49 protein-coding genes, 19 tRNA genes and 3 rRNA genes (1 of these 71 running past the window's edge) are annotated in these 57,671 nt (G+C 43.0%); 3 read left to right on the top strand and 68 right to left on the bottom strand.

Going from position 1 to position 57,671, the window contains the following annotated elements; translation table 11 throughout:
• The 10 genes from EL081_RS00365 to EL081_RS00315 form a co-directional block, all read right to left on the bottom strand.
• Positions 1-337: the 5' portion of a low molecular weight protein-tyrosine-phosphatase gene (locus EL081_RS00365; RefSeq protein ID WP_126403588.1), read on the bottom strand. Its footprint begins 86 nt before the window's first position; the window shows 337 of its 423 coding nt (coding positions 1-337); it begins with the start codon at positions 335-337; the stop codon falls past the left edge of the window.
• Positions 338-455: 118 nt separating this feature from the next.
• Positions 456-1,022 carry a nucleotidyltransferase family protein gene (locus EL081_RS00360; protein ID WP_126403587.1) on the bottom strand — a complete coding sequence of 189 codons (567 nt, stop codon included), beginning with the start codon at positions 1,020-1,022 and terminating at the stop codon, positions 456-458.
• 6 nt (positions 1,023-1,028) lie between these two features.
• Entirely contained in the window at positions 1,029-2,027 is a 999-nt protein-coding gene (gene ruvB, locus EL081_RS00355) for a Holliday junction branch migration DNA helicase RuvB (protein ID WP_045760104.1), read from the bottom strand.
• Positions 2,028-2,691: 664 nt separating this feature from the next.
• A complete protein-coding gene (locus EL081_RS00345) occupies positions 2,692-3,732 on the bottom strand; it encodes an aldose epimerase family protein (RefSeq protein WP_126403585.1) in 1,041 nt (346 codons plus the stop codon).
• A gap of 27 nt (positions 3,733-3,759) precedes the next feature.
• A complete protein-coding gene (locus EL081_RS00340) occupies positions 3,760-4,923 on the bottom strand; it encodes an SIS domain-containing protein (RefSeq protein ID WP_126403584.1) in 1,164 nt (387 codons plus the stop codon).
• Between the two features lie 97 nt (positions 4,924-5,020).
• Positions 5,021-5,425 (bottom strand): PTS sugar transporter subunit IIA, encoded by a 405-nt coding sequence (locus EL081_RS00335; protein ID WP_023024891.1) that lies wholly within the window; start codon positions 5,423-5,425, stop codon positions 5,021-5,023.
• An 11-nt stretch (positions 5,426-5,436) separates the two neighbouring features.
• Positions 5,437-6,258, bottom strand: a complete 822-nt coding sequence (locus EL081_RS00330) for a PTS system mannose/fructose/sorbose family transporter subunit IID (protein ID WP_009731973.1) — start codon at positions 6,256-6,258, stop codon at positions 5,437-5,439.
• Entirely contained in the window at positions 6,245-7,159 is a 915-nt protein-coding gene (locus EL081_RS00325; RefSeq protein ID WP_126403583.1) for a PTS mannose/fructose/sorbose/N-acetylgalactosamine transporter subunit IIC, read from the bottom strand. The genes EL081_RS00330 and EL081_RS00325 overlap by 14 nt, the downstream gene beginning before the upstream one ends.
• 40 nt (positions 7,160-7,199) lie before the next feature.
• Positions 7,200-7,676 carry a PTS system mannose/fructose/N-acetylgalactosamine-transporter subunit IIB gene (locus EL081_RS00320; protein WP_126403582.1) on the bottom strand — a complete coding sequence of 159 codons (477 nt, stop codon included), beginning with the start codon at positions 7,674-7,676 and terminating at the stop codon, positions 7,200-7,202.
• Entirely contained in the window at positions 7,673-9,460 is a 1,788-nt protein-coding gene (locus EL081_RS00315) for a glycoside hydrolase family 35 protein (RefSeq protein ID WP_126403581.1), read from the bottom strand. The genes EL081_RS00320 and EL081_RS00315 overlap by 4 nt, the downstream gene beginning before the upstream one ends.
• A 132-nt stretch (positions 9,461-9,592) precedes the next feature.
• Between EL081_RS00315 and EL081_RS00310 the strand changes: the two genes are divergently transcribed.
• Complete coding sequence (locus EL081_RS00310; RefSeq protein WP_006595289.1) at positions 9,593-10,309, top strand: GntR family transcriptional regulator; 717 nt, start codon at positions 9,593-9,595, stop codon at positions 10,307-10,309.
• A 235-nt stretch (positions 10,310-10,544) separates the two neighbouring features.
• Here the strand turns inward: EL081_RS00310 and purB are convergent, their stop codons facing one another.
• The 7 genes from purB to purD all read right to left on the bottom strand — a co-directional run bounded on the left by purB (position 10,545) and on the right by purD (position 16,566).
• A complete protein-coding gene (gene purB, locus EL081_RS00305; RefSeq protein ID WP_126403580.1) occupies positions 10,545-11,843 on the bottom strand; it encodes an adenylosuccinate lyase in 1,299 nt (432 codons plus the stop codon).
• A gap of 161 nt (positions 11,844-12,004) precedes the next feature.
• Positions 12,005-12,232 (bottom strand): phosphoribosylaminoimidazole carboxylase, encoded by a 228-nt coding sequence (locus EL081_RS00300; RefSeq protein WP_126403579.1) that lies wholly within the window; start codon positions 12,230-12,232, stop codon positions 12,005-12,007.
• 8 nt (positions 12,233-12,240) lie between these two features.
• Positions 12,241-13,191 (bottom strand): ketopantoate reductase family protein, encoded by a 951-nt coding sequence (locus EL081_RS00295; protein WP_126403578.1) that lies wholly within the window; start codon positions 13,189-13,191, stop codon positions 12,241-12,243.
• 97 nt (positions 13,192-13,288) lie between these two features.
• Positions 13,289-13,552, bottom strand: a complete 264-nt coding sequence (locus tag EL081_RS00290) for a hypothetical protein (RefSeq protein WP_126403577.1) — start codon at positions 13,550-13,552, stop codon at positions 13,289-13,291.
• Position 13,553: 1 nt separating this feature from the next.
• Positions 13,554-14,645, bottom strand: coding sequence for a 5-(carboxyamino)imidazole ribonucleotide synthase (purK, locus tag EL081_RS00285; RefSeq protein WP_126403576.1), 1,092 nt, complete (start codon positions 14,643-14,645; stop codon positions 13,554-13,556).
• The gene (purE, locus tag EL081_RS00280) at positions 14,632-15,123 is read right to left on the bottom strand and encodes a 5-(carboxyamino)imidazole ribonucleotide mutase (RefSeq protein ID WP_126403575.1); all 492 of its coding nucleotides are present in this window, start codon (positions 15,121-15,123) and stop codon (positions 14,632-14,634) included. Before purE ends, purK begins: the two co-directional genes overlap by 14 nt.
• Before the next feature lie 180 nt (positions 15,124-15,303).
• Positions 15,304-16,566, bottom strand: coding sequence for a phosphoribosylamine--glycine ligase (gene purD, locus EL081_RS00275; RefSeq protein WP_126403574.1), 1,263 nt, complete (start codon positions 16,564-16,566; stop codon positions 15,304-15,306).
• Between the two features lie 184 nt (positions 16,567-16,750).
• Between purD and EL081_RS00270 the strand changes: the two genes are divergently transcribed.
• On the top strand, positions 16,751-17,764 hold the full coding sequence (locus EL081_RS00270; protein WP_126403573.1) for a GBS Bsp-like repeat-containing protein: 1,014 nt from the start codon (positions 16,751-16,753) through the stop codon (positions 17,762-17,764).
• 51 nt (positions 17,765-17,815) lie between these two features.
• Here the strand turns inward: EL081_RS00270 and purH are convergent, their stop codons facing one another.
• The 48 genes from purH to ychF form a co-directional block, all read right to left on the bottom strand.
• Entirely contained in the window at positions 17,816-19,363 is a 1,548-nt protein-coding gene (gene purH / locus EL081_RS00265; RefSeq protein ID WP_126403572.1) for a bifunctional phosphoribosylaminoimidazolecarboxamide formyltransferase/IMP cyclohydrolase, read from the bottom strand.
• 1 nt (position 19,364) lies between these two features.
• Positions 19,365-19,829 carry a GNAT family N-acetyltransferase gene (locus EL081_RS00260; protein ID WP_126403571.1) on the bottom strand — a complete coding sequence of 155 codons (465 nt, stop codon included), beginning with the start codon at positions 19,827-19,829 and terminating at the stop codon, positions 19,365-19,367.
• A 43-nt stretch (positions 19,830-19,872) separates the two neighbouring features.
• A complete protein-coding gene (gene purN / locus EL081_RS00255) occupies positions 19,873-20,421 on the bottom strand; it encodes a phosphoribosylglycinamide formyltransferase (RefSeq protein WP_126403570.1) in 549 nt (182 codons plus the stop codon).
• 184 nt (positions 20,422-20,605) lie between these two features.
• The gene (gene purM, locus EL081_RS00250; RefSeq protein ID WP_126403569.1) at positions 20,606-21,628 is read right to left on the bottom strand and encodes a phosphoribosylformylglycinamidine cyclo-ligase; all 1,023 of its coding nucleotides are present in this window, start codon (positions 21,626-21,628) and stop codon (positions 20,606-20,608) included.
• 30 nt (positions 21,629-21,658) lie between these two features.
• On the bottom strand, positions 21,659-23,098 hold the full coding sequence (gene purF, locus EL081_RS00245; protein ID WP_126403568.1) for an amidophosphoribosyltransferase: 1,440 nt from the start codon (positions 23,096-23,098) through the stop codon (positions 21,659-21,661).
• 12 nt (positions 23,099-23,110) lie between these two features.
• Positions 23,111-26,836 carry a phosphoribosylformylglycinamidine synthase gene (locus EL081_RS00240; protein WP_126403567.1) on the bottom strand — a complete coding sequence of 1,242 codons (3,726 nt, stop codon included), beginning with the start codon at positions 26,834-26,836 and terminating at the stop codon, positions 23,111-23,113.
• 63 nt (positions 26,837-26,899) lie between these two features.
• The gene (purC, locus tag EL081_RS00235; protein WP_126403566.1) at positions 26,900-27,607 is read right to left on the bottom strand and encodes a phosphoribosylaminoimidazolesuccinocarboxamide synthase; all 708 of its coding nucleotides are present in this window, start codon (positions 27,605-27,607) and stop codon (positions 26,900-26,902) included.
• A gap of 169 nt (positions 27,608-27,776) precedes the next feature.
• Positions 27,777-28,022 carry an acyl carrier protein gene (locus EL081_RS00230; RefSeq protein WP_006595305.1) on the bottom strand — a complete coding sequence of 82 codons (246 nt, stop codon included), beginning with the start codon at positions 28,020-28,022 and terminating at the stop codon, positions 27,777-27,779.
• Positions 28,019-29,023, bottom strand: coding sequence for a phosphate acyltransferase PlsX (gene plsX / locus EL081_RS00225; RefSeq protein ID WP_126403565.1), 1,005 nt, complete (start codon positions 29,021-29,023; stop codon positions 28,019-28,021). The genes EL081_RS00230 and plsX overlap by 4 nt, the downstream gene beginning before the upstream one ends.
• Positions 29,020-29,799, bottom strand: a complete 780-nt coding sequence (gene recO, locus EL081_RS00220) for a DNA repair protein RecO (protein ID WP_126403564.1) — start codon at positions 29,797-29,799, stop codon at positions 29,020-29,022. The genes plsX and recO overlap by 4 nt, the downstream gene beginning before the upstream one ends.
• Positions 29,783-30,964, bottom strand: coding sequence for a pyridoxal phosphate-dependent aminotransferase (locus EL081_RS00215; protein ID WP_126403563.1), 1,182 nt, complete (start codon positions 30,962-30,964; stop codon positions 29,783-29,785). Before EL081_RS00215 ends, recO begins: the two co-directional genes overlap by 17 nt.
• Positions 30,965-31,127: 163 nt before the next feature.
• Positions 31,128-31,991 (bottom strand): class B sortase, LPKTxAVK-specific, encoded by an 864-nt coding sequence (gene srtB / locus EL081_RS00210; protein ID WP_126403562.1) that lies wholly within the window; start codon positions 31,989-31,991, stop codon positions 31,128-31,130.
• A gap of 93 nt (positions 31,992-32,084) precedes the next feature.
• Complete coding sequence (gene abpA / locus EL081_RS00205) at positions 32,085-32,702, bottom strand: amylase-binding adhesin AbpA (protein WP_126403561.1); 618 nt, start codon at positions 32,700-32,702, stop codon at positions 32,085-32,087.
• 379 nt (positions 32,703-33,081) lie between these two features.
• Positions 33,082-34,056, bottom strand: a complete 975-nt coding sequence (locus EL081_RS00195) for a ribose-phosphate diphosphokinase (protein ID WP_006595312.1) — start codon at positions 34,054-34,056, stop codon at positions 33,082-33,084.
• A gap of 160 nt (positions 34,057-34,216) precedes the next feature.
• On the bottom strand, positions 34,217-35,464 hold the full coding sequence (gene pcsB, locus EL081_RS00190; RefSeq protein WP_126403560.1) for a peptidoglycan hydrolase PcsB: 1,248 nt from the start codon (positions 35,462-35,464) through the stop codon (positions 34,217-34,219).
• Positions 35,465-35,608: 144 nt separating this feature from the next.
• A tRNA-Ser gene (locus EL081_RS00185) sits at positions 35,609-35,696 on the bottom strand.
• Positions 35,697-35,700: 4 nt separating this feature from the next.
• A tRNA-Ile gene (locus EL081_RS00180) sits at positions 35,701-35,774 on the bottom strand.
• Positions 35,775-35,807: 33 nt separating this feature from the next.
• Positions 35,808-35,878: transfer RNA gene (locus tag EL081_RS00175), tRNA-Gly, on the bottom strand.
• 16 nt (positions 35,879-35,894) lie between these two features.
• Positions 35,895-35,967, bottom strand: a tRNA-Phe gene (locus EL081_RS00170).
• 5 nt (positions 35,968-35,972) lie between these two features.
• Positions 35,973-36,046 (bottom strand) — tRNA-Met (locus tag EL081_RS00165).
• A gap of 9 nt (positions 36,047-36,055) precedes the next feature.
• Positions 36,056-36,145, bottom strand: a tRNA-Ser gene (locus EL081_RS00160).
• 9 nt (positions 36,146-36,154) lie between these two features.
• Positions 36,155-36,228, bottom strand: a tRNA-Ile gene (locus EL081_RS00155).
• 16 nt (positions 36,229-36,244) lie between these two features.
• Positions 36,245-36,318: transfer RNA gene (locus EL081_RS00150), tRNA-Met, on the bottom strand.
• A 5-nt stretch (positions 36,319-36,323) separates the two neighbouring features.
• Positions 36,324-36,397 (bottom strand) — tRNA-Pro (locus EL081_RS00145).
• Between the two features lie 19 nt (positions 36,398-36,416).
• Positions 36,417-36,490, bottom strand: a tRNA-Arg gene (locus EL081_RS00140).
• A gap of 21 nt (positions 36,491-36,511) precedes the next feature.
• Positions 36,512-36,597 (bottom strand) — tRNA-Leu (locus EL081_RS00135).
• 7 nt (positions 36,598-36,604) lie between these two features.
• Positions 36,605-36,676 (bottom strand) — tRNA-Gly (locus EL081_RS00130).
• A gap of 23 nt (positions 36,677-36,699) precedes the next feature.
• Positions 36,700-36,772, bottom strand: a tRNA-Thr gene (locus EL081_RS00125).
• A 17-nt stretch (positions 36,773-36,789) separates the two neighbouring features.
• Positions 36,790-36,871, bottom strand: a tRNA-Leu gene (locus tag EL081_RS00120).
• A gap of 5 nt (positions 36,872-36,876) precedes the next feature.
• A tRNA-Lys gene (locus tag EL081_RS00115) sits at positions 36,877-36,949 on the bottom strand.
• Between the two features lie 31 nt (positions 36,950-36,980).
• Positions 36,981-37,053, bottom strand: a tRNA-Asp gene (locus EL081_RS00110).
• 2 nt (positions 37,054-37,055) lie between these two features.
• Positions 37,056-37,128, bottom strand: a tRNA-Val gene (locus EL081_RS00105).
• Between the two features lie 131 nt (positions 37,129-37,259).
• A 5S ribosomal RNA gene (gene rrf, locus EL081_RS00100) occupies positions 37,260-37,375 on the bottom strand.
• Positions 37,376-37,455: 80 nt separating this feature from the next.
• Positions 37,456-40,355 (bottom strand): 23S ribosomal RNA (locus EL081_RS00095).
• A gap of 129 nt (positions 40,356-40,484) precedes the next feature.
• A tRNA-Ala gene (locus tag EL081_RS00090) sits at positions 40,485-40,557 on the bottom strand.
• Between the two features lie 53 nt (positions 40,558-40,610).
• A 16S ribosomal RNA gene (locus EL081_RS00085) occupies positions 40,611-42,159 on the bottom strand.
• The 16S, 23S and 5S rRNA genes sit together here with 18 tRNA genes alongside, the layout of an rRNA operon.
• A gap of 244 nt (positions 42,160-42,403) precedes the next feature.
• A complete protein-coding gene (locus EL081_RS00075; RefSeq protein WP_006595314.1) occupies positions 42,404-42,886 on the bottom strand; it encodes a hypothetical protein in 483 nt (160 codons plus the stop codon).
• 172 nt (positions 42,887-43,058) lie between these two features.
• Positions 43,059-43,130: transfer RNA gene (locus EL081_RS00070), tRNA-Glu, on the bottom strand.
• A 115-nt stretch (positions 43,131-43,245) separates the two neighbouring features.
• Positions 43,246-45,219, bottom strand: coding sequence for an ATP-dependent zinc metalloprotease FtsH (ftsH, locus tag EL081_RS00065; protein WP_126403559.1), 1,974 nt, complete (start codon positions 45,217-45,219; stop codon positions 43,246-43,248).
• A gap of 10 nt (positions 45,220-45,229) precedes the next feature.
• Positions 45,230-45,772, bottom strand: coding sequence for a hypoxanthine phosphoribosyltransferase (gene hpt / locus EL081_RS00060; RefSeq protein ID WP_126403558.1), 543 nt, complete (start codon positions 45,770-45,772; stop codon positions 45,230-45,232).
• Positions 45,773-45,777: 5 nt separating this feature from the next.
• On the bottom strand, positions 45,778-47,052 hold the full coding sequence (gene tilS, locus EL081_RS00055; protein ID WP_126403557.1) for a tRNA lysidine(34) synthetase TilS: 1,275 nt from the start codon (positions 47,050-47,052) through the stop codon (positions 45,778-45,780).
• Complete coding sequence (locus tag EL081_RS00050) at positions 47,052-48,335, bottom strand: serine hydrolase (RefSeq protein ID WP_126403556.1); 1,284 nt, start codon at positions 48,333-48,335, stop codon at positions 47,052-47,054. The genes tilS and EL081_RS00050 overlap by 1 nt, the downstream gene beginning before the upstream one ends.
• Complete coding sequence (locus EL081_RS10185; protein WP_006595319.1) at positions 48,328-48,456, bottom strand: SP_0009 family protein; 129 nt, start codon at positions 48,454-48,456, stop codon at positions 48,328-48,330. Before EL081_RS10185 ends, EL081_RS00050 begins: the two co-directional genes overlap by 8 nt.
• Positions 48,456-48,824, bottom strand: coding sequence for a septum formation initiator family protein (locus tag EL081_RS00045; protein ID WP_006595320.1), 369 nt, complete (start codon positions 48,822-48,824; stop codon positions 48,456-48,458). The genes EL081_RS10185 and EL081_RS00045 overlap by 1 nt, the downstream gene beginning before the upstream one ends.
• Positions 48,817-49,083: an RNA-binding S4 domain-containing protein gene (locus EL081_RS00040; protein WP_126403555.1), complete on the bottom strand. Its 267-nt coding sequence runs from the start codon at positions 49,081-49,083 to the stop codon at positions 48,817-48,819. The genes EL081_RS00045 and EL081_RS00040 overlap by 8 nt, the downstream gene beginning before the upstream one ends.
• 63 nt (positions 49,084-49,146) lie before the next feature.
• A complete protein-coding gene (gene mfd / locus EL081_RS00035) occupies positions 49,147-52,659 on the bottom strand; it encodes a transcription-repair coupling factor (protein WP_126403554.1) in 3,513 nt (1,170 codons plus the stop codon).
• The gene (pth, locus tag EL081_RS00030; protein WP_006595323.1) at positions 52,652-53,221 is read right to left on the bottom strand and encodes an aminoacyl-tRNA hydrolase; all 570 of its coding nucleotides are present in this window, start codon (positions 53,219-53,221) and stop codon (positions 52,652-52,654) included. The genes mfd and pth overlap by 8 nt, the downstream gene beginning before the upstream one ends.
• A 70-nt stretch (positions 53,222-53,291) precedes the next feature.
• Complete coding sequence (ychF, locus tag EL081_RS00025; RefSeq protein ID WP_006595324.1) at positions 53,292-54,407, bottom strand: redox-regulated ATPase YchF; 1,116 nt, start codon at positions 54,405-54,407, stop codon at positions 53,292-53,294.
• 63 nt (positions 54,408-54,470) lie between these two features.
• Between ychF and EL081_RS00020 the strand changes: the two genes are divergently transcribed.
• Entirely contained in the window at positions 54,471-54,713 is a 243-nt protein-coding gene (locus EL081_RS00020) for a DUF1307 domain-containing protein (protein WP_232011416.1), read from the top strand.
• Between the two features lie 35 nt (positions 54,714-54,748).
• On the opposite strand, the gene EL081_RS00015 is transcribed toward EL081_RS00020, so the two are convergent.
• The 3 genes from EL081_RS00015 to dnaA all read right to left on the bottom strand — a co-directional run bounded on the left by EL081_RS00015 (position 54,749) and on the right by dnaA (position 57,671).
• On the bottom strand, positions 54,749-54,940 hold the full coding sequence (locus tag EL081_RS00015) for a DUF951 domain-containing protein (protein WP_126403553.1): 192 nt from the start codon (positions 54,938-54,940) through the stop codon (positions 54,749-54,751).
• A gap of 63 nt (positions 54,941-55,003) precedes the next feature.
• On the bottom strand, positions 55,004-56,140 hold the full coding sequence (gene dnaN / locus EL081_RS00010) for a DNA polymerase III subunit beta (protein WP_126403552.1): 1,137 nt from the start codon (positions 56,138-56,140) through the stop codon (positions 55,004-55,006).
• A 160-nt stretch (positions 56,141-56,300) separates the two neighbouring features.
• Complete coding sequence (gene dnaA, locus EL081_RS00005; protein ID WP_126403551.1) at positions 56,301-57,671, bottom strand: chromosomal replication initiator protein DnaA; 1,371 nt, start codon at positions 57,669-57,671, stop codon at positions 56,301-56,303.

Raw genomic sequence — 57,671 nt, 5'->3', positions numbered from 1 at the left:
CTGGGACACTTTCTCCTGCAAAGAGATGAATCTTGTGCTCTGTTCCAGGCGGTGCCATTCGTTTGAGATCGGCCACATTGTTCTCATCCATTCCTAAGATCAGATCAAAGGTATGGAAATCTTGGTCGCTGATTTGAAGAGATGTTTTAGACGCTTCATAGGGCACGCCATGACTACGAAAAATCTTTTGAGTCCCTTGGTGAATAGGGTTCCCATGCTCCCAGTTAGAAGTAGCACGACTTTCAATCTCATACTGGTTGGTCAAGTCCTTCATGACAAATTCCGCCATGGGGCTTCGACAAATATTTCCTAAACACACAAATACGATTTTTTTCATGACAGCACCTCCTTTCTATTATAACAGAATGTGAGAAAAATATAATCTGCTAAAATTATAATTTTGAGGCAAGACGAAAAAAGCCTGTCCACCATTGAGGTGGGCTGACTTTGTTTTTTTATTCAGGCAGGATGATCTGAAGGGCTGGCCATTTTCGTTTCCAATCTTTCTTCCGCATGCGTTCCTTATAAACCGCCAAACGCTCTGGACTGGCTAAAAAATGTGGAGTCGGCTGAACGATGAAGTCTTCGATATCCCTTGTCCCATAGGGGAGAAAGAGCTCCAACTGACCATCTTTCCTTAAGCGAACCGCAATAGCCGTACACTGCTCGGGGTATTTGGAAACAGCATCGCAGGCACTGTTGTAGGGAGATGTCCCTGGGCTATATTGGTGCATGTAGACTTGATTTTTGACTTCCCAGGCATACTGAGGATAGGTCCTCTTTAATTCTTGCTCGATCTGGAGAGTCTCCTCATAGCTAATCGTAGGGTCATAAAAGACCAGATCCAGATCCGTCGTCGCGTCAAATCCTGGTCTTCCAGAGAGCTGGTTCCAGATGAAATTTCGTACCGCACCCGCTGCAAGCCAGGCATCTGCCAGGTCGAGATCCCGAATAATGGCCAAGACAGTCATCATCTCCGGATCCACTTGGATTTGCTCTACGATCGCTTCTTCCGTCAGCATCTTCTTCTAGTCTCCATTGTAGGGATAACCCAGGTGTTCATAAGCTTTGCGGGTTGCCACGCGCCCTGTCCGGGTCCGCATGATAAAACCTTTCTGAATTAAGTAAGGCTCATACATATCTTCTACCGTCTCGCGTTCTTCAGCAATATTGACCGATAGGGTCCCAAGGCCAACCGGGCCACCTCCGTACATCTCAATCATGGTGCGCAGGATCTTTTGATCGACATAGTCCAGCCCTTCATGATCCACATCCAGCATGGAAAGGGCCTTGTCGGTAATGGTGTCATCAATCAAGCCATCGCCCATAATCTGAGCAAAATCGCGCACCCGTTTGAGCAAACGGTTGGCAATCCGGGGAGTCCCACGACTACGAAGAGAAAGCTCTTCAGCGGCTTCGTGGGTGATCTCCATCTCAAAGATCTCGGCGGTCCGCTCGACAATCTCTGTCAAATCATCTTGCTCGTAGTATTCCATATGCCCCGTAATTCCAAAGCGAGCGCGCAAGGGATTGGACAGCATACCCGCTCGAGTCGTCGCCCCAATCAAAGTGAAAGGAGGGAGGTCCAGATGGACACTCCGGCTAGTCTCGCCAGCACCAATCATGATATCGATGTAAAAATCTTCCATAGCACTGTAGAGCACTTCTTCGACGGACATGGGAAGACGGTGGATCTCATCGATAAAGAGAACATCCCCCGGCTCTAGATCATTAAGGATGGCTACCAAGTCACCAGCCTTTTCAATGACAGGACCGGAAGTCTGCTTAAGATTGACACCCAGTTCGTTTGCAATGACAAAAGCCATGGTTGTTTTCCCCAGACCCGGAGGTCCAAAAAGAAGGACATGATCCAGTGCTTCATCTCGAAGCTTAGCCGCTTCAATAAAGATTTTCAGCTGGTCCTTGACCTTATCTTGACCGATATATTCATGTAAATATTGCGGGCGTAAAGTCCGTTCAACAGCCTCTTCATCGCCCATGATTTCATTGTCTAAAATTCTACTCATACAGTCTATTATAGCAAAAAATGACGTCTCTGATGATTTAAAATCATATTCTATTCGATATATTACTAATTATTGATTATCGGTTTTCGGAACCGATTTTCCTCTTAAAACAACTTGTTTCTGTTTAAGGATCGTAGTCCGTCTGCGACCCTATTGGACTACCTTCACCATAATAAAAAGGAACGTAGTTTTCGCTCCACTCAAACTGCGTCAATGTACCTAAGCTCGTCTACGTCCTTGTCAGGTTTGGTTCAATGAAATAGGTTTAGTAATAATTCCATAACGCAGTGGTTGATTGCTATCTTTGTTCGCTCTTATAGCTCCAAAGATTACCTAATCAACTGTGCGGGGGTGAGACAATTGAAAAGGTTTGGGGAACCTTTTCAACATGAGCCTAAAAATAAGGACGCGAAGCAATTTTAAAAAATTGTTCTGTCTCACTCCCATAGAAAAAGCCACCGGTTTTGGTGGCTCTTATAGGGAGATTATTATGAAAAAGTTTTAGGAGTTTTATCATTCAAAGTTAGGAGGTCTTTGATGATGGTATTAGTATACGACGGGAAGCTTAAAGTTTCCTTATAGTCATTTTTAAGAATTTTTCGAGAAAAAGAGGGAGCTCCAATTAAGAATTTCACATCCTTGTTTGGAGCCTCCCCCTTCCTCATTATTTCTTAGCGATGGCATGGTAGCTGGTCTTGCTGGTAAAGACTTGACCTGCCCTCAAGATGACCTTTTCAGCTTGGTCACTATGAATGGCATCTGGCACTGTTTGAAATTCGAGGGCCAAGCCATTGTGTTGAACCATTGGTTTTCCTTGAAGATGAACGGTTTCATCTACAAAATTGGCTGAATACACCACCAAGGCGGGAGCCTCTGACTTGAAGGTCAAAAAGCGACCAGATGGTTGATGGTAGAAGAAGCCTGCATTTTCATGTCCATCTGGTAGAGCGAAAGGATGGTCCAATCCCTCTACCAGGCGGATTTGCGGATCAGCATCCTTAAAGAGATCCTCTAACAGCATAGCTTGATAAAGATGCTGAACGATCGGACTTTCTTTGTCCACAGTGTGAAGAGGGACGCCATCTGGATGGATGGGGTAAAGCCCCTGATGATTGATCTGAAAGACATGGTCATTAATCGGCTGAGTGAAGTTGCCTGATAGGTTGAAATAGCTGTGGTTGGTCGGATTGACTAAGGTGTCTTGGTCTGTTTCTACTCGGTAGCTAATTTCCAGCTCCCCTGCTTCCGTCAAACTATAGGTCACCCAGATCTTGAGATTTCCAGGGAAACCACCAGTACCATCCGCACGCTCTGTGTACAGAGTGATTTCTTGGTCTGTTATCGACTCCACGCTAAACAAGGCGCTGTCCCAACCTGTCGATCCACTGTGGTTGCAGTTGGCGCCGTTATTGGCTTCTAAGTGATAGGTTTGACCATTGAGCTCAAAGCTGGCCCCTGCAATCCGGCCCGCGACTGGGCCAATGCTGGCACCATACTTGGGGCTATTACCAACATAGGCATCAAAATTGTCAAAGCCCAATACAATGTTGGCGAATTGATCATGCTTGTCTGGTGTCACATATTCTAAAATAGTAGCTCCATAAGTCATGACAGACAATTGATACCCAAGGTCATTTTCGAGGCGATAAGCTTCTATGTCTTGGCCATCCAATTGACCAAATAGATATTTTTGATAGTGTTTCACAAGTTGTCTCCTCCAAGATCTTTCATTCTAGTGAAAAGGGTGAATCACCACTCCTTGTACAACACGGTTGACCGTTCCTGTTGGTGATGGCGTGTCAGGGCGATTTTGAACCTTGAGCGATGTCAAGAGGGAAATCAATTGACCATAGATAATGTATGGGAAGGCACGGTAGATATCTAGTGAGTCTGCAGAAGATGCTACTAACACTTCTCGTACATGCTCAATCCCAGCAACTTGGTCGGTCAAAAGGACGACCTGACGGGCAATCTGATCTCCAGCCACCTCTCCAACCAAATCTAGATCGTACTGGCGTGTGTAAGGGTCAATTGATCCAAAGACCAAGACCAGAGTCTGGTCATTGATGAGGGATTTTGGACCGTGACGGAAGCCGACAGGACTCTCGTACATGGTCGCGATTTTACCGGCAGTTAACTCTAAAATCTTGAGCTGGGCTTCATGAGCTAGCCCAAAGAAAGGTCCTGCTCCTAGATAGATGACGCGCTCGAAATCTAAATCGACAACTTCCTTGACCTCGCGGTCTTTCTCCAAGACCTGCTCTGACAGATGAATCAATTCTTCAACCCGTTTTTCTTTGGTTTTTTCCTCACTTGGATCAAAGACCAAGAGGGCTGTCAGGAGCATAGAGGTAAAGCTAGAAGTCATGGCAAAGCCAGCATCATTGGTTTCTTTTGGTTGTAAGAGCAAGAGATTGCGCTCATCTCCGTGGGCCTGCTGGGCCAACTTCCCTTCTTCTGCACAGGTAATGGTGATCTGATAGAGTTCATCGACCAAGTCTTGAGCCAACTCAACTGTCGCAACACTTTCAGGCGAGTTGCCGCTTCGTGCAAAGGAAACCAAGACCGTCGGCACTTCTTTTTTGAGATAGGTTTGTGGATGCGCCACGATATCGGTCGTCGCAATGGATTGGAAATTCCAGTGCTGTTCATCGTGCACTTCCTGCAGATAAGGAACCAAGGTGTCCCCCACATAAGCTGAAGTTCCTGCACCTGTCAAGATAACCTTGATGTAGCCATGACGCTTCCCAATGGTCTCTAAAAACTCTTGAATTTCTTTTGCTTTCTCTTGATAGAGACGATAGGTTTCTTTCCAAACTTCCGGTTGCTGGTAAATTTCGCGTGTCGTAATTTCAGCCCCCAGTTCAAGCAGGTCTTCTTTTGTATAATCTAGCATGCTTCTCCTCTTTTCTACCCGCCTTATAAGCGGTAAGAGGCCGAGACAATTGTCCCAGCCCCATTCCGAATGTTCAAGCGGTTTTCGCTATCGTATCTTATTCATCCTCGTCGTCATCAAAGTTGGATAAAAGATCATTAACCTTCACGATGCTTTCTTGTGCACGCGCTGGATAAGCTTCTTCTCCTCCGACCAGGCTATTATTAATAAATTCAATTACCATTGGCAAGTTCATCCCTGCATAGAGGTCAATCGCACGTCCTTCAAGAATCAGACGGCTAACTGTATTACAAGGAGTGCCTCCCAAAAGATCCGCAAAGACGATGTAGTCCTCAAAGTCTGCAACACAGGCTTCAAACTTGGCTGTAAACTCCTCAGGACCTTCCTCTGGCAAGAGGGCCACGGCATGAATGTTGTCTTGTGGTCCCATAATCATTTCTGTGCTGGCTTTGAGCTCTTCACAGAAGCGACCATGACTGACCAATACTAACTGTTTTGCCATACCTTACTCCATTATTCCATTCCAAAGAAGAAATGTCCAAAGGCAGAGAAGGAAATAGCTGCGACGATAATCAACAAGATAGCCTTGGTTGAGTTCATACCTTTACGTCCAAGCAACCAGTAGATCACACCTGTAATGATAGCTGGTACCAAGCGTGGGAAGATCAAATTAAGCATGTCTTGGATATCGATGGCCTTATCCCCGATGTGTGGCATCCATGAGACATCTACATTGATCATAGACGCGATCAAGGCACCGACCATGAAGATACCAAGAACAGAAGCTGCTTCGATCAAAGCTGTCAAGGTGCTTTGCATGTTGTTGATTAAGTTGGTACCTTCTTTATAAGCAAACTCCAACTGTTTCCAACGGAAGATATCATAGGCTACTGCCACTGCGATCCAAAGGAAAATACCCCATGGTTGACCTTGTGACGCGATTGTTGCTGCAATAGATCCCATAATGGCTGGAACCAAAGATCCAAAGATAGAGTCTCCAAGAGGAGCAAATGGTCCCATAAGACCTGTCTTGATCCCGTTAACTGCATCTTTTGATTTGACACCATCTTTTTCTTCCAAGGCCAAATCAAAACCAGTGATAATAGTGTGGAAGAATGGTGAAGTATTGAAGAATTGCGTATGCAATTTCATCATTTCTTTCAATTCAGGTGTGCCGTCTCCATACATTTTCCGCAATTGTGGAAGGAGCATGTAAAGGTAACCAGAAGCCTGCATCCGTTCGTAGTTCCAACCCAATTGGAAGGTGAAGAGGCTACGTTTGTTGATTTGTTTGAAATCCTCTTTAGTGAGTTTGTAGTTCTTAGAATTCGTCATCTTCAATTTCCCCGCTTTCTACATTGCTTGCTGGAGCAGCTACAACCGTACGTTGGCTGTTTTTAAAGTGTTGCACTGCAAGGAAGATACCAATGATGGCAACCCCGATCATAGATACAGATTTGAAGTTGTTTGTGAAGGCAACCATTTGTTCTTTTGGAAGTTTTGCAAAAGCATCTGTTCCAAGCATTGCTGAAACGGCATTACCAACACTTTGGACATTTCCGTAAAGTACTGACAACATTGCTGTCAATCCAAAACCAAGAGCAAGATAGTGAAGGTGACGTTTCACAGGCAAGTAGCGAAGCAAGATCGCAAATCCAAGACCTGGAAGCATACGTCCTGCAAGGGTCAAACCATTCGCAATCCATTTGTATTGTTCAACATAGTCTACAATAGATTGAACATAAGCCCCACCGAACTTAAGAGCTAAGAAGACTGGAAGGGCACGAGAAAGAGCCCAAGGAAGAGCACCGAGAAGGTAGTTACGTTCAATTCCTTTGTAGTCAAAGCGTTCAATCGCCGCATCAATACGGTGTGCAAAGGCAGTTGTACTCATCCGACCAAGGATATCTGCATAAGTTAAGAGACCTGCTACCGGAACGGCAATCGTTGCAATCGCAATTTCTGGTTTGATTCCTCCTGCTACTGAGAAGGCAGTTGCAAGAACGGCACCAGAAGTCGCGTCGATACGAGAAGCTCCACCAAAAGTACCAACACCGAGTACTGTCAATTGAAGAGAAGCTCCGATAAGGAGACCTGTCCCTAAATCTCCCATGACAAGTCCTGTAATGAAACCAGCAAAGACTGGTGAGCCTGCTGATGAAACAATCGTCAACTCATCACAGATTTGATAAGCTGAGTACAAAGTAAGTAGTAAAATTTGCCACCATTGTATCATGACAATTTCCTCCTAAAATTTTTCTTTTTTTATTTATAAACTATTTGAGCAACTTCAAGAAGTCTTCAATTGGATCATTTGGAACCATTTGGGCAGTTAGCTTAACTCCTTTTTCAGCTAGCTTGTGGAAGGCTTCCACATCGGCATCCACTACGTTGATCGAACGAGTAATCGGACGAGTCTCGTCTGATTGAGACATGTTCCCAACGTTTAAAGTTTCAAGTGGCACACCTGCTTCTACCAAGCCGAGGAAGCGGTCTGGCTTGCGAGCTACGATGAAGAGACGTTGGCTGTCATATTTTCCAGCCAAGATATTTTCTGCAGCCTTTGCTACTGGCAAGATACTGAGCTTGACACCAGGCGGTGTCGCTAGTTTCAAGCCACTTTTTTCGATATCATTTTGAGCGACTTCATCATCGATCACCATGATACGTGAAACATTTAGTTTGGTAGTCCATAGGTTGGCTACCTGCCCGTGGATCAAACGTCCATCGATACGGCATCCTACAATAGTCATAAGTTTTCCCCCTTTACTTCTTTGAATGTAGGTTGTGAAACAAGTTTTAAGGTCTCCGTCCAAGTGCCCTCTGTCTCAAAGACGAGGATCTCATTTTCCCCATCTTTGAGAAAACCATGAGGGATGTAGAGGGAGAGTGTTGGACCGACTTCCCAGAAACGACCGATATGGTGGCCATTTACAAGAACGATCCCTTTTCCAAATCCAGTCATATCAAGGAAGGTATCCTCAACCTGATCTAGATGAAAAGCAAATTGATAAAAAGCTGGTTGACCTTCTTGCCATTCTTTCGAAAAATCCAAGCGGTCCAGCTGGCTAAAATCAAGCGCATATTGTTTCCAATGAAGCTTGAAATGAAGATCGATACAAACCCCTGTTCGGATTCCTTTTCGTTGGGTGTCCGCTAAGAGTTTGTGCCCATAATTGACTCGTCCCATGTTTTCGATCAAGAGTTTTAAGTTTGTAATCGTTTTCTTTTTTCCGTTTAAAAAAAGATCTTGACCGATTTCTTCTTGGTATTGAGTGGCAATCAACTGATCATTGGCATAAACCTGTACCCGATCACGCGCATCGATGATACGCAAGCGCTCTTCTTCCGCATCCATTTCCACTTCTGTCTCATAGAGAAGATAGCCTAATGGGTGGTCGATTTCTTCCATGGTCTGTGGGTAAAGACTTTCGGTGACTTGAGCAATCTCGTTTAAGTTGCCGAACAAACTAGTCTTTTTGGTCAACTCCAATGTTCGTTCAGATAAACTCGACTTCACAAGCGGATCCATCTGTTGATACTCTGGATAGTGGGTCGCCATCATCTGCTTGACCGCATAATACTTAGGAGTCGGGTTGCCCTGCTCATCTAAGAGAGCGTCATAGTCGTAGGATGTCACCTGTGGGAGATCCACGGTCCCTCGTGCTGAGCAGCCGTTCATAAATCCGAAGTTGGTCCCACCATGAAACATGTAGAGATTGATAGAGCCTTCTTGTAAGACCTCATGGACAGCTTCTGCCAACTCTTCTGGATCCCGCTTGATGATGGGTTCTTTCCAACGATTGAACCAGCCATCCCAAAATTCCATACACATGAGTGGCCACTTTTTGTCATGCTCCGCAAAGAACTCTTTTATCTGAGAGAAGTTGTAATTGGCTCGCGAACCAAAATTACCGGTTACAAAGAGTCCATCCTCAATCAAAGTCCCTGCTCGAAGAGTCGCCCTCCAAGGTCCATCAGAAGTAAAGAGTGGACAAGTAATATCCCGCTCGATCATTAGATCTCTGATCGCCCGAAGATAGGCTTTGTCTTCGCCATAAGAGCCGTATTCATTTTCCACCTGCATCATGAGGATATTGCCCCCACGATCCAATTGGTACTTGGCCACACGTGGCAGGAGCTCGTCGTAATAGCGAGCCACTTCCTCGAGAAAGGCCGGATCTGATGAACGAATCCGAAGGTCTTCTTCGATTAACCAGGCTGGCAAGCCCCCAAATTCCCACTCCGAACAAATAAACGGTGATGGACGGAGGATCACATACAGATCCAACTCTTGAGCTACTTGGATAAAGTGCTCCAGGTCCAAATTCCCTTCAAAGTGAAAGTGGCCTCTTTGTGGCTCATGAGCATTCCATGGAACATAGGTTTCAACAGTATTAAAACCTAGAGCTTTTAGGTTATATAAGGAATGATACCAATCCTCACGATCGATCCGAAAATAATGAATTGCACCAGATAAAATCTTAAAAGGTTGATCATTTAAATAAAAATCTTCACGGATTTCAAATGCCCCCATACTGAGAACCTCCTTCTAAGAAACCCTTTTCATTTATTAATATAATATATTAATAAAAAAATGTCAACAACTTTTAAAAAAATATGTTAAAATAATATTAACAAGGGATATCCGAAAGAAGAGGTGAAGTACATGGCAATCCCAAAATACCAACACATCAAAGATGATTTGAAACAACAAATTATCTCAGGCAAATTCGAAAATGGAGATAAATTTTACACAGAAGCCGAGCTGATTAAGATTTATAATGTTAGCTCGATTACTGTTGTTCGGGCTTTGAACGATTTGGCTAGCGATGGATACATCGTCCGCCAACAAGGAAAAGGAACCTTTGTTTCGCGCGCTAGAAAACACAAGCTGGTTGAGTTTTCAGACGTTGAAACCTTCCCTATCCAAAAAGCGACTGTAAAAGTTCTCTCTATTAAGCGTGGCAACGCGCTGAACATCTTGGATAAACTAGGGCTCGCTCCGACTCAATTCTATTATAAGATTGATCGGACCCGTCATATTGGTGAAGATACCTATATCTACCACCAGACCTATGTCCCAGAGCAATATATTAACCCAAATTATCCGAGCTTAGATTACTATAGTTCGATTTATGATCGCTTCAAAGAAGATTATCATATTCATATGAATGATGAACACTTTGAAGAAATCAATGATATTGTATTTCCAACACCAAGCAAAATCGCTTCTGTGTTGAATATCGATGAAAACTTCCCAACTGTCCGTCAAGTGAAGACGACAAAATTGGAAGCGACCGGTCAAATTCTCGAATATAGCGAAACCTATAAACGTGGCGACTACTACAAAATCAAATTTATCTCTTGTGATCGTGATCATTGATCATTCAAAGTCTGGGGTCTGGCCTCAGACTTTTATGATACAAATTATAGCATGAAAAAATAGTTCCTAAAACATGTAAAACGAATAATCTATAATTAGTGATAGACTTCCTATAAATAGTTTAATCAGTCAAAATTTATTATGATAAATTCAGGGTCTAGAGCACCTGTTATAGGCAAAGAAAAAGACAAACATCTCATGATGTTTGTCTTTTTTGATCAAGTTTATGAGGGACTTAGTCTCCCAAGCCGATGCGTTCGAAGATTTCATCCACTCGTTTGGTGTAGTAAGTTGGGTTGAAAATTTCATCGATTTCTTCTTGAGTGAGGCGAGATGTTACTTCTGGATCTGCTTCTAGGAGCGGTTTAAAGTCCACTTGATTGTCCCAAGAGTAGGCTGTTTTTGGTTGCACCAAGTCATAGGCTTGCTCACGGGTCATTCCTTTTTCAATCAAGGTCAACATGGCACGTTGACTGAAGATCAGACCAAAGGTTGAATTCATGTTACGGATCATGTTTTCTGGGAAGACAGTCAAGTTCTTGACGATATTACCAAAACGGTTGAGCATGTAGTCAATCAAGATGGTCGTATCTGGTGCAATGATACGCTCAGCTGACGAGTGAGAGATATCACGCTCGTGCCAGAGAGCGACATTCTCATAAGCTGTTACCATGTGGCCACGGATAACACGCGCAAGACCAGTCATATTTTCAGAACCGATAGGGTTGCGTTTGTGAGGCATTGCTGAAGACCCTTTTTGACCTTTAGCAAAGAACTCTTCCACTTCCCGTTGTTCTGATTTTTGAAGACCACGGATTTCAGTTGCCATCCGCTCGATAGAAGTTGCGATGCTCGCAAGAACTGCAAAGTACTCAGCATGAAGGTCACGAGGAAGCACCTGTGTAGAGATTTCTTGAGCACGGATACCCAATTTATCGCAGACGTATTTTTCAACGAATGGTGGGATGTTGGCAAAGTTACCAACCGCACCAGAAATCTTACCAGCTTCCACACCAGCAGCCGCGTGCTCAAAACGCTCGATGTTTCGTTTCATTTCGCTGTACCAAGTTGCCAATTTAAGACCAAAAGTTGTAGGCTCAGCGTGCACACCATGAGTACGACCCATCATGATAGTGAACTTGTGTTCTTTCGCTTTATCAGCGATGATATTGAGGAAGTTTTCAAGATCCTTGCGAATGATGTCGTTGGCTTGTTTGTAGAGGTAACCATAGGCAGTGTCCACCACGTCAGTAGAAGTCAAACCATAGTGAACCCACTTACGCTCTTCACCAAGAGTCTCAGAAACCGCACGTGTGAAGGCAACCACGTCGTGGCGAGTCTCCTGCTCGATTTCCAAAATACGGTCGATGTCAAAGTCAGCTTTTTCACGAATCAAAGCTACATCTTCCTTAGGGATTTCTCCCAATTCAGCCCATGCTTCGTCAGCCAAGATTTCCACCTCAAGCCAAGCACGGTATTTATTTTCTTCAGTCCAAATGTTCGCCATCTCAGGGCGAGAGTAACGTTCGATCATTGTTTTATTTTCCTTTCTTTTGATGTTTCACTTAAGTGGGGAGGACGTCAGCAGCTTCCTCCGGAATCCCATGACTAAATCTTGAGCCTGAAGTCTCAAGATTTCCGTCGCTTACGCTTTCCCCACGGCATGAAACATCGGTTTAACGAATAAAAGTCGTTTTATTCAAATTCTTCTTTCCCAATCCACACAGATGGATAATGATCTAGTGTATTCAAATCCGTATCCAGCGGGACATTATAGATAGCCAAATAGTTATCAGGATATTGTGCAACTAGCTCTTCATACTTAGCTTTCACTTTTTCATGATCACTACTAGCATACAAGACTTCGACGACTGCTCCAGTCTTTTCTTTTTCAACAAATGCGTTGACGATGAGTTGAATCATAAAACCTCCTAAATCGAAATGCCCTTCATATTTGCTTCCAGAATAGGCATCTTCACACCTAACTCCTGACCAGTCTGATAAACACTTTGACAGCAATAGAAGATGTCCTGTTTATCATTGTGCAAAGTCATGATTTTTCGGGTCAGCTCATTTTTCGCAAACATGACTTTCATGGCTTTTCCTGCAATCCAAGCGGGAATTTTGTAAGGTAAGAGTTCAGCTTTATAAAGCTTCAAATTTACACCACGTGCTTCTACGACTTTCAAAGCCTCTCGAATGGCCTTGATGGCCAATGACAATTCTGAAGAACTATTCATCAAGTTCAGAGCCAATTCTTCTGGGTTTTCCAAGTTTCCTGAGCGAGCAGCTGTCGAAGTAACACCTGCATTAATCGCCATGTGAATCCAAATCCACTCAACCATATCATGAGGAACTTCCCACTTCAAATCTACAGAAGTCAGTAAAGTCCTTAAATCAGCATAGTTAGAGATCTGTGCTCTTTGCTCACCTTCTAGCATTAAATGGTCAAACAAGACGCCATCTAAATGGTTCTCCTGCATATGACCACCCGCTGTCGGAAAGGCTAGAATATAGTCGTAATCTCCTGCCCACTCTTGGACCTCTTTTCGAGTATTCCAGAAATTGCAGAAGAAAACGAGAGTGCCTTTGATATTATTTTTTCGCAAGGTTTCCACAGCTTCTTTGACAAACCCATGACGCACACTCAGAAAAATAAAATCATATTCCGAATCAGCTTCCGCCACATGAACCTCATAGGTGTCGTGTTTGTTCTCACCTTTGGAATGATAACGGCCATCTAGCAGATCAACCAACAACTCCTTGGGAGCAGTGCTTTTCTTACTATCTCTCAGTACGTGTTCCACTTGATGACCTGCTTTTTGAAAGGCGTAAGCATAGGTGGTCCCGATGACTCCAAGTCCTAGAATCGCTATTTTCACTTAAAAATCAATCCCTTTCCAGCAGTAGTTGTCTGGCTTCTCTTTTTTGACAAATACGTTGACGATGAGTTGAATCATAAACTGGTCTCCATTAGCTTTAAAGATTATCATTTTCTGAGTCTTCATGTATAGAAAATTCAAATGAAATTCTCTCAGGATGTCTAGGCAGGCTGTAACTACTCAGATAATCCTTAACTTCCTTAACGGAACAAGAATATTCTAAGACTAGCTGATTGCCAGCTCTCTCTATAATATGAATCCCCTCTCTATCCGCAATCTCTGGAACAATCAAATCGTCCGTATAAGTCAGTGTTACGGTCGTTATTTCATCATCTAGCAATTCATCAAATTCTTCTGACATTTCAAAAATCAATCCCCTCCCCAAACTCAGCCACATTGTCAGGCACATCACTAAACAAAGTCACATGTCCCATTTTGCGGTTGTGCTTTGCTTCTAGTTTACCATATAAGTGGAGGTGGGCGCTTGGATTTTCTGTCACATATGTTTCAGCAGCCTCGACATGCTGGCCGAGAACATTAAGCATGACAGCTGGGGCATGTAGTTGGATAGCTGGCAATGGTGCTCCCAGAACACCTAAAATATGGGTATCAAACTGGGAGAAGTCGCAGGCTTCGATAGAGTGGTGCCCTGAGTTATGTGGACGTGGGGCAATTTCATTGACGATGATGTCATCAGCTGTTGCAAACATTTCCACGCAAAGGGTTCCAGACAAGTTGAGTTGTTCTGCAATTCGTACTGCCATGGCTTTGGCTTTTTCAGCTAGACTTTCTGAAATACGAGCTGGCACAATTGTCTTTGAAAGAATGTTGTTGCGGTGGATATTTTCCTGAACTGGGAAAACTGTCACATCCTTGCCATTTCCTGATACAATAACAGAAATTTCAAGGTCAAAGTTGACAAATTCTTCTAAAACACAGTCTGCTGAATCAGCTAGCGCATTGGCTTCTGCCAAATCTTCTGCCGAACGAATAACCTTCTGACCATGGCCATCGTAGCCACCGGTCGCAGTCTTGAGGACATAGCTTTTAGAAAGGTCGATATCCGCCAAATCTTGGCTAGAAGTCACGACCTTGTAGGGCGCAACGGTCACTTGAGCCTTGTTTGACAAAAAGTCCTTTTCAAAGATACGGTTTTGTGAAATACGAAGCAGGTCGGTCCCTTGTGGAAGCTGACCGTCTTTGATAACAGCGTCAAGGCCGTCAGCGTCGACATTTTCAAATTCATAAGTGAGAACATCACAGCGATCTGCCAACTGACGAAGAGCTTCCACATCATTATAAGGAGCTACGATGATTTCCGCCACACGAGAGGCCGGGCAATCCGCCGCAGGATCTAGCGCGATAACCTTGTGTCCCATGTAGATAGCTGAGATCGCCATCATCTGCCCCAGCTGACCGCCACCGATAATTCCGATTGTTTTAGATGAGCTCATTTGTAGACTCCTCTGCGATTTTTCCTTGCTCTTCTGCAAAATCTGCCAAAGCTGTCGCGATAGCCTGGTCTTCTACTGAGAGGAGACGGAGGGCAAAGAGGGCTGCATTTGTCGCACCAGCTTCACCAATCGCCATAGTTCCGACTGGTACTCCACCTGGCATCTGAACGATGGAATAGAGCGAATCCACACCGCTAAGAGCACGAGACTTGACGGGTACCCCGATAACTGGAAGAGTTGTTTTGGCAGCAACCATCCCTGGCAAGTGAGCTGCGCCACCTGCACCAGCGATGATGACTTTAATACCACGACTACGTGCTTCTTCGGCATGTTTAAACATGAGGTCAGGTGTCCGGTGGGCAGAGACAACTTTCTTTTCGTAGGCTACACCGAAGCGGTCTAGGACTTCTGCTGTTTTTTGCATGGTTGCCCAGTCGGATTTTGAGCCCATGATAATGGAAATTACTGGTTTAGTCATAATTTTTCCTTTTCTTTTTTGATAATGGTCTTAGGTGGTGGGGACGGAAGCAAATCTTCGGTTTCATTCCTAAACTTTGAGCCTAAGGTCTCAAAGTTTCCCCGACCAGAACAGTTTCTGTTCTGGTCTTTTCACCACGGCGACCATTATCGGGTTTGGCGATTTCGTCGCTTTTAAAATTTATTTGTTCGCCTTGCTACCGATATCCGTTCGGTAAAAGAGGCCTTCTGTGTTTTGTTTGTTGAGTTCGTTGTAGATGATATTTTGACCGTCTTTGACGGTGTCTGCTGTGGTAACCAGCATGTAAACACGTCCTCCGTTTGAGAGGAGGTCTTGCCCATTTTCAGCAAATTTGGCACCAGCATAGTAAGTGATGATGTCACCCTCTGTCTTAGCTGGAAGCTTGACACCCTTCTCATAAGCGAGTGGGTAGCCGTTTGAGGCTACAACCACACCTAGTGTCACACCCTTGTCCGTCCAAGTGATGGCTGGCTCTTTGCCATCCAAAATGTCCGTGATGTTTTGTGCAAAGTCAGATGTCAAACGAGGCAAGATGATTTGCGTTTCAGGATCTCCGAAACGAGCGTTAAACTCGATAACTTTAGGGCCATCAGCTGTCAAGATAAGCCCCGCGTAAAGGACACCAAGATAGGGGCGCCCTTCTTTAATCATCCCTTCTAGAACTGGCTTGACAATGGTGTCAACCGCTGTGTCAACCACGCTCTGTGGCAAGTGAGGAACTGGCGCATAGGCACCCATCCCACCAGTGTTAGGACCTTTGTCGCCATCGTAGGCACGTTTGTGGTCCTGAGCCGTTGGCATAATGTAGAACTTGTCTCCATTGACAAAGGCAAAGAGAGAGAACTCTTCCCCGTCCAGGAATTCCTCGATGACCACACGCGCACCTGAATCCCCAAATTTATTGTCCAAAAGCATCTCGTGAGTGGCTTCGACTGCTTGCTCGACTGTCTCAGCAACGACAACACCTTTCCCAAGGGCCAATCCGTCAGCCTTGACGACGATTGGAGCGCCTTTCTCCTCGATGTAGGCCTTTGCTTCCTCGAAATCTGAAAAGGTTCCATAGGCTGCTGTTGGAACGTCGTATTTGACCATGATTTCTTTAGCAAAATCCTTAGACCACTCCAGCTCAGCCGCAGCTTTGGTCGGGCCAAATGCTTTAAGACCAGCTGCATTGAAATCATCCACGATTCCAGCCGCAAGCGCATCATCTGGACCGATAAAGGTCCAAGCAATATCGTTGATTTTTGCGAAGTCGATTAGCTTAGAATGTTCGGAAATTCCGATATTAATCAAATCCAGACCATCTAATCGCATTCCATCATTACCAGGAGCCACAAAAACCTGCTCAACGCCTTTAGACTCCAACAATTTCTTAGCAATCGCATGCTCACGACCGCCAGATCCAACAACCAAAAGTTTCATCTTGAACCTCTTTTGCGAATTATTTTATTAAATTATATCATAATCGTTCGTTTTGTTCTAATATTTCAAGGAATATCCGATGATTTTCGTTAGAAAACAAACTTTTTTCATTATTTTTTAAATTTCTGCTCCTTTTTACGAATATTATAATTGAGACCTCTAATATTTTAAAAAAAGGAGTTTTATGCAAGGGATTAAAAAACTACTCTTGGCAGCTTGCCTTTTCTGGGCAGGGGCTTCACAAGTTGCTAGAGCAGAGCAAAACGTCAATTATATCTACAAGGAAAAGGGACAATTAGTTGTTCACCTCGGGAACATTCCAGACCGCTTCCAAAGAATTAGCGTCCCCATTTGGTCCGAGCAAAACGGTCAGGACGACCTCATTTGGTATCCAGTTCAACGAGGAGAAAATGGATTTGATTTGCAAGTACCACTGACCAATCATTTGGATCAAGCAGGGCTTTATCACATCCATGTCTACGGCATCCATTCTAACGGAAACCTTGAAGGACTGTTTCCTCTACAGACAATCGTTGAGAAAAAAGACCTGGCATCTTCCCAACCCAAGATCACAGTCCGACCTAGCACTGCGCAGCTATTTGAGATCCAACTCCAACTCTTTGAAGATGTGGAGGAAGTCCTCTTTCCCATCTGGTCTGAACAAGATGGCCAAGACGACTTGATCTGGTATCCCGCAAAAAGAACGGCACCTGGTCGCTACCAATTGTCCTTCAACGCCGAGAAACATACAGGGAAAGGAACCTTTCATCTCCATGTTTACCAGAAAAACAAGGGACACTTAAAAGGCTTGCTCGCCACAGAATTTCAGGTCGAGCGAATTAAACCTGCTCCACTCGTCACCCAGCCAGATAATTACTATCCCATTGGCGAATGTACCTGGGCAGCAAAAGAGCTGGCTCCTTGGTCACAAAACTGGTGGGGTAACGGTGGTATGTGGACTACTAGTGCACGCGCTGCTGGCTTCCGGACAGGAAACACCCCAGAGGTAGGTGCTATCGTCTGCTGGGATAATGGAGGCTATGGCCACGTTGCAGTCGTGACGGAGGTCGAACATAACCAAAATATCCAAGTGAAGGAAGCCAATTACAATGGAAATCGAACCATCAACAATTTCCGTGGCTGGTTTGACCCCACGAATGTTGTCTGGGGAACGGTCAGCTATATCTATCCAAATTAAAGGTCGCTTGACTAATAAAGGCACTCATCTATCGATGAGTGCCTTATTTGATTAATGTCTGAAGTGACGAACACCTGTAAAGATCATGGTTAAACCGTATTTATCAGCTGCTTCAATAGATTCTTGGTCACGGACCGAGCCTCCTGGCTGGATGATCGCTTTGATTCCTGCTTTGGCGATTTCTTCCACGTTATCTGCAAATGGGAAAAAGGCATCTGAAGCAAGAACAGCTCCGTCAAGACGGTCTTTCGCTTGATCAATGGCGATACGGACGGAAGCCACACGATTGGTTTGACCAGGGCCAACACCAAGTGTCATGTGATCGTTGGTCACGATAATCCCGTTTGATTTGACATACTTGATGGCTTTCCAAGCAAACTCAAGAGCAGTCGCTTCTATATCAGTTGGTTGGCGTTTGGTCACCACTTGCCAGTCAGCGGGACTTTCTTTCACCACATCTTGGTTTTGAACGAGAAGGCCACCAACAACACCTGTGTACTCAGCCTCTACTTCACTAGCATCTTGAGCGTCAAATGGCAAGGCAAGGATTCGCAAGTTTTTCTTTTTATTAGTCAAGATTTCAAGTGCTTCGTCTGTGTAGCTTGGCGCGATGATGATTTCAAGGAAAACACCATGCATCTTCTCAGCTGTCGCAGCATCTACCTCACGGTTGAGAACGACGATACCACCAAAGATAGACACCGGATCAGATTCATAAGCGTAGTTCCAAGCAGTCTCGATGTCATCAGCCTGACCGATTCCACATGGATTCATGTGTTTCAATGCCACAACGGTTGGACGGTCTTTAAAATCGCGAATGATACGAATCGCAGCATCCGCATCACGGATATTGTTGAAGGACAACTCTTTCCCGTTGAGCTGTTTAGCCGATGCAATAGAGTAATCCGTCGGCAAAGCTTTTTGGTAGAAATCAGCGTCTTGTTGAGGGTTCTCCCCGTAACGCATAGCTTGTTTGAGATCATAGGTCAGAGTGAGTTTTTCAGGTTTGCTTTCACCCACTTGAGCTGTGAAGTATTCCGCAATCAAGGCATCATAGGCTGCTGTGTGACGGAATACTTTTGCTGCTAAACGTTGACGAGTTTCGTAAGAGGTTTCGCCGTTTGCTGACAATTCGTCAAGAACAACAGCATAGTCAGCAGGGTCTACAACAACTGTTACGCTAGCGTGGTTTTTAGCTGCTGAACGAAGCATTGATGGACCACCGATATCGATGTTTTCAACGGCATCCGCATAAGTCACGTCTGGTTTGAGAATGGTTTCCTTGAAAGGATAGAGATTGACCACTACAAGGTCAATGAGCTCGATCTGATTGTCCTTAGCAGCATCAAGGTGACTATCAAGGTCACGACGAGCGAGAAGACCACCGTGGATATTTGGATGGAGAGTCTTCACACGGCCGTCCATCATTTCTGGAAAACCAGTCACATCGTCAATGGCAATGGTATCAACACCGGCATTGTCAAGGGCAACTTTGGTACCACCTGTTGAGATGATATCCCAGCCCAGAGTTTTCAGCTCTTTCGCAAATTCTACAATGCCTGTCTTATCTGAGACACTGATTAAAGCTTTTTTCGTCATTCTATTCCTCTTTCTTTAGGTCCAAGCGCATAGCGATTTCATTATTTTCTTCTATAAATCCTGTTTCCCGAAAACCCAGACTAGTCAGCAGGTGCTTCATTTTTTCATTTCCGACTACATAATCTGCGATAATATGATTGCAACATCTATCCATCTGAGCCTCTTTTATTAGAACTTCCAAGGCTTTTCGTCCATAACCTTTTCCTTGGTACTGCTGGCCAATCATTATCCGCCAGATAAAGTATTCTGCTTCATCCTTATCTATTTCCAGCAGGAGAAAACCAACTACTTGCTCATTCCAATAGATTGCCATTGGAAACACATCCCCATTCTCTCGGTAGAGCCATGCGTCAGCTAAAGAGCGTACATTTGGAGCTACGAAACGTGCTCGTTTATCAGCATCAGATATTTTCAGATCCAGCACTGCCTGAAAACTGCTCTCATCTACTAATTTCAGATTAATCATTTTTCTCCTACCAAAATTACACAATCAAAACTTGATTTCCTTCTTATTTCCTCTCCACTCCCAAAAGTTCCAATACTTCTGGATAGAGTTTGTACTCTGTTTCGTGGATGCGGGTTTCGAAAGTGTCAAGGGTATCCCCTTCAAGGCGTGGTACATGGACTTGTTTGATGACCTTACCGGTATCCACGCCCGAGTCCACCCAATGAATGGTCACACCAGACTGCTCAACACCTGCATTCCAAGCATCCTCAATACCATGAGCGCCTGGAAATTCTGGCAGATAAGCCGGGTGAATATTGATGATACGGCCTTCATAAGCCGCTAGCAAGGTTGGACCGACGATTTTCATATAACCAGCCAAACAGACTAGGTCAATCTCGTGCTCATCCAAGAGCTCGACAATGGCTCCTTCGTAGTCTGCTTTGCTCTCAAATTCCTTGAGTTCAAAAGCATAGGAAGGAACTCCAAGCTTTTCGGCACGCTCGAGCACATAGGCATCCCGGTGATCTGAAAAGACAAATCCTACTGGAAATTGTTCCGCGATCACCTGGAAGTTTGAGCCGTTGCCAGAGGCAAATACAGCGATTTTCATATTCGATACAAAGGGACGTTTCGGCTAGCCGAACAGTTTCGTAGAAAAATAGGAAATCATTGCTGGGTGCTTGCACACAAAATGATTTCTCTTTTTTCCTAGAAAATGAGTCCCGTGTTCAGTTAGGCTTGCTAACTAAACACTCCTTTCTACAATTTCTCCGTATAAAATGGTGATAGCACCATTATTTAATCACCACACTTGCATCTGTCTTCTTCACAATACGACCGATTTCATAAACAGGTTCGTCAAGAAGTTCTTTGACACGTTCAACATGTTCTGGTTTAACTGCAAGCATGAGACCAATACCCATGTTGAAGATTTCAAACATTTCTTCGTGTTTGATTTGTCCATATTTTTCAAGGGCTTTGAAAATTGGAAGAACTGGAACCTTGCTTTCGTCAATTTCAGCAGCCAAGTCATCTGAGAACATCCGTGGGACATTTTCGATGAAACCACCACCTGTGATGTGGGCAATCCCATTGACCAATTCTTCTTTGATAAGAGGCAAAACAGCTTTGACGTAGATACGAGTTGGTTCCAAAAGGACGTCTTTGAGTTTTTTACCTTCCAACTCAGGCAAAACTTCTTCGCCTGTGTAATCCGCAAAGACACGACGAACAAGGGAGTAACCGTTTGAGTGGATACCGCTTGAGGCAAGCCCCAGAATCACGTCGCCTGCTGCTACTTTTGAACCGTCGATGATTTGAGATTTTTCCGCAACACCAACAGCAAATCCAGCCAAGTCATAGTCGTCTTCACCGTACATACCAGGCATTTCAGCCGTTTCCCCACCGATGAGGGCTGCGCCTGCTTGCACACACCCTTCTGCAACACCAGCAACCACTTGTTCTAGCTTAGCAGGTTCATTTTTCCCAGTTGCCACATAGTCTAGGAAGTAGAGGGGCTCCGCGCCTGCAGCAATGATATCATTGACACACATAGCTACACAGTCTTGACCAATGGTATCGTGCTTGTCGTACTTGATAGCTAGCATGAGTTTGGTTCCGACACCGTCCGTCCCTGAGATCAAAACAGGCTCTTTGACACCTGTTTTTGAAAGGTCAAACATGCCACCGAATCCACCAAGAGTTCCCATGACACCTGCACGCTCTGTACGTGCTACGTGTTTTTTGATCCGTTCAACAACTTCATAACCCGCTTCAACATCCACACCAGACTGCGCATAAGCATTTTTATTCGTCATTTTATTCATTCCTTTTCTTTTGCACTGTTCTTAATAGAAAGAAGTGTGTTCTTTCAAACTTTCTACATAGCGTTCTTCGTAGTCATATAAAGGCGTTGGGTATTTCCCATCGAAGTAAGCAACACAAAGACCACCGTTTGGTGCATCGGTATCAATACCAATAGAATCAATCAAGCCATCAATGGACAAGTAAGTCAAGCTATCCGCACCGATAATCTCACAAGTTTCCTCCACTGTATGATTGGCTGCGATCAGCTCCTCGCGACTCTGAATATCAATTCCATAGAAACACGGATAAGCCAAAGCTGGGCTGGCAATTGCCACATGGACTTCTGTAGCCCCTGCTTCTTTCAACAATTTCACAATTCGACGAGAGGTGGTTCCACGCACGATAGAGTCATCAATCATGACAACCCGTTTGCCTTTCACGACACCAGATACGGCAGAGAGTTTCATTCGCACTCCTTGTTCCCGCAATTCCTGAGTCGGTTGGATAAAGGTCCGTTGGATATACTGATTCTTGATCAAGCCCATTTCATTTGGCAAACCAGATTCTTCCGCAAAGCCCATGGCAGCACTGAGAGAGGAGTTGGGAACCCCCACCACAATATCTGCCTGGTTCTTAAATTCTCGTGCCAACTGAGCTCCCATCCGCTTTCGAGCCGTATGGACGTTGACCCCTTGGATATTGGAATCAGGACGAGCAAAATAGATATACTCCATGGAACAAATCGCCAGTTGCGTATCATCCGTATAGCGATCATAAGTAATGCCATTTTCATCAAAGATAACGAGCTCACCAGGGTGCACATCTCGGATCCATTCTGCCCCGATAACCTCAAAAGCACAGGTTTCAGAAGAAACAACCAAGGCTCCATTAGCCATTTTCCCGATAGAAAGAGGACGGAAGCCATTGGGGTCTAAGGCTGCAATCAGCTTATCTTCAAACAGCATCAAATAAGCAAAACCGCCTTTGACCGTATTGAGCGCTTCCTTGATTTTCCCCATAAAGGAAGGGTTGTGACTCCGTCGAATCAAGTGGGCCAGTATTTCTGAGTCAGAGGTTGAGCTAAAGATGGCTCCATTTTTTTCTAATTCAGATTTGAGCGATTGGGCATTGGTCAAATTCCCATTATGGGCCAGACCAAACTGCGTATCTTGAAAGCGGAAGAGGAAGGGTTGGATGTTATCCACAGACGCTTCCCCTGCTGTCGCATAGCGAACATGCCCGATAGCAGAGCTTCCTGTTAATTTTTCCAAATTTAATGGATTCCGAAAGACTTCTGAAAGAAGGCCTGTGTCTCGATGGCGTCTCAGGGTTCCTTGGTCATTTGCTAGGATTCCTGCTCCTTCTTGTCCCCGGTGTTGGAGACTGTGAAGCCCAAAATAAGTGAGTTTCGCAGCATCTGGATGTCCCCAAATCCCAAAGACTCCACACTCTTCATTAAGAGATTTTACTTCGTATGTCATGTTGTATACCTTTTATTTTCCAGTAAAATATTGAACCGCTGATGCAAAGAGATGCTGGTCTTTATTTCCCGGAATATTTTGGAAGAGACCGTCTTCAAAACGTTCTGAGTGACCCATCTTCCCAATGATTTGACCGTTCTTGCTGGTAATCCCTTCGATCGCATGGACAGATCCGTTAGGATTGTATTTTGAATCCATGCTTGGTTTGCCTTCGAAGTCAACGTATTGGCTAAAGATTTGACCATTATCACGGAGTTCCTCAAATTCTTCAGCTGTCACGACAAACTTCCCTTCACCGTGTGATACTGGGATGGCATGGATATCACCAACTTCCACGCCTGCAAGCCATGGTGAGTTGGTATTAGCAATCCGTGTTTCCACCATCTTAGCCACGTGTTGGTTGGCATCATTGTAGAAGAGAGTTGGACTCGTACTGCTTGCATCTTCAAAGTTACCGTATGGAAGAAGACCTGATTTAACAAGAGCTTGGAATCCATTACAGATACCGATGATCAAACCACCACCTTCGATGAAGCTATCGATGGCCGCACGTACTTTTTCATTGAGCAAGATGTTAACGATAAATTTAGCAGATCCATCTGGTTCATCCGCAGCTGAGAAGCCACCGGCAAAGAAGATAATGTTTGCTTTTTCAATGTTGTCAACCATGGTGTCAACAGACTTGACAATCGCTTCTTCATTCAGTGTGACAAATGGTACCAAGTTGACTTTGGCCCCTTCTTTTTCAAAGGCCTTAGCGGAGTCATACTCCGAGTTGGTACCTGGGAACACCGGAATGTAAACCACAGGTTTATCAACTATTTCTTTGGCTTTAATGACAGCATCTGATGTTACAGCAGGTACTTCTTTCAGTTCAGTTGCCTGTTCAAATTCTGTCGGGTAAACTTCTTCCAATTTACCTTGGAAGGCACTGTCAAGTTTGTGTCCATCGAGCATTACACCGTTGACAAGCAGTGTAAAGTCTCCAACTGTTTGTCCAATCTTCTCAACACCTGCAATTTCTTCAGGTGAAGTGAAGATGAATCCACCCAATTGGGCTGTCAAGCTGCTGTCAAGGTCAGCTAATTCAACAGTGGCACCGATATGGTTCCCAAATGTTGCAAGTGCAAGAGCTTCAAGGACACCTCCATATTTAACAGCTGATGCTGCTGTCACTTTGTGGGTTGCTTGAATAGCTTCAAACTGAGCAAAGTTAGACTTGATAAGATCAAAATCAATTTCTTGGGCCAAAGCTTGACCTGGGATGTAATAGATATTTTCACCAGCAGCTTTAAATTCTGGAGAAAGAACCTTACGGCTATCTGCTGTTGTCACCCCAAAGGCAACCAAGGTTGGTGGTACTGTCAATTCTTCGAAGGTACCAGACATAGAGTCCTTCCCACCGATAGATGGCAAACCAAGTTGAATCTGTGCTTCGATAGAGCCTAGAAGAGCAGCTACTGGCTGACCAAAACGCTCTGCTTGTTTATCCATCCGCTCGAAATATTCTTGATAAGAGAAACGAGCCTTAGACCAGTTTGCACCAGCAGCAACCAAACGAGCAGTTGCTTCGATGACTGCATAAGCAGCACCATGATAAGGAGACCATTCTGCGATATATGGGTTGAACCCTTGTGCCATGACAGAGGCAGTTGTTGTCACGCCATGTTGAACTGGCAATTTCTGTACAGAGGCTTCCGTTGGTGTGATTTGGTAGCGACCACCCAGTGGGTGATTAACTGTTGAACGACCAACTGAGCTATCGAAGATGGTTTGTAACCCTTTTTGACTAGCATGGTTCAGATCAGCCAAGACTTCAAGAGTATCTGCTTCAAGAGTTTCAGCAGATGTTTGACGTTCTTCTGGAAGCTTGACATCCTTGTCAACCACCTTAGCATCTACAACCACACGTACACCATTTGTATCAAGGAAACGACGTTCCAAATCAACGATGGTTTCACCATTCCAATGCATGACAAGATTTGGTTTTTCAGTCACTGTCGCAACAACCACAGCATCAATATTTTCTTTGTTACATGCTGCAATGAAGGCATCTACATCTTCTGGACGAACCACTACAGCCATCCGTTCCTGAGATTCAGAAATGGCAATTTCTGTACCGTTCAAACCTTGGTATTTCAATGGCACTTTATCCAGATAAATTTCAAGACCATCTGCTAATTCACCGATCGCCACACAGACACCACCAGCACCAAAGTCATTTGATTTCTTGATCAGACGGGTCACTTCCCCATTACGGAAAAGACGTTGAATCTTCCGTTCTTCGATAGCGTTTCCTTTTTGAACCTCAGCACCAGCCGTTTCAACAGATTCAACCGTTTGAACTTTAGAAGAACCTGTCGCACCACCGACACCGTCACGTCCAGTCTTACCACCGAGCAAGATAATCACATCACCTGCTTCAGGTTTTTCACGGACAACATTTTCCTTAGGAGCCGCACCGACAACGGCACCTAGCTCCATACGTTTAGCAACGAAACCTGGGTGGAAGTATTCACGAACATAAGTTGTTGCAAGACCAATTTGGTTCCCATATGAAGAATAACCATGAGCCGCTGTTTTAGAAATCACTTGTTGCGGCAATTTACCAGCGCGAGTCGCTGAAATTGGAGCTGTAATATCACCAGCACCTGAGATACGCATGGCTTGGTAAACGTAGGAACGCCCTGACAATGGGTCACGAATGGCCCCACCGATACAAGTAGCCGCTCCACCAAATGGTTCAATCTCCGTTGGGTGGTTGTGAGTTTCGTTCTTGAACATGAGAAGCCATGGCTCTTTCACACCATTGACATCCACTTCAATTTCAACAGAGCAGGCATTGATTTCATCAGACACTTCCATGTCGTCCAAACGACCATTGGCACGCTCATAACGACCAAAAATAGTCGCCATATCCATCAAGGTTTGAGGTTTTTCGGTACGTCCCAACTCATCACGCATGGCAATATACTTGTCATAAGTCGCTTGCAATTGTTTTTCAAATTTAGAAGCTGAGAAGTCGATGTTTTTCAACTCAGTCTCGAAAGTTGTGTGACGGCAGTGGTCAGACCAGTAAGTATCTAAAACCTTAAGCTCCGTCTCAGTTGGTACACGTCCGATAGACTTGAAGTAATCTTGAATGAAGAGAAGGTCATCCACTTCCATGGCCAATCCTTGCTCTGCTTTATACTTTGCAAAATCTTCTGCCGCATAAGTTTCAAAGAAATCCAAGCTTGGAATGGTCTTGTCAGACTCAGAGAAATCCTGTTTCGCAATACCAAGAGTGATGTCTTTGAAACGAGAATCCACTGGGTTCAAGAGGTAGTTTTTGACAGCTTCCAACTCATTCGCATCAATATCCTTGTTGACCAAGTAAAGTTGCGCTGTATTCACTGTTACATCATTTGAACTACCAAGCAACAGCAAAGCTTCTTGTGAAGATGCCGCACGTTGGTCAAATTGACCAGGCAAACTTTCGATCGCAAAGAAAGCATGCTTCTCAAGATCAGCCTGAACCTCAGCTTCATCCAAAACAGTATCGGTCACTTGCTCAGAGAAGATATGTTTTTCCGCACGCGCAAACAAGTCCTCTGCCAAATTAAAGACATCGTAAACTTGCACAATCCGAAGATCCTTCAAGGTTTTCAACTGAAGATTATGCTGTAATTCTTTTACTAATGAGTGAGATTTCACACGAAAGTCAGCTTTTTTCTCAACGAAAATACGTTTATCCATTTTAGTTCCTTTATTTCTATTCAAATAGGTTATCGAAGACGAAGGGATTCCGTTCCAAAATGATTACTTCAATCCCTGCAATTTCTCCAACACAACCTTATAAACATCCGTTAGACTTCCCAAGTCCCTACGGAAAACATCCTTGTCCATATGGTGCCCTTCCGCATCCCAAAGGCGACAGTTATCTGGTGAGAATTCGTCTGCCAAGATGATCTTGCCATCCTTATCAAAACCAAATTCCAATTTAAAGTCAATCAAGCGAAGACCAATTTGCGCAAACCAATCTTTCAGCAATTCATTGATACGACGCGTTTCTTCCTTGATATAAGCGATTTGTTCATCATTGGCAATATCCAAGAACTTCACATGCTCATCATTGATAAATGGATCATCCAACTCATCGTTTTTGTAGTAAAATTCAACAATTGGAGTTTCTAGGTCCACCCCTTCTTCCACACCAAACCGTTTGGAGAAAGAACCCGCCGTCACATTACGAAGAACAACTTCCAAAGGAATGATGGTCACTTTCTTGTTGAGTTGTTCGGTATCAGAAATACGTTCGATAAAGTGCGTCGCTACCCCAGCAGCATTCAATTTTTCAAAAATAAGAGACGAAATCTGATTATTCAGCACACCTTTTCCTTCGATGGTCTCTTTACGAGCCCCATTCAGCATAGTGGCCTGGTCCTTATAAACGGACTTAATCACATGTTCGTCTTCTGTACTATAAATATCTTTTGCTTTCCCCGTATAAATTAATTGATCGGACATCTTCTTGTTCGCCTTTCATCTTTTATCCCTTTCAGTGTATCACAGAGAGGTAGTTTTTTCAAGTTAAATCCGTATCTTGTTCGCTTGTAACACAAAAATAATAAGAGATTGAATCAAAAAGATTCAACCTCTTATTTTTAGATGCTTATTTGTTCGTAAAAACCGAACTTTATTTGCTTGTTTTCTTCAAAACGTAGTCTACCATATCTCCAACGGTTGCCATGGCATCAATATCCTTGTCTGGGATATCAATTTGGTAGGCTTCTTCCAAATAAATAATGTATTCCATGAGATCAACTGAATCTACTTCCAAGTCCTTTCGTAAATCCAAATCCAAAGTTACCTCATACTCAGATCCCTTATGATCTTTAATCAACCCTTCAACTAGTTTAAAAATTTCTTGATGACGACTCATTTCTCTTCCTCCAATTCTGATAATTCAACCACAGACTTACGAATAACATCTGTTTCCAACATGGTCCGGATCTGGCGGATCGTGCTGTAGACTGCTTTGGCATCACTAGAACCATGGGTTTTCACGACAGGGGCTTGTAAACCAAACAAGACCGCACCTCCAACATCTGAATAATCCAAGGTCTTTTTCAAACCTCTTAGATCATTCTTCAAGAGGAAGGCTCCAATCTTAGCCTTCAAGCCACCACCACTAAGGACCGTTTTCAACTGTTTAAAGAGGCCCAAAGCAGTTCCTTCCATGGTCTTAAGGACAGCATTTCCTGTAAATCCATCAGTCACAATGACGTCAGCAACTCCATCCATCAAATCACGCGCTTCTACATTTCCTACAAAGTTGAGGGCAGGATCTGCTGATAATAATTGATAGGTCTCCTTGCGGAGGGGATCTCCCTTGCTTTCCTCTGTTCCGTTATTTAAGAGACCGATACGAGGCCGCTTAACGCCACGAACATTCTCTGCGTAATAGGCTCCCATAATCGCATATTGGTGCAAGTGTGTTGGCGTATTTTCAGCATTTGCCCCCAGATCCAACATATCATAGCCCTTCCCATCAAGGGTTGGAAGAGTCGACATCAAACCTGGACGATCGATGACCTTGATCCGACCGACGATGAAGTAACCAGAGGCAAGAAGAGCTCCTGTATTTCCTGCAGAAAGCATCGCATCTGCTTCCCCATTCTTAACTGCATGCGCTGCTAAGACCATGCTGGCTTGCTTTTTCCGACGAATCGCACGAGTTGGCTCATCATCTGAGTTGATTTTCTCATCCGTATGGACGATCGATACCCGCTCAGTTGCTGTCAGGTATTGCTTAATTTTAGCCTCATCCCCATACAAAATGACTTCAATATCCTTAAATTCTTGTATGGCTTGATTGACCCCTTCTACTAGGGCCTGTGGAGCATGATCTCCACCCATTGCATCAACTGCAATTTTTTTCATTTCTTACCTCCAGACTGATCTTTTAAGATCTCTCCCCAGCTTCCCAGGGAATCAATAAATTTCTTAGCTTTTAGATGAATGCCGACATATTCATCATAGAGTTGGTCTAGACACTTTCTCAACTCTTTCTTCATCTCATCATGGATGGAAATCGTCTCTAGCTCACTAAATTTCACAGCTTGAAAACGATCCAACAAATAGAGGGCATTTGGATCCCAGTGGGCTCGTCTTTCGTCACGATCATAATGATCTGGGCAAAGGACACCACCTAATCGGAATGAAAAATCAAAAGGCAGCCCCACTCGATGACAGATACAACACTCATGGACGTTTAAGGCGACACCAAATCGGGATAAAATCTGCATTTCAAAAATATTGGTCAAGATTTCATAATCCAAGCCCCGATCCATCAATTGCAAGGTCTGCTCTAAAAAAGCAAATAAGGCTGGATCAGGTTGACGATCCTGTATACTAGCATCTGCCAAGGCTAGTATATAGGTTGCGTAGGAAAGACGAAAAAGGTCTTGATTAATCCCTTGAAAACTTTGAACCTCATGAATATCTTCGATGTAGCTGAGTCCGTCATCATTGATTTTCAGATACATATCCGCTAAAGTCAACGGTTGGATCATAGAATTCAACCGAGAACGATTGGCATGTTTCACGAAAAACATCAGCTTGCCAGCTTGCTCTGTAAAGATTTTAACCAACTTATCGTCCTCTCGGTAATCCCGATGGTAGAGGACGATGCCACGACTCTCAATGCTCTCCAGCATGTTCTTTCATAAACTCCTTCAACCGACTCATCGCTTCTTGGATCACTTCCATACTTGCTGCATAAGACAAGCGTACATATCCTTCACCGTATGATCCAAAAGCCATTCCTGGGATAAAGGCAACAGCCTTTTCTTGGGCTAGGAGCTTCAAAAAATCGAAGGAGTCTTGGTTATATCCTTGTGGGATCTTAGCAAAGATATAGAAGGCACCATCCGGGCGGATAATATCAAAGCCCATGGCAGACATTTCTTTGATGATATAATCTCGACGCTCTATGTATTCCCGTTTCATCGGCTCTGCATCGTCTTTACCAATCGTTAAGGCTTCAATGGCTGCATACTGGTTCATGGTCCCCGCTGCAGTCACCAAGTACTGATGACTCTTGATTAATTGAGCTGTCAAAGGAGCCGGCGCAAAGATAAAACCGAGTCTCCAGCCTGTCATAGCATGAGATTTTGATAAACCATTGATAATAATGGCTTGGTCCCGTAGATAGGATCCCAAGGAAACGTGAGGCTGACCTGTGTAGGTTAATTCTGAATAGACCTCATCACAAACGACAAAAACTTCATATTTCTTCAAGACACTAGCCAAATCCTGCATTTGCTCCTTAGAGTAGGTGACACCTGTCGGATTAGCTGGGTAGTTGAGAATAACCGCCTTGACGCGATTTCCTTGCACTTCTATAGCCTTTTCTAAAGCCTCAGGACTGAGGATAAAGCGATTGTCTGTCGTATCGATTTCGACGACACTAGCCCCCATCAGTTTAATAATAGGTTCGTAACCAGGATAAGCTGGTGCTGGTAAGAGCACTACATCTCCCGGTTCCAATATAGCGGTCAAGGTCGCAGAAAGGGCCTCCGTTGCCCCAATAGTAACCAAAATTTCATCCTCTGGTCGATATTGTAGGTTATATTTTTCAGCTACAAACTGACTAGCAGCTTCTCGCAAAGCTAGCAAGCCACTCATCCCCGTATAATGGCTCTGGTTGGCATCAATAGCTGCTTTTGCCGCTTCCTTTACATGATCCGGTGTCGTAAAATCTGGCTCACCCAAGGTTAAGCGTAAAACACCTGGAATAGAAGAAATGGCTTGGTCAAACTGACGAATCAAAGAAATCTCGATTCGATTCAAATTTTGATTAAACCGTTTTGTTAAATCCATAGCCACCTCCAAAAAAGTTCTATCACCATTATACTATAAATAGAAAACCATCGCAAAAAAGGGGCTAGTCCCAACTAAAATGATACAATAATGGCCTTTTTCATCAAAAAAGGACTTAGCACATGCTAAATCCTCTCATTGAATAAATTTTACCAAATCTTTTCTATTCTTGACCACGTGTTGCAACATAATTCAACTGATCACCATGTTTCGCCAAGAAATCCTTCATTTCCGAATCCGGAATTTGACGAAGGTAGAGATTGGAACGGATAGTTTCATCTTCTTCGCGACAAGTAGACAAGACTAGGTACTTATCAGAAGCATTGATTTTAATATTTGGATTCTTTGTACGCGCTGACTCATAGATGTTTTTCAACTGGGTAGTGAAATCTTCATCATCTGAAAAGCTGGTACGATAGAAAGCTGTTGTTTCAGGAACAATGACCAAGCCCATTGCTTCATAATAATACTTACGCTCAGGTGTTTCAATAACTACGTAAGGGTGCTGGTTAAAGTACTCTTGGTTATCATAGAAGTTAACATCGTTAAACATCCGATGGTCTTCAACCTGGCTACCACGAGCATGACCGAATAACCAGGTCAAACGATCACTAAAGTCTTTTTTATTATCAGTATCCATGAAAACAGTTCCCATTAAAGGTTGGTTTCCACCCTCAAACGTCTTATCCAAATAAGTAGCATTATCCCCTGTTTGAACAACAGGCTCATCTAACTCAGTTCCTGGAGCATAAACATAGGCAATCGCTTCTGGATTGACAGAAGTTAATTGAGCAAAGCGGTTGGCTAAATACTCTTTTTCTTCTTGACTTGGCTCATACTTAACTTCCTTGACCTCTTTGCTACTTGCACTAGATGATGAGCTCGTGTCCTTTTTATCAGATGAGGTCTGTTTCCCAAATGGATTAAAGAGGACAAAACCACCTACAAGGGCTATAAGAGTAAGCAAAGCAAGAATAAGCGAAATGCCCTTTCTTTTAGAACTAGAATGTTTATCTGTACGATTCATAAAAATAAGATCCCCTATATACCGTTTACTCTAAAAAATAACACCGAGCCCGAAGGCTCAGTGATATTTAATTTAAGAGCTAATTAATAAAAATTATTTAACAGCGCTTGTTTTTGGAAGAGCTTTGTCAGCTTGTTTAGATCCAGCTTTACCAGCTGCTGCTGCTTTAGCTGCTTCTTCTGCTTTAGCTGCTTCTTCTTTAGATTGTTTAGCTGCTTCTTCTTTAGAAATTCCATGTTCTTTCAAGTAACGTGCGTTAGCTTGTTCTGGAGTTTCATTCAAGATATAGTAAGAACCTTGTTTCTTGTCAGCAGTGTTGTATGTCTTTTGAGATTCTTGGATTTTAGCGTTACGAGCTGCATTACGAGCATTGTTCAATGCTTCTTCATAAGCTGCTTTCTTTTCACCGTAAAGGTGTGAACCACCTTCAACAGCATCGAATGCTTTCTTAGCTTCGATTACTGCTGGATCTTGTGATGCGATAGCATCAATGTCTTCTTGGTGACCACCAACATACTCATTAGCTTTACGACCATTTTTAAACTCAGTTTGAGCGTTGTAAGGATCGTTTACTCCACCACCAGTTACTGGTTGGTCATATGCACCTGGAGTGTTAGCTCCACCGTTAATAGGGTTTTCATTCGCAAATGCTGGTGCTGCTGCTGCAAATACTGCAAGAGCTGCTACTGATGATAATAAAACTTTTTTCATTGTTTTATCTCCTTTTTTCATTTTAAAAAATAATTCGTTACTTCGTAACTATTACTAGTTTACTACGATATATTTTATTTGTCAATAAAATCTGACCCATTTTTTAAATTAATTTTATATTTTTTTAGGTAAGAGAAGATTTGACTTTTAAAGTAGAAATCTTTTATTTTGTAAGTGTTTTACTTCTTTTATTTGATTGCACCACTTTTTGGCAAGGTCTTTTTTGGTAGACAAGGATCCATTCTATCCTCATTTTTTTGTGCTTCTTTCAACAACTCCTCCCTCTGATTTTTTATCTTACTTTCTTTTTTTAACCAGTTGAAAAACATATCTTTCCTTTCTTAAAAAAGAGGCTCTCTACAACCTCTTTTTTACATTTTTAAGATTTTTTCGCATTTCCAGTTTCAAATAGAGGAGACAGAGGACGTTTTTCATGGATGCGGATAATCGCTTCTGCCAATAGTTTTGCGATGGAGATTTGTTCAATTTTATCAATTAAGCGCTCTTCAGGTAGGTAAATGGTGTCCAATACTACCAACTTCTTAATGGCTGATTTCTGAATATTGTCCATAGCTGGACCAGACAATACCGGATGCGTACAACTAGCGTAGACTTCTACTGCTCCTGCTTCAGCAAGTGCATCCGCAGCATGGCAAATTGTTCCTGCAGTATCGATCATATCATCGATCAGGATACAAGTTTTCCCTTCAACGTTCCCAATGATGTTCATGACTTCACTGGTGTTCATTTTATCGACACTCCGACGTTTATCAATGATAGCAATCGGCGTTTTCAAAAATTCAGCTAGCTTACGAGCACGCGTCACACCACCGTGGTCCGGACTGACTACCACATAGTCAGAACCAACCATGCCACGACGTTCAAAGTAGTCTGCAATCAATGGAGCCCCCATCAAATGATCCACCGGAATATCAAAGAACCCTTGAATCTGAGCAGCATGCAAATCAATGGTTAAGAGACGATCTACACCAGCAATTTCTAACATATTGGCAACCAATTTGGATGTAATCGGTTCACGAGCACGAGCTTTACGGTCTTGACGAGCATAACCATAATAAGGCATAACTACATTAATGGTTTGAGCACTGGCACGTTTTAAAGCATCTACCATGATCAAAATTTCCATTAAATTATCATTTACAGGAGAGCTCGTAGATTGAAGAATATACACCTCTTTACCACGAATAGACTCCTCAATATTGACCTGGATTTCCCCATCTGAAAATTGACGTACGGTCGACTTACCAAGTGGCAATCCCATCTCCTTAGAGACACGTTCAGCCAAATCTTGGTTAGAAGATAAAGCAAACAGCATTAAATCCGAAAACGACATGATTTCCTCCACATAAATTTAACCACAATGTACAAATTGTACAAATCTTCTCTTTACCCATTGTAACGCTTTTTACATGATTTTTCAATCCATAATCCACCAAAAATTAAAATAGTAACTATAGTAAAAAACACCCACTAAAAGTGGGTGTTTTGAATTCTTAGTTTGGATAGATGTAAGTAACTGATCCTTGTGCATTCACTGGGTTAAACCATCCACGGTAGTTCCCAATGCTACGGATACCTAAGTAGTTAGATTCAGATACTTGGATACTTGTAGTAGATTGAACAGCAGTAACAACCGCTACGTGTCCATATCCACCGTCATTCCAACATGCAATAGCTCCGACTTGTGGTTGGCTTCCAGTACGGAATCCAGCTGCTGCGGCACTTGCAGCCCACTGTGCTCCATTACCCCAATAATCACCAGCCCAAGGTGCCAATACTTTCACACCCCAAGTACATTCACCTACTGGGTATGAACTTGCAGATGTGCTGTACGTTGGACGACTAGTTGCAGCAGGTGTAGCAACAGTTTGAGTTTGAACTACTGGTGCTGCAGCAGGAGTTGCAACAGTTGCTTGAGGTTGTGCTGCTTCAGCTGCTGGCGTTTGAGTTGCAGCTTGCACTTGTGCTTGCAAGTTAGTATTAGCAGATGCTTCTACAGCCTTACGTTGCTCTTCTTGTTGTGCACGGTAAGCTGCTTCAGCTGCTGCTGCTTCAGCTGCAGCTTTCTCAGCTGCTGCTTTCTCAGCAAGCAATGCATTCTTTTCATTTTCTGCAGTTGATTTTTCAGCTGCCAAATTCAATTGTGCAACTTTCAACTCAGCTTCTTTAGTTGTCAACGCTTGCGCATCATCATCTAATTTTTGTTGGTTGGCAATAACAGTGTTGATTGCTTCATTGTTTTCTTTTTGCTTAGCGTCAATTGCTTCTTTATCGCGTTTTTGCTCTTCAAGCATCTTGTTGTTAGCGCTAGCAATTTCATTCATTGCAGAAACACGAGAAATAGCTTCAGTCAATGATCCAGAACTTACAATAGCGTTGATGTAACTTGTAGCAGTTCCTGTTGTTTGAGCACTACGTGCTTGGTTTGCCAATGATTCTTGACGAGCAACAATGTTCTTAGACAGCTCTTCAATCTCAGCAGAGAGGCGAGCAGACTCTTCATTCAAACGATCATTTTCAGCTTTAAGAGTTTCTTGTTGTTTTTTGATTTCAGAAACTTGAGATTGAATTTGATCAACTTCTGCTTGTGCACTTTGTTCTTTCGAACTCAAATCAGCAATCTTACTATCTTGTGCAGCGATTTTATCATCAGTAGAATCAGCTCCTACAGAAATAACTGTACCTACTTGTGATAAAGCAACTGTACTAAGTAAAATAGTCGTTAATAATTTTTTCTTCATAAAATAAAAGACTCCTTCGTATAAGACACTAACTAGTATAACAGAAAATGAAAGATTTTATGTTACGCCTTTGTTACATTTTTATTTCTATTGATGTATCAAAGTAACAAAAAAAGTTAGCTAGAAAGCTAACTTGATTCTCTACGGAGAATGGGGGATTCGAACCCCCGCGCCAGTTACCCGACCTAACGATTTAGCAAACCGTCCTCTTCAGCCTCTTGAGTAATTCTCCAAAATGGGCACGAGTGGACTCGAACCACCGACCTCACGCTTATCAGGCGTGCGCTCTAACCACCTGAGCTACGCGCCCAAGTTAAAAACTTGGTAATGAACAAATGTTCAAAGCGGGTGACGAGAATCGAACTCGCGACAACAGCTTGGAAGGCTGTAGTTTTACCACTAAACTACACCCGCTAATTATTAAAGAAAATGGCGCGAGACGGAATCGAACCGCCGACACATGGAGCTTCAATCCATTGCTCTACCAACTGAGCTACCGAGCCAAATATTGCGGGAGCAGGATTTGAACCTACGACCTTCGGGTTATGAGCCCGACGAGCTACCGAGCTGCTCCATCCCGCGTTAATATTAAGGAGGATGTGGGATTCGAACCCACGCACGCTTTTACACGCCTGACGGTTTTCAAGACCGTTCCCTTCAGCCGGACTTGGGTAATCCTCCAGCTAATTATGGACCTTGTAGGACTTGAACCTACGACCACTCGGTTATGAGCCGAGAGCTCTAACCAGCTGAGCTAAAGGTCCGACAAGATCAATAGTATAGCGGCGAAGGGGATCGAACCCCCGACCTCCCGGGTATGAACCGGACGCTCTAGCCAGCTGAGCTACACCGCCATAAATCGGGAAGACAGGATTCGAACCTGCGACACCTTGGTCCCAAACCAAGTACTCTACCAAGCTGAGCTACTTCCCGAACTAAAGCTTACGCTTTATGCACCCTAGAGGAGTCGAACCTCTAACCGCCTGATTCGTAGTCAGGTACTCTATCCAGTTGAGCTAAGGGTGCTTCTTCTCCAACCTAAGTCTATGCCGAGGACCGGAATCGAACCGGTACGATCGTTACCAATCGCAGGATTTTAAGTCCTGTGCGTCTGCCAGTTCCGCCACCCCGGCCTCCTCAAGCGAACGACGGGATTCGAACCCGCGACCCCCACCTTGGCAAGGTGGTGTTCTACCACTGAACTACGTTCGCATCTGTTTCTTTATATAAAAAAATGCCGGCTACATGACTTGAACACGCGACCCTCTGATTACAAATCAGATGCTCTACCAACTGAGCTAAGCCGGCTCATTATTATTCTTTTATGCGGGTTAAGGGACTTGAACCCCCACGCCGTAAAGCGCCAGATCCTAAATCTGGTGCGTCTGCCAATTCCGCCAAACCCGCTATAATGACCCGTACTGGGCTCGAACCAGTGACCCATTGATTAAAAGTCAATTGCTCTACCAACTGAGCTAACGAGTCGTATCATTATCTGCTAGAAACTACGTTTCTACGGTCCCGACGGGAATCGAACCCGCGATCTTCGCCGTGACAGGGCGACGTGATAACCGCTACACTACGGGACCTATGGGAGTTAACGGGATCGAACCGCTGACCCTCTGCTTGTAAGGCAGATGCTCTCCCAGCTGAGCTAAACTCCCATATGGTCGTTTAACTCAGCCAACGGTGAGAAACTGCGTTTCTCTTATCCGCCGATTGGAATTTCGATTTCCTCTCAATTCCAACTAAGCTAAACTCCCAAATGAGCCTAGATTCCTCTAGACTCAACCTTGCTAAGCGACTACCATATCTCACAGGGGGCAACCCCCAACTACTTCCGGCGTTCTAGGGCTTAACTTCTGTGTTCGGCATGGGTACAGGTGTATCTCCTAGGCTATCGTCACTTAACTCTGAATGATGAACATTCAAAATTGAATACCTATATTCTAACAAAAATCTAACCAGCTGTAAATATCCTCAGTTACTTTTTGGATAAGTCCTCGAGCTATTAGTATTAGTCCGCTCCATTGCTCACACAACTTCCACTCCTAACCTATCTACCTGATCTTCTCTCAGGGCTCTTACTAACATATTGTTATGGGAAATCTCATCTTGAGGTGGGTTTCACACTTAGATGCTTTCAGCGTTTATCCCTTCCCTACATAGCTACCCAGCGATGCCTCTGGCGAGACAACTGGTACACCAGCGGTAAGTCCACTCTGGTCCTCTCGTACTAGGAGCAGATCCTCTCAAATTTCCTACGCCCGCGACGGATAGGGACCGAACTGTCTCACGACGTTCTGAACCCAGCTCGCGTGCCGCTTTAATGGGCGAACAGCCCAACCCTTGGGACCGACTACAGCCCCAGGATGCGACGAGCCGACATCGAGGTGCCAAACCTCCCCGTCGATGTGAACTCTTGGGGGAGATAAGCCTGTTATCCCCAGGGTAGCTTTTATCCGTTGAGCGATGGCCCTTCCATACGGAACCACCGGATCACTAAGCCCGACTTTCGTCCCTGCTCGAGTTGTAGCTCTCGCAGTCAAGCTCCCTTATACCTTTACACTCTGCGAATGATTTCCAACCATTCTGAGGGAACCTTTGGGCGCCTCCGTTACCTTTTAGGAGGCGACCGCCCCAGTCAAACTGCCCGTCAGACACTGTCTCCGATAGGGATCACCTATCCGGGTTAGAGTGGCCATAACACAAGGGTAGTATCCCAACATCGCCTCCATCGAAACTGGCGTCCCGATCTCTATGGCTCCTACCTATCCTGTACATGTGGCACAGACACTCAATATCAAACTGCAGTAAAGCTCCATGGGGTCTTTCCGTCCTGTCGCGGGTAACCTGCATCTTCACAGGTACTAAAATTTCACCGAGTCTCTCGTTGAGACAGTGCCCAAATCATTACGCCTTTCGTGCGGGTCGGAACTTACCCGACAAGGAATTTCGCTACCTTAGGACCGTTATAGTTACGGCCGCCGTTTACTGGGGCTTCAATTCATACCTTCGCTTACGCTAAGCACTCCTCTTAACCTTCCAGCACCGGGCAGGCGTCACCCCCTATACATCATCTTACGATTTAGCAGAGAGCTGTGTTTTTGATAAACAGTTGCTTGGGCCTATTCACTGCGGCTGACCTAAGTCAGCACCCCTTCTCCCGAAGTTACGGGGTCATTTTGCCGAGTTCCTTAACGAGAGTTCTCTCGCTCACCTGAGGCTACTCGCCTCGACTACCTGTGTCGGTTTGCGGTACGGGTAGAGTATGTTTAAACGCTAGAAGCTTTTCTTGGCAGTGTGACATCACTAACTTCGCTACTAAACTTCGCTCCCCATCACAGCTCAATGTTATAGAACTAAGCATTTAACTCAATTCACACCTCACTGCTTAGACGTGCACTTCCAATCGCACGCTTTAGTTAGCCTACTGCGTCCCTCCATCACTACATACTCTAGTACAGGAATATCAACCTGTTGTCCATCGGATACACCTTTCGGTCTCTCCTTAGGTCCCGACTAACCCAGGGCGGACGAGCCTTCCCCTGGAAACCTTAGTCTTACGGTGGACAGGATTCTCACCTGTCTTTCGCTACTCATACCGGCATTCTCACTTCTATGCGTTCCAGCACTCCTCACGGTATACCTTCTTCACACATAGAACGCTCTCCTACCATACCATTAAAGGTATCCACAGCTTCGGTAAATTGTTTTAGCCCCGGTACATTTTCGGCGCAGGGTCACTCGACTAGTGAGCTATTACGCACTCTTTGAATGAATAGCTGCTTCTAAGCTAACATCCTAGTTGTCTGTGCAACCCCACATCCTTTTCCACTTAACAATTATTTTGGGACCTTAGCTGGTGGTCTGGGCTGTTTCCCTTTCGACTACGGATCTTAGCACTCGCAGTCTGACTGCCGACCATAATTCATTGGCATTCGGAGTTTATCTGAGATTGGTAATCCGGGATGGACCCCTCACCCAAACAGTGCTCTACCTCCAAGAATCTTAATGTCGACGCTAGCCCTAAAGCTATTTCGGAGAGAACCAGCTATCTCCAAGTTCGTTTGGAATTTCTCCGCTACCCACAAGTCATCCAAGCACTTTTCAACGTGCCCTGGTTCGGTCCTCCAGTGCGTTTTACCGCACCTTCAACCTGCTCATGGGTAGGTCACATGGTTTCGGGTCTACGACATAATACTAAAGCGCCCTATTCAGACTCGGTTTCCCTGCGGCTCCGTCTCTTCAACTTAACCTCGCATCATATCGTAACTCGCCGGTTCATTCTACAAAAGGCACGCTCTCACCCATTAACGGGCTCGAACTTGTTGTAGGCACACGGTTTCAGGTTCTATTTCACTCCCCTCCCGGGGTGCTTTTCACCTTTCCCTCACGGTACTGGTTCACTATCGGTCACTAGGGAGTATTTAGGGTTGGGAGATGGTCCTCCCAGATTCCGACGAGATTCCACGTGTCTCGCCGTACTCAGGATACTGCTAGGTATAAAGACTATTTAAAATACGAGGCTGTTACTCTCTTTGGCCTACCTTCCCAGGTAGTTCTTCTATAATCTTTAAGTCCACATTGCAGTCCTACAACCCCGAAGAGTAAACTCTTCGGTTTGCCCTCCTGCCGTTTCGCTCGCCGCTACTAAGGCAATCGCTTTTGCTTTCTCTTCCTGCAGCTACTTAGATGTTTCAGTTCACTGCGTCTTCCTCCTCATATCCTTAACAGATATGGGTAACAGGTATCACCTGCTGGGTTCCCCCATTCGGACACCCCCGGATCTAAGCTTACTTACAGCTCCCCGAGGCATTTCGTCGTTTGTCACGTCCTTCTTCGGCTCCTAGTGCCAAGGCATCCACCGTGCGCCCTTATTAACTTAACCTTATTAACCTAATTTCTTAAAAAATTAGAAAACTCATTAAATATTCACAGCGTTTTCGGTTTATTTTCTTGTTACTATTTGATATAGATATTCAATTTTCAATGTTCATCCTTGGTGATCTCTCACCAATGGAGCCTAGCGGGATCGAACCGCTGACCTCCTGCGTGCAAAGCAGGCGCTCTCCCAGCTGAGCTAAGGCCCCACAAGACCTCTCAAAACTAAACAAGACGAACGTGCAGGTTTCCTTATCCTTAGAAAGGAGGTGATCCAGCCGCACCTTCCGATACGGCTACCTTGTTACGACTTCACCCCAATCATCTATCCCACCTTAGGCGGCTGGCTCCTAAAAGGTTACCTCACCGACTTCGGGTGTTACAAACTCTCGTGGTGTGACGGGCGGTGTGTACAAGGCCCGGGAACGTATTCACCGCGGCGTGCTGATCCGCGATTACTAGCGATTCCGACTTCATGTAGGCGAGTTGCAGCCTACAATCCGAACTGAGACTGGCTTTAAGAGATTAGCTTGCCGTCACCGACTTGCGACTCGTTGTACCAGCCATTGTAGCACGTGTGTAGCCCAGGTCATAAGGGGCATGATGATTTGACGTCATCCCCACCTTCCTCCGGTTTATTACCGGCAGTCTCGCTAGAGTGCCCAACTGAATGATGGCAACTAACAATAGGGGTTGCGCTCGTTGCGGGACTTAACCCAACATCTCACGACACGAGCTGACGACAACCATGCACCACCTGTCACCTCTGTCCCGAAGGAAAGCTCTATCTCTAGAGCGGTCAGAGGGATGTCAAGACCTGGTAAGGTTCTTCGCGTTGCTTCGAATTAAACCACATGCTCCACCGCTTGTGCGGGCCCCCGTCAATTCCTTTGAGTTTCAACCTTGCGGTCGTACTCCCCAGGCGGAGTGCTTAATGCGTTAGCTGCGGCACTGAGTCCCGGAAAGGACCCAACACCTAGCACTCATCGTTTACGGCGTGGACTACCAGGGTATCTAATCCTGTTTGCTCCCCACGCTTTCGAGCCTCAGCGTCAGTTACAGACCAGAGAGCCGCTTTCGCCACCGGTGTTCCTCCATATATCTACGCATTTCACCGCTACACATGGAATTCCACTCTCCCCTTCTGCACTCAAGTTAAACAGTTTCCAAAGCGTACTATGGTTAAGCCACAGCCTTTAACTTCAGACTTATCTAACCGCCTGCGCTCGCTTTACGCCCAATAAATCCGGATAACGCTCGGGACCTACGTATTACCGCGGCTGCTGGCACGTAGTTAGCCGTCCCTTTCTGGTAAGATACCGTCACAGTGTGAACTTTCCACTCTCACACTCGTTCTTCTCTTACAACAGAGCTTTACGATCCGAAAACCTTCTTCACTCACGCGGCGTTGCTCGGTCAGACTTCCGTCCATTGCCGAAGATTCCCTACTGCTGCCTCCCGTAGGAGTCTGGGCCGTGTCTCAGTCCCAGTGTGGCCGATCACCCTCTCAGGTCGGCTATGTATCGTCGCCTTGGTGAGCCGTTACCTCACCAACTAGCTAATACAACGCAGGTCCATCTGGTAGTGGAGCAATTGCCCCTTTCAAGTAAATGTCATGCAACATCTACTGTTATGCGGTATTAGCTATCGTTTCCAATAGTTATCCCCCGCTACCAGGCAGGTTACCTACGCGTTACTCACCCGTTCGCAACTCATCCGCTCGGTGCAAGCACCAAGCTTCAGCGTTCTACTTGCATGTATTAGGCACGCCGCCAGCGTTCATCCTGAGCCAGGATCAAACTCTCATTAAAATAATTGTTTGTCTTAAACTCATTCTGTCACTGACAGATTTATTGTTTTTTTATTGTTCAGTTACTATAACTTCCGTTATAGCGCCCTGCACATTGGTTCGTCTTGTTCAGTTTTCAAAGGTCTTTGTCGCTCTCGCGCGACAACTATATTAGTATATCACGACCAAAACTTCTTGTCAATATCTTTTTTCTATTTTTTTAAATTTTTATTTTTATGAAAAAGGATGCTTTGTTACATCCTTTTTCATAAATGATGATCCTTGAAATCTTTCAAGTATTCTTGGAGCCTTCTTTTCATCTTTGCTTTTCCTGAAAAACGTTGATTCATCAGTAGTTTATCATATTCTTCTTTTTCTTGATCGGTTAGGTTTTCTCTGAACTCCTTTAGGGCTCCTCTTAATAGGACTAGTTCATCCAAAAAGAGTTCTTTTGATCGAAGTCGATGGCTAATCTCCCCAATCTCTGTATAGGGTACTTTATTTAACTTCCTCTTATCACTTTCTTGTTTTCTAACTTTATCCTTTATGTGATTGCGAAACTTTGTTTTGAAGTAGGTTAATAAGATTTCTTCATTTTCTTCTACTTCAGGATTACTTATTTGTAACTCATACAGCACTAATCTTCCTTCTTGTTCCCAGTCTGCATGATCCCAAAGGTGAATATAAAATTCCTTCTCACATTTCCATACTATCCATTTTACTTTCTCATATGATTTTTTAAAGTTCATTGGACCTCCTTTCTAACTTGTTTTCATTTTAAAGGAGGTTAGGATTTATTTGTGCTGTTTTTTCTATTTGGAATCTTTTCTAACTCTAATCGGTCTTTATTTTTATAAGAATGTCAAAATAGTGTTTTTATCATACAAAAAAAGTTGCTACGAATGTAACAACTTTTTGCGATAGTCCGTACGGGATTCGAACCCGTGTTACCGCCGTGAAAAGGCGGTGTCTTAACCCCTTGACCAACGGACCATTTTTACAACGTAATCTATTATATCAGTTCATTTTTATCTGTCAATACTTTTTTGAAAAAAAGGAGCCGAATTTTTCGGCTCCTTCTAAAAGTTTTAGAAGACTCTAAAGTTTATTACTTATTTTCTTCCATTTTAGATTTAATTTCTTCATAAGATAATGGTTTAGATTCTTTTTCTAATTCTAAATCAGTATCTTCTGGCATTTTACCTGTTTCATACAATGACTTAATTTGAACACTGTCCAAGGTTTCGTATTTCAACAAGGCTTCTGCAATCAACTTGTGGGTTTCACGATTGTTCTGGATGATTTCGGCAGCTTTATTGCGAGCTTCATTCAATAGACTTCTTACTTCTTCATCAATTTCATATGCTGTTTGCTCTGAAATAAATTTTTGAGTTGTTTGAGCTCCAAACATAGCATGGTTGCCTTCGTATTGAACCGGACCAAGTTTTTCACTCATACCATATTCTGTTACCATGGCACGCGCCATTTGGGTCGCTTGCTCAAAGTCATTGGAAGCCCCTGTGGTTTGAACGTTAAAGATAATTTCTTCCGCTACACGTCCTCCCATAAGACCAGCTAATTGTTCTTTCATATCTTCTTTAGAAAGTAACATTTGATCTTCTTTTGGAAGAGCAATCATATAACCGCCTGCACGTCCACGTGGAACGATGGTCACCTTGTGGACAACACGAGCATTAGATAGGACCAATCCAACAATGGTATGCCCTGCCTCATGGTAAGCAACCAATTCGCGTTCCTTTTGAGAAACTGTTCGGTCTTTCTTGGAAGGACCAGCAATCACACGATCTTCGGCTTCATCAATATCAGATGCATCGATAACCTTCTTATTGCGACGAGCCGCTACTAGAGCTGCTTCGTTTAAGACGTTTTCAAGATCTGCTCCAACAAATCCTGGTGTTTGTTGGGCAACCAGTTTCAAGTCAACATCTTTGGCTAATGGTTTATTTTTAGCATGAACACGCAAGATAGCTTCTCGTCCTTTTACATCTGGACGACCAACTAAAACCTTCCGGTCAAAACGACCTGGACGAAGAAGGGCTGGATCTAGAACATCGGAACGGTTAGTGGCTGCGATCACGATGATACCTTCGTTTCCTTCAAAACCATCCATCTCAATCAAGAGTTGGTTAAGGGTTTGTTCCCGCTCATCATTTCCTCCACCAAGGCCAACTCCCCGTTGACGTCCAACAGCATCAATCTCATCGATAAAGATAATGGCTGGTGCTGCTTTTTTAGCGTCCTCAAAGAGTGAACGTACACGGCTTGCACCGACACCGACGAACATTTCTACGAAGTCAGAACCTGAAATACTAAAGAAAGGTACGCCAGCTTCTCCTGCAACTGCCTTAGCAAGTAATGTTTTACCAGTTCCTGGAGGGCCTTCGAGAAGGACACCTGCTGGGATACGAGCACCCAATTTTGTAAAGCGTTTTGGATCTTTTAAGAATTCAACCACTTCAACAAGTTCTTGTTTTTCTTCTTCAGCCCCTGCTACATCTGAAAAACGAACCTTGATATCTTCTTTATTGGTAGCACGCGCTTTGTTACGACCAAAGTTCATAGCACCGCGGGCACCTCCGCCTCCTCCTTGATTCATCATGGAGAAGAAGAAGAACATGACAATCACAAAGGGTACGATTGAAGTCAGAATGGTAATCCACATTCCACTTGAGCTTTCCCGTTTAATAGTGATGTCAGCCTTGTGTTCGGATGCTAAGTTTTGTAATTCTTGAACCGTCAAATCAGACGGTAAGATCACACTCGTGAAGCGAGTCACCTTACTTGGACTTGGAGTGAAAAATTGAACCCCTGTATCATCCTTGCTGGTTTTTGCTTTGTTATAGGTACCGGAAATTTCAATGACACTACCGTTTGGCTGGTAGCTAATTTCCTTGACATTGTCTGATTTAAGCTCTTTTACCAATTCTGTATAATTGATTTGTTGGCTTTGCCCGATACTGTTTCCCGCAAAGAAATACTGAAAACCTGTAACAGCAGCCACTATAATCAATAAGTATAGAAAAGGATTTCGAACAAAACCATTGTTTCTGTTATTTTTCATCTAGTTTCCTCTATTTTGAATACACTTCTTCTTTCAACACTCCGATATAAGGAAGGTTTCGATAATTTTCTTCGTAGTCTAAACCATAACCCACAACAAACTCATTTGGAATGGTAAAGCAAGTGTAATCTGCTTCAATCTCAACTAAGCGTCCTTCAGGTTTGTCCAACAAGGTAGCAATTTTAACAGATGCTGGTTGACGTCCTTCAAACAATTCTTTCAAACTCTTAAGAGTTTTACCAGTATCAATGATATCTTCAACAAAGAGAATATCACGTCCCTTAATGTCTTGGTCTATATCTTTGATAATATTGATCACGCCTGAGCTTGATGTTCCACCATGATAACTAGACACCAGCATAAAATCCAACTCAATATGCATATCAATATGTTTGATCAATTCTGCCATAAATGGGACTGACCCTTTTAGAATCCCTACTAAAATTGGATTTTTTCCTTGGTAGTCTTCTGTCAGTTTTTGACCAAGTTCACGTGCTGCAGCTACGATTTCATCGTGGGAAATGAGTATCTTTTTGATATCTTGTTCTAACATCTTTTTTACCTATCTATTTTCTGGATATAAATTGTGTCCTTCATTATACCATTTTTTAATTCCTTACTCAAATCACTGATCGCAATTTCAGGAATAGCCAGTATTTGTTTATCTTGTTCTAAAACCACCAGATTATTTCGTTGATCTAAAGGGATTTTTTGGTTAATCAACAATCTGCTAATTTTTCTATGGTGACCGTTCATCAGAATACGATCTCCCCTTTTACGGGGGCGAATAGAAACTGGATGGTTATTTGGAAGTGGGATAGCCTCCATATATGAATCGCTTGGTTCCACTCCAAATAAAAAGCGATAAGCACCTACTGTCTTTATGGTTCCAAATTGTAACAAATCTTCTGACATTCGGTCATCCGTCCTTCGACTGATTTTCCGAATTTCAAAATAGTGATAATCTTTGTAAAGTTCATAACCATTCTTTAGAACTTGTTGCGTGTTAGATTTGGTCACTACTATTCTATGTAATTGTTCAAATTGTGCCCGACTTAATTGCAAATCTGGAAAACCAGCTAGATACTCTTCCAGCAAATAAATCTGAACAGCTGGTGATTGCTTTTGAAACTGCGTCACATCTTGTAGCTTCAAATCTTTTGTCAACTCTTTTAAAGCCTGGTGCCAATGACTGAGATCCTCTCCTAAGTTGACCAAAGCACTCATTACTTGAGGATTTTCTTCTTCTAACAGTGGGAGATAACGATGACGGATACGATTACGGAAATAGTCTAAAGAGCGATTGCTTTTATCCTCATAATGAAAAATTTCTGGAAAATCCTTTTTTTTGAAATGTAAGAGGGGACGGATCAACATACCCTGTCCAAATGGTTGTTTTAAAGGAATACCTTTTAAATGCCGCGGACGACTTCCACGAATTAGACGCATTAAAATCGTTTCTGCCTGATCATCCATATGGTGAGCGGTGACGAGAGCACTACAAGCTTCTTCTTTCATAACTTTTTCAAAAAAGTCATAGCGGAATTGTCTAGCTCGGCTTTCCGAAAAAGGACCAGAGAAATGAGCAACCTTCAGTGGTAGATGTTTTGCTTGAGCTAATTCCCGAATTCCTCTTTCCTCCTGGTCAGCTTCAACGCGTTGGTGATGATTGACATGAGCAAGAACGAGTTCAATTCCCAATTGATGCTGGTAATGGTAGAGCCAATCTAGTAAGGTCATAGAGTCCACCCCTCCTGATAAAGCCAAAAGGACTTTTTGATGAGATTCAAAAAGCCCCTCCTTTTGACAGAACTGAAGAAATTTTTCTTTCATTACTGTAAGACCTCATAAATATCTTTGGCAATTGCTGAGATAGTCTCGTAATCAGAGTGATCCGTAAAAATAGCCAAAATAAATGGTGAATCTGTATAAACAATGGCGACATCATGACGGAAATCATAGGCATCTCCAATCTTGTGAGCGACCTTGACTGGGATATCTTTTGAAATTCGTTGATCATCAAAGCGAGTATCCGACAAAGCATCAATGATTCCACCATTTTGTTGGTAGATAGCTTCCATGACATTCCCTGCCATTTTGGCAGATGCCATTCTATTTTCTACATTCCACGTTTTTCCTGCAATCTTATTGGTCACCTTTTGAAATTCTTTATCTGATTGGTGCGTTACATAATAGCCTAAAATGTTTTGCGCAACATTATCGGATTCTTTGGCCACCCGGTTAATCAAATCAGCGACGGTATATTCCTTATCATCCGGTGTTTTTGAAATACTTCCACTGCCTTCTGGTTCATAAGCTCCAGGATAATCATTAACTTCTTTTGTATATTTTAAAGGAGTCTGCAAATCTACATGATTCTCATTCAACTCTTTTTGAGTATAGTACAAATATAAAAGCTTGGCTATACTGGCAGAATACATTTCCTGGTCTTCATGTATCCCAGCAGTCTTTCCAGTATCCACTTGCTTCACGTAAACTGCAATTCCATCTTTGTTGTACTTCTGATTCAGAATCGCTTGGACTTCTTCCATCCGATTATCTGTAGCAGAAAGTTCATCTTTTGAAATCCAACCCTGGCCAGAAATTTCTAGGTAGGTCCCTTTTAAAGTTTTGGCACTCTTGGTGATTTCAACCTTGCTATAGGGAGCCAGACTTGTTTTTTTGCTTTTTGCGCCATTTACCAAGGGTTGATCATAAACTGTAAAAGAGGACGACAACCACATGGTCTTTTTTTCTTCTGTTAATTCCAAAATCGAATCTTCGTAAATTTGATCTTGATCAGCTACTACATACTGTTTATTCGATAATTTAAAAACAGATTTGCCTTGATCATTGACAAACAATTGATCGACAGTGAAGGGAGTATCAGGCCTGATTTCCCCAGCTTTTTGACTCAATTCTGGATCTGAATAGGTCACAATTGGCTGATAAACATTTGGATTAGACGGGATGGAGACAAAGAAATGGTCTTGAGTCCCTATTTGGCTAGTGTAGGAAGAATCAGAAGTTAAAGGAACTTGGGGCTGGGAGGAATCCGATAAGGGTTGGGTGGCTAAGAAAGTAGGAAAAACCATCCAATAAACTAACTTATTCATCCTTGCTCCTTTCCTGATTTTCTTCCTGCAATTTTAAGGCTTGATTCTTTTTAGCTAACTCTTCTAATTTTGTATCAGAATATTCTAGAAATTGTTGAACGGTTTTTACAATATTTTCCATTATTTCGGTAATAAGTTAGGTATCGTATAAATATATTCGCCATCTTTAGAGAAGGAATATTTTGCGCGTGCATATTTTGCAGCGTACTCGTCATCCTTCAATTTCTCTACGATATCCTTTTGATATTCTTTTTCCTCAAGGGTTTGCTGATATTGTTCTTGCAATTGAACGTATTGTTGTTTGCGTTTTTGAAGCGTCTGGTAACTCTGAGCCAGATTATAGGTTGGAAGAATGAACAATAAAATAATTAAAATGAGAACCCAACCCATAAATCGGTTCTGTTTTTTTTGCTCCTCATTCTGGTATTTCCGACGCTGATGTTCGTCTTGAATATACCGATTATTCATTTGTACAATATTTTTAGGCATCTTCTTCTATCCTTGTTTCACGAATGATTTCATACATTTTAGACGCATCTTCTTTTTTGGTACTATCTAACATTTCCAATACTTTTACTGTCAATAGCTTATTTCCAAATCGAACTTCTACTTCGTCATTTACCTTCAAATCAGTTGAACTTTTTGCTAGGACCCCATTGACTTTGATTCGCCCCTTGTCAGCTACTTCTTTAGCTACAGGACGTCTTTTGATAATGCGGGAAACTTTTAAAAATTTATCTAATCTCATCGTATCACCTCTAATGTATTATTGTACCATTTTTTTAGAAAGAGCCTAGTAAAATCTTTCTTTCTAGTCTTGTTTTTCCATTTTTTCCTGCTTGATGGCCAGTAATTTTTCCCCAAATTGTCGCAAGCCTTCTAAAATTTCGAAGTCTTTCTTATTTCGTACATCAAAGATTAATTCAATCAATCCTTGGCTTTCTGCAATACGAGCTTTTAAATTAGTTGCTGATAAGGCAGCAAAATAATCTTGAGTCAAGAAAAGTTGCTTGGTAATTGGCTCAAATTTCACTGTTAGTTGCTGGTCTTTTCGATCGACTACTTTAACAAAGACCTGGTCCAGATAAGATTTGATAAACCCTATTTCTAGGAGATAAGCTACCACATCTGGGTATTCTCCGAATCGATCAATCAATTCGTCTTGCAAGAGCTCATAATCTTCTTGAACTTGAATTTCTCGAATGCGTTTGTAAATTTCAATTTTTTGACGTTCATCGGAAATATAGTCACTTGGAATGTAGGCATCAATTTGAAGATTGAGCTCTGCATTTCCTTTTTGACGTTTTTTCTCTTTTCCTTGTTTTTTCTCAATCGCAGCTTCGAGTAACTGTGAATACATTTCAAATCCGACAGAATCAATAAAGCCAGACTGAGAAGCTCCTAAAATATTTCCCGCACCTCGAATAGACAAATCTCGCATGGCAATCTTAAAACCAGACCCCAACTCAGTGAAACCTTTGATGGCTTCTAAGCGCTTTTCGGAAACTTCTGTCAAGGTTTTGTCCGGCCGGTACATCAAGTAGGCATAGGCAATGCGATTGCTTCGGCCGACACGACCTCTCAATTGGTAAAGGGTAGACAAGCCCATATGGTCGGCATTCTCAATGAAGAGGGTATTGGCATTTGGGATATCCACCCCTGTTTCAATAATGGTTGTTGTGACTAAAATATCATACTCACCTTCAATGAAATCCATCAAGGTGTTTTCCAACCGCACTTCACTCATCTGTCCATGGACAAACCCAATAGAAGCTTCTGGAACTAATTCTTGTAGTTCTGAAACCTTTTGTTCAATAGTATCTACCTTGTTGTAAAGATAATAAACCTGACCTCCCCGATCCATCTCCCGACGAATGGCATCTCGGATTATGGTTGGATTGGTTTCTAAGACATAAGTTTGAACAGGATAACGATTAGTCGGCGGGGTTTCAATAACGGACAAATCCCGAATCCCCAACATAGACATGTGGAGGGTACGAGGAATGGGCGTTGCCGTTAAGGTTAAGACATCGACCTTTTTCTTTAATTCCTTGAGGGTTTCCTTGTGTTTGACACCGAACCGTTGCTCCTCATCAATCACGATGAGCCCAAGATCCGAAAATTCCACATCTTTAGACAAGAGACGGTGGGTTCCAATCAAAATATCGACCTGGCCTTTTTTAAGTTTTTCCAAAGTTTCTTTTTGCTCAGCACGACTCCGGAAACGACTCAAGACATCGACTTCTACTGGAAAGGCATCGAAGCGTTCTTTAAAATTGGCATAGTGCTGTTGAGCTAGGACAGTTGTCGGAACTAATACAGCTACTTGTTTGTGGTCTTTGACAGCTTTAAAGGCTGCTCGCATGGCTACTTCTGTCTTCCCAAAGCCCACGTCACCGACCAAGAGGCGATCCATAGGACTTGAAGACTCCATATCCTTCTTAATTTCTTGGATAGAACGAATCTGATCATCTGTTTCAACATATGGAAAGGCCTGGTCAAAAGCTTCTTGGTTCTCATCGTCTGGAGTAAAGGCAAAGCCTTGTAATTGACTTCGCTCTGCATAGAGTTGAATCAGATCATCTGCAATATCCTCTACTTCTTGACGGACCTTTTGTTTGGCCTTTTGGAAGCGACCATCGTTAAGTTTGTTGATTTTAGGAGGCTTGCCATCACTCGCAACATATTTGGACAGCATCTGGATTTGATCCACAGGAATGGAAATCCGGTCCCCATTTTGATACTGGATGGAGACATAATCTCGGTGAACACCAGAAATTTCAATGGTTTCTAGTCCTAAATACTGACCGATTCCATGAACCTGGTGAACGACGTAGTCTCCCTTTTCCAACTCATTGTAGTTTTTTAACCGCTCCGCGTTGGAAATGGTTTGCCGACGGATCTTTCGTTTAACCTTTTTCTGGAAAATTTCTGTCTCTGTAATGAGGACAATCTTCTCATCCACAAAATGGAATCCACGCGCCAAACCACCGATGACCAACTGGCTCTGTCCAGGATGAAGCTGATCAGGTGCAAGATAATCCAGATCAATCCCATAATCTCTCAAGTGCTCTTGTAACTGCTGGAAACCTTGTTTACTCGTCACCTGAAGAATAACCGTATAGTCTTGTTTACGGAATCGGTCAATTTCATCTTTTAAGAGAGTAAACTGACTAAAGAATTCCTGCATGGGGTATTGGTTAAAAGAATAGAGGGCATCGAATCGCAGATTTCCCAAGCCTTTTTGGAAATTTGAAAAATAAGAAGCTGGTTTATAAGTGCGTAAAAGAGCACTATTGTCCGCAAAATACTGGGCTTCTGCGAAAGAGCGACTCTTTTGTAGATCCTCTGTCAAAAGGTTAGCAACTTCTACATCAAACCGCGTTTCCTGATCCATGATTTTATGGTAATCATCCAAAAAAACAGGAGCATGTTTGGGCAGGTAATCAAAGAGAGTGTAGGTTTGCTGATAAAAAAGAGAGAGAAATTTTCGACTATCTGCATGAAGACGCTGGTGATGCGCTTCTGTGAGAACCTCAGTCAAATAGGATTTAAACTCTGGATTGGGGCTTTTTTGAATCAGCTTCTCTAGGTTCTTCTGCCCTCTTAGAAAATCATCTTTCGTTAGTAGCATATCACTAACTGGATGAACCGTTATCGTATCTAGATTTTTTAGTGAACGTTGAGTCTCTGGAGAAAAAGTCCGAATGCCATCAATCTCATCTCCAAAAAATTCCATACGATAAGGAAAATCTTGACTGGCTTCAAAAAGATCTACAATATCCCCTCGGAGACTAAACTCTCCCTGTTGGCTCACCTGTGAAACCTTTTGATAGCCCATGGCCAGTAGGGTATCTTTCAACTCTGTCAGATTTTTTTCTTCTCCAACAGAGAAAGATTGAATCATAGAGCTGACAGTCTTTGGATTAGGTAAGAGCAAACGGCTACCACTTACATTGGCAATAACGATTCCTTCTTTTTCTGGAGCTAGGAGAAAGTCCAGAGCTTCCAGACGAGAAAAGACCCGTTCCTGGGAAGCAAAGACAAACTCTGCCAAGGGATTGTCATCTCCAAGGAAAAGATAGACCTTTTCTTCGCCTAATAATCCCAATAAATCACTGGCGAGCCGTTCTGCTTCATTTTGGGAGGAGGTCAAGACCAAGGCCTTGTGTCCATCTTCGACAACTGTTGCCATCGTAATGGCTTTCGTAGATGAAGACAATCCTAGTAAAAGAGAGCGACTTCTTTTTTGCTGGTCCTGTTGCCATTTTCTGATATCTTTGTTTTGTTGAAATAGATCAACCAGTGTCTTATATTTATCCATTGTATTGTTGCATTGTTTTTTCAAATTGACCATCTTTCAAATAAAAACGAAGGGCTTCTTCTGACTTGTCGATGGCAAGGAGGATGGTTGCATAATCATCCTGATCGAATTTCCCTAAGACATGGTGGACTACTGACATGCCTTGCTTGGGTCTCCCAATTCCAATCTTGATGCGATTAAAGGTCTGAGTTCCAATATGGTTGATGATCGACTTGATTCCGTTGTGGCCTCCAGCTGACCCTTTGGTACGAAGGCGAATCTTACCGACTTCCATATCCAAGTCATCATAAATAACGACCAAATCTTCCACCTCTAAGCCATAATAGGTTAAAAGTGCGTGCACGGCCTTGCCACTCTCATTCATGAAGGTGGTTGGTTTGACTAAAAAGACCTTTTCTCCATCTATAAAGGTGGAGGTCACATCTGCTTGAAAAATCTTATCATGTGAGAAGGTGAGATTGAGAGACTTCGCCAACTGGTCCACTAGCATAAACCCTACATTATGTTTGGTTTCCACATACTTATCTCCCGGATTCCCCAATCCGACGATTAATTTTGTCATTTGCTTTCCCTTTCAAAAGCCAAAAGGGTTGGAATTTTTTTCCAACCTTTTGGTTATTCACTTGTTTTCTTTATACATTGAAGCGGAATTCCATGATGTCGCCATCTTGGACAACATATTCTTTTCCTTCTTCCCGCAAGCGTCCCGCTTCTTTTACCGCCTTTTCAGATCCGTATTTCACCAAATCATCATAAGACATAGTTACTGCACGGATAAATCCTTTTTCAAAGTCTGAGTGGATGATTCCAGCTGCTTGAGGAGCTTTCATACCACGTTTGAAGGTCCACGCACGTACCTCTTTTTCACCAGCTGTGAAGTAAGTTCCAAGTCCGAGTAAATGGTAAGCTGCACGCGTCAACTTGTCCACACCTGATTCTGTCAAACCAATGGCTTCAAGAAACTCTTTTTTATCTTCATCGTCTAACTCAGAAATTTCTTCCTCCGCACGCGCAGAAATCACCACTACCTCTGCATTTTCTGTTTCTGCAAAGTCACGAATTTGCTTCACATATTCGATAGAGTCTGGGTCTCCAACGACATCCTCATCCACATTTGCTACATACAGAACTGGTTTAGTAGTCAAGAGGAAAAGACCTTTGACAACTTTTTGTTCTTCATCTGTAAATTCAATGGTACGAGCTGATTTACCATCTTCAAGAACTGGTTTAATCTTTTGAAGTACATTAAATTCTGCAACGGAATCCTTATCTTTTTGCGTACGTGCCATCTTTTCCACACGTGCATAGCGTTTATTTACAGATTCTAAGTCAGCAAGAATCAATTCAAGATTAATGGTATCAATATCTGCTAATGGATCTACAAAAGCATCTTCACGACCTTGCTCACGCATGACATTTTCGTCATCAAAGGCACGAACTACATGGACAATAGCATCCACTTCACGGATATTGGCCAAGAATTTATTACCGAGACCTTCTCCTTTTGATGCACCTTTTACAATCCCTGCAATATCTGTAAATTCAAAGGTTGTTGGGACTGTCTTCTTAGGAGTAATCATCTCCGTCAATTTTTGGAGGCGTTCATCTGGAACTTCTACCATCCCAACGTTGGGATCAATGGTCGCAAAGGGATAGTTTGCAGCCTCTGCTCCTGCTTTTGTAATTGCATTAAATAGGGTTGATTTACCAACGTTTGGCAAACCCACGATACCTGCTGTTAAAGCCATTTTTCTTTTTCTCCGTTCACATTTCAATCCCTTTTATTATAACATAATTCAAAGCACAAGATAATGAAAAAATTCAAAGATGTCAAAGGATTCTCACACTCTGCAGAATATAAGGATGACTATCTCGTTGAAAAAACAAAGATTGATTATACCAAGGCAGATTTAAAAGAATTACAAGAAAATCAGTTAATTGCTGCACAAGAAAATCAAAATGTTGATTACATCGGCTACAAAACAACACTTAAAACCTTTAAGTCTAATGGCTTCAAAGAAGTAAAAGATGGAAAATTTGAAGAATTAAAATAATACAAAAGGTTCAGTCACCTCGATGACTGAACCTTTTACAATACTTTTTTCATTTTTTGGTCAAAATCGTGACGGCTCATCATGACTATATGATCACAATTGCTACAACGAATTTTAATATCTGCTCCTACTCGCCTAATTTCCCAACGATTGGCTTTTTTCCCTGTTGCTTTGATGATACAAGCATGGGGTTTTTTCATTTCTACAAAATCACCGACCTGATACATGAATTTTCCTTTCATCAACATAGAAGACGAAAAGCTAGCCTATTCAATGCTAGCTTTTGGCCCTTAATTAGTCCGAACTGGTGTAATTAATTGAATGAAGCGTTCAGATTCCTCTGCTGGTACCAATGTAAAGGGACGAACTGCAGAGATGAAGCGAATGACGACTTTTTCACTTTCAATGGCTTTCAAAGCGTCAATCAAATAAGTTGGGTTGAAGCTGATGTTTAAATCATCTCCCGAAACTGCTTCTGTATCAATTTCTTCATTCACGCGCCCTACCTCAGGAGAATTGACGTGGGCAGAAACAACCCCACTAGCGATTTCTAATTTAACAGTACCGTTTTGAGTAGCATTAGACAACAGGCGGGCCCGTTCCATGGCTTGGCGAAGATGAGCAACTTTAAAGGTTACTTCCGAACTAAACTCTGTTGGAATCAAGCGATCCGTATCTGGATAGTTTCCTTCCAACAGGCGTGTATAGAAACTGATATTGTCACTTCTAAATAAAATCTGGTTATTGGCAAAGAAGACTTCAACCTGTTCAATCTCATCTGAAAAGACAGACGTTAATTCGCGTAAAGAACGGCTTGGAATCACAACATCAAAGTTATCCCCATTTTTTTCAAGGGTAATATTTTTTTGACTCATTCGATGAGAATCCGTTGCCACCGTTTTTAATTCCTTGTGATCAGAAAGAACAAAATGAACTCCTGTCAAAATCGGACGACTTTCTTGGGTACTTGCTGCAAAAGCTGTCTCAGAAATGATTTTCTTCAAAGTTTGAATTGGGAGCGTTAGAGGGTTGCTGGCTGAAATTTCTTGAATACGAGGATATTGTTCTGCATCTTTCCCTTTAAGGGTAATTTCTGATTTTCCACTAACTAATACAATTTGTTTTTGTTCGATTTCTTTCACATCTAAAACGACATCTGGTAGACTGGATACAACATTGATAAAGAAAGTTGCTTCTAAAAGAATAGCACCTGGTGTCGTTACTAGAAGGCCTGCATTGTCATCTTTAACAGAAATAAAGTATTCGATTGAGATTTGTCCATTTGATCCAATGAGAGTAATACCTTCAGAAGTGACATCAATCTTAATAGTGGATAAGATTGGAATTGCATTTTTTGAACTAATGGCTCTTTTTGTCGTATTTAAAGCTTGCAGGAAATAAGCCTTGTTAATAGAAAAATTGATCATGAGATCTCCTTTTATTATTTTAGTATTAGTAAGTTAATAGTAATAGTAGAGTATGTGGAACATGTGGAAAACTCTTCTAAAGCCAGGCAGGAATTGAAAAGTTCCTTGTTCACAACATGTGGAAAAAGAAGCAAGTTTTTCTAGGATTGTCCACATGGGATTACTTTAATTTTTTCTTGATGGTTTGAATCTCAAGTCTGAGATTGTCATCAATTTCGATCATCCCTTTGATTTTTTCATAAGCATGCATGACCGTTGTATGGTCTTTTCCTCCAAATTCACGACCGATACGAGGAAGACTATTGTCGGTCATCTCGCGGGCGAGGTACATAGCTACTTGTCGAGCTAGGACAATATTTTGAACCCGTCGAGATCCTTTCATTTCATTGACACTGACATTGTAAAATTTTCCAACTTCCGTTTGAATCTTTTCGATAGGAATCACCGTAATTTGTAAGGCTTCATTCTTACGAGCTCGAATGGCTTCAGCTGCGACATCAATTGTAATATCTTTGATTTTTTTTACTCTTGCCACAAGAGAGATATCATTCAACGCACCCTCTAAGTCTCGGACGTTAGAATCAAATTGACCTGCTAGGTATTCAAGTGTATCATCAGGGAAAGTAAAGTCCAGGTCTTCGATTTTATTTCTCAAAATTGCGATTCGAGTTTCAAAATCTGGTGGTGTAATATTTTGCGTCAAGCCCCACTTAAAGCGCGTGACTAGACGTTCTTCTAAGCTATCTAAATGATCAGGACTACGATCGCTGGTTAGGACAATCTGCTTATTATCCCCATAAAGAGCATTAAAGGTATTAAAGAACTCTTCTTGAGTTGTAACCTTTTTTCCTCCAAGCGATTGAATATCATCAATTAAGAGCAGATCCAAGTTTCGATAGGTTTTTTTAAAGGTATCCATATCATTTAGGCGAAGACGCTCTAAAAATTCATTGATAAAGGATTCTGCTGGGATGTATTTTACTCGAGCATTTGGGTAGTTTTCCATAATCTGATTCCCAATCGCGTTGAGCAAATGCGTTTTACCTAAACCAGGTCCTCCATAGATAAATAAAGGATTATAAGTGGTAGCAAGGTTTTCAGAAACTGCTAAAGCGGCAGCCAAAGCCCATTGATTTCCGTCTCCACTTACAAAATTATCAAAGGTGTATTTCTTTCTTAATCCTGTTTGGATAGGAGGCAAATCTACTATTGGAGCATGGCTCACTGCATAGTCTCTGGTTATTTCTGAAAGGGGAATAAACTCCTTTTCTTCTTCCTCTTCTTCAAGATTGAATTGATAGGAAATGGTTAATTCTACTGCATAAATTTCAAATCCAGCAGTCAGAATCACCTTTGTCATATTTTCTTCCCAGAATAATTTTTTTACTTCTGCATCTAAATAAATAACGGCTTCTTGTTGATCGACTTTGATGAGTCTTGAAGTAAGGACAAAATAGTCAAAGATTTCTTTTTTAAATGTCTTTTTACTTAATTCAATCACACGATTCCAGAACGTTTCTTCTCTTGACAC

This window comes from Streptococcus viridans (assembly GCF_900636365.1).
Classification (GTDB): Bacteria; Bacillota; Bacilli; order Lactobacillales; family Streptococcaceae; genus Streptococcus; species Streptococcus viridans_A.
The sequence above is the reverse complement of the archived record's forward strand: the minus strand, read 5'-3'. Positions and strand labels throughout refer to the sequence as shown.

Bases quoted from the DNA above. Each gene is read 5' to 3' on its own strand.
- EL081_RS00360 (WP_126403587.1), bottom strand. From the start codon at position 1,022: ATGCTGACGGAAGAAGCGATCGTAGAGCAAATCCAAGTGGATCCGGAG.
- ruvB (WP_045760104.1), bottom strand. From the start codon at position 2,027: ATGAGTAGAATTTTAGACAATGAAATCATGGGCGATGAAGAGGCTGTT.
- EL081_RS00340 (WP_126403584.1), bottom strand. From the start codon at position 4,923: ATGCTAGATTATACAAAAGAAGACCTGCTTGAACTGGGGGCTGAAATT.
- EL081_RS00335 (WP_023024891.1), bottom strand. From the start codon at position 5,425: ATGGCAAAACAGTTAGTATTGGTCAGTCATGGTCGCTTCTGTGAAGAG.
- EL081_RS00330 (WP_009731973.1), bottom strand. From the start codon at position 6,258: ATGACGAATTCTAAGAACTACAAACTCACTAAAGAGGATTTCAAACAA.
- EL081_RS00325 (WP_126403583.1), bottom strand. From the start codon at position 7,159: ATGATACAATGGTGGCAAATTTTACTACTTACTTTGTACTCAGCTTAT.
- EL081_RS00320 (WP_126403582.1), bottom strand. From the start codon at position 7,676: ATGACTATTGTAGGATGCCGTATCGATGGACGTTTGATCCACGGGCAG.
- EL081_RS00315 (WP_126403581.1), bottom strand. From the start codon at position 9,460: ATGGGGGCATTTGAAATCCGTGAAGATTTTTATTTAAATGATCAACCT.
- EL081_RS00310 (WP_006595289.1), top strand. From the start codon at position 9,593: ATGGCAATCCCAAAATACCAACACATCAAAGATGATTTGAAACAACAA.
- purB (WP_126403580.1), bottom strand. From the start codon at position 11,843: ATGATCGAACGTTACTCTCGCCCTGAGATGGCGAACATTTGGACTGAA.
- EL081_RS00300 (WP_126403579.1), bottom strand. From the start codon at position 12,232: ATGATTCAACTCATCGTCAACGCATTTGTTGAAAAAGAAAAGACTGGA.
- EL081_RS00290 (WP_126403577.1), bottom strand. From the start codon at position 13,552: ATGTCAGAAGAATTTGATGAATTGCTAGATGATGAAATAACGACCGTA.
- purK (WP_126403576.1), bottom strand. From the start codon at position 14,645: ATGAGCTCATCTAAAACAATCGGAATTATCGGTGGCGGTCAGCTGGGG.
- purE (WP_126403575.1), bottom strand. From the start codon at position 15,123: ATGACTAAACCAGTAATTTCCATTATCATGGGCTCAAAATCCGACTGG.
- purD (WP_126403574.1), bottom strand. From the start codon at position 16,566: ATGAAACTTTTGGTTGTTGGATCTGGCGGTCGTGAGCATGCGATTGCT.
- EL081_RS00270 (WP_126403573.1), top strand. From the start codon at position 16,751: ATGCAAGGGATTAAAAAACTACTCTTGGCAGCTTGCCTTTTCTGGGCA.
- purH (WP_126403572.1), bottom strand. From the start codon at position 19,363: ATGACGAAAAAAGCTTTAATCAGTGTCTCAGATAAGACAGGCATTGTA.
- EL081_RS00260 (WP_126403571.1), bottom strand. From the start codon at position 19,829: ATGATTAATCTGAAATTAGTAGATGAGAGCAGTTTTCAGGCAGTGCTG.
- purN (WP_126403570.1), bottom strand. From the start codon at position 20,421: ATGAAAATCGCTGTATTTGCCTCTGGCAACGGCTCAAACTTCCAGGTG.
- purM (WP_126403569.1), bottom strand. From the start codon at position 21,628: ATGACGAATAAAAATGCTTATGCGCAGTCTGGTGTGGATGTTGAAGCG.
- purF (WP_126403568.1), bottom strand. From the start codon at position 23,098: ATGACATACGAAGTAAAATCTCTTAATGAAGAGTGTGGAGTCTTTGGG.
- EL081_RS00240 (WP_126403567.1), bottom strand. From the start codon at position 26,836: ATGGATAAACGTATTTTCGTTGAGAAAAAAGCTGACTTTCGTGTGAAA.
- purC (WP_126403566.1), bottom strand. From the start codon at position 27,607: ATGTCCGATCAATTAATTTATACGGGGAAAGCAAAAGATATTTATAGT.
- EL081_RS00230 (WP_006595305.1), bottom strand. From the start codon at position 28,022: ATGAGTCGTCATCAAGAAATTTTTAAACTAGTTGAAGGGTTGATTAAA.
- plsX (WP_126403565.1), bottom strand. From the start codon at position 29,023: ATGAAAAAAATTGCAGTTGATGCAATGGGTGGAGATCATGCTCCACAG.
- recO (WP_126403564.1), bottom strand. From the start codon at position 29,799: ATGCTGGAGAGCATTGAGAGTCGTGGCATCGTCCTCTACCATCGGGAT.
- EL081_RS00215 (WP_126403563.1), bottom strand. From the start codon at position 30,964: ATGGATTTAACAAAACGGTTTAATCAAAATTTGAATCGAATCGAGATT.
- srtB (WP_126403562.1), bottom strand. From the start codon at position 31,991: ATGAATCGTACAGATAAACATTCTAGTTCTAAAAGAAAGGGCATTTCG.
- abpA (WP_126403561.1), bottom strand. From the start codon at position 32,702: ATGAAAAAAGTTTTATTATCATCAGTAGCAGCTCTTGCAGTATTTGCA.
- EL081_RS00195 (WP_006595312.1), bottom strand. From the start codon at position 34,056: ATGTCGTTTTCGGATTTAATGCTGTTTGCTTTATCTTCTAACCAAGAT.
- pcsB (WP_126403560.1), bottom strand. From the start codon at position 35,464: ATGAAGAAAAAATTATTAACGACTATTTTACTTAGTACAGTTGCTTTA.
- EL081_RS00075 (WP_006595314.1), bottom strand. From the start codon at position 42,886: ATGAACTTTAAAAAATCATATGAGAAAGTAAAATGGATAGTATGGAAA.
- ftsH (WP_126403559.1), bottom strand. From the start codon at position 45,219: ATGAAAAATAACAGAAACAATGGTTTTGTTCGAAATCCTTTTCTATAC.
- hpt (WP_126403558.1), bottom strand. From the start codon at position 45,772: ATGTTAGAACAAGATATCAAAAAGATACTCATTTCCCACGATGAAATC.
- tilS (WP_126403557.1), bottom strand. From the start codon at position 47,052: ATGAAAGAAAAATTTCTTCAGTTCTGTCAAAAGGAGGGGCTTTTTGAA.
- EL081_RS00050 (WP_126403556.1), bottom strand. From the start codon at position 48,335: ATGAATAAGTTAGTTTATTGGATGGTTTTTCCTACTTTCTTAGCCACC.
- EL081_RS10185 (WP_006595319.1), bottom strand. From the start codon at position 48,456: ATGGAAAATATTGTAAAAACCGTTCAACAATTTCTAGAATATTCTGAT.
- EL081_RS00045 (WP_006595320.1), bottom strand. From the start codon at position 48,824: ATGCCTAAAAATATTGTACAAATGAATAATCGGTATATTCAAGACGAA.
- EL081_RS00040 (WP_126403555.1), bottom strand. From the start codon at position 49,083: ATGAGATTAGATAAATTTTTAAAAGTTTCCCGCATTATCAAAAGACGT.
- mfd (WP_126403554.1), bottom strand. From the start codon at position 52,659: ATGGATAAATATAAGACACTGGTTGATCTATTTCAACAAAACAAAGAT.
- pth (WP_006595323.1), bottom strand. From the start codon at position 53,221: ATGACAAAATTAATCGTCGGATTGGGGAATCCGGGAGATAAGTATGTG.
- ychF (WP_006595324.1), bottom strand. From the start codon at position 54,407: ATGGCTTTAACAGCAGGTATCGTGGGTTTGCCAAACGTTGGTAAATCA.
- EL081_RS00020 (WP_232011416.1), top strand. From the start codon at position 54,471: ATGAAAAAATTCAAAGATGTCAAAGGATTCTCACACTCTGCAGAATAT.
- EL081_RS00015 (WP_126403553.1), bottom strand. From the start codon at position 54,940: ATGTATCAGGTCGGTGATTTTGTAGAAATGAAAAAACCCCATGCTTGT.
- dnaN (WP_126403552.1), bottom strand. From the start codon at position 56,140: ATGATCAATTTTTCTATTAACAAGGCTTATTTCCTGCAAGCTTTAAAT.